The 43599-nt window shown below is 67.3% G+C and carries 50 protein-coding genes and 1 riboswitch; of the genes, 13 read left to right on the forward strand and 37 right to left on the reverse strand.

The window, feature by feature from the left end; genetic code table 11:
* Together G579_RS0110675 and G579_RS0110680 are read left to right on the forward strand one after the other, a co-directional pair.
* Positions 1 to 278: ISL3 family transposase (locus G579_RS0110675; protein ID WP_028990182.1), on the forward strand; the 278-nt coding region annotated here is incomplete at its 5' end.
* A gap of 83 nt (positions 279 to 361) precedes the next feature.
* Positions 362 to 667: a hypothetical protein gene (locus G579_RS0110680; protein ID WP_028990183.1), complete on the forward strand. Its 306-nt coding sequence runs from the start codon at positions 362 to 364 to the stop codon at positions 665 to 667.
* A gap of 43 nt (positions 668 to 710) precedes the next feature.
* Here the strand turns inward: G579_RS0110680 and G579_RS0110685 are convergent, their stop codons facing one another.
* From G579_RS0110685 to argB, 5 genes are all read right to left on the reverse strand, one after another.
* A complete protein-coding gene (locus G579_RS0110685; RefSeq protein WP_028990184.1) occupies positions 711 to 1277 on the reverse strand; it encodes a porin family protein in 567 nt (188 codons plus the stop codon).
* 337 nt (positions 1278 to 1614) lie between these two features.
* Positions 1615 to 2451 (reverse strand): hypothetical protein, encoded by an 837-nt coding sequence (locus G579_RS0110690; protein WP_028990185.1) that lies wholly within the window; start codon positions 2449 to 2451, stop codon positions 1615 to 1617.
* A gap of 69 nt (positions 2452 to 2520) precedes the next feature.
* Complete coding sequence (locus tag G579_RS0110695) at positions 2521 to 3168, reverse strand: pyrimidine 5'-nucleotidase (RefSeq protein ID WP_028990186.1); 648 nt, start codon at positions 3166 to 3168, stop codon at positions 2521 to 2523.
* Positions 3169 to 3209: 41 nt separating this feature from the next.
* Entirely contained in the window at positions 3210 to 3488 is a 279-nt protein-coding gene (locus G579_RS0110700; protein ID WP_028990187.1) for a hypothetical protein, read from the reverse strand.
* A 50-nt stretch (positions 3489 to 3538) separates the two neighbouring features.
* On the reverse strand, positions 3539 to 4426 hold the full coding sequence (argB, locus tag G579_RS0110705) for an acetylglutamate kinase (RefSeq protein ID WP_038019486.1): 888 nt from the start codon (positions 4424 to 4426) through the stop codon (positions 3539 to 3541).
* A 153-nt stretch (positions 4427 to 4579) separates the two neighbouring features.
* Here argB and sorA point away from each other — a divergent pair, with 153 nt between their 5' ends.
* Positions 4580 to 5821 carry a SorA family sulfite dehydrogenase catalytic subunit gene (sorA, locus tag G579_RS0110710; RefSeq protein WP_051181410.1) on the forward strand — a complete coding sequence of 414 codons (1242 nt, stop codon included), beginning with the start codon at positions 4580 to 4582 and terminating at the stop codon, positions 5819 to 5821.
* A 12-nt stretch (positions 5822 to 5833) separates the two neighbouring features.
* The gene (locus G579_RS0110715; protein ID WP_028990190.1) at positions 5834 to 6178 is read left to right on the forward strand and encodes a c-type cytochrome; all 345 of its coding nucleotides are present in this window, start codon (positions 5834 to 5836) and stop codon (positions 6176 to 6178) included.
* Between the two features lie 422 nt (positions 6179 to 6600).
* Here the strand turns inward: G579_RS0110715 and hslU are convergent, their stop codons facing one another.
* The 16 genes from hslU to G579_RS0110795 form a co-directional block, all read right to left on the reverse strand.
* Entirely contained in the window at positions 6601 to 7926 is a 1326-nt protein-coding gene (gene hslU, locus G579_RS0110720; protein WP_028990191.1) for an ATP-dependent protease ATPase subunit HslU, read from the reverse strand.
* A gap of 60 nt (positions 7927 to 7986) precedes the next feature.
* A complete protein-coding gene (gene hslV / locus G579_RS0110725) occupies positions 7987 to 8511 on the reverse strand; it encodes an ATP-dependent protease subunit HslV (protein WP_038019491.1) in 525 nt (174 codons plus the stop codon).
* Between the two features lie 184 nt (positions 8512 to 8695).
* Complete coding sequence (locus G579_RS0110730) at positions 8696 to 9655, reverse strand: alpha/beta fold hydrolase (RefSeq protein ID WP_051181413.1); 960 nt, start codon at positions 9653 to 9655, stop codon at positions 8696 to 8698.
* A 48-nt stretch (positions 9656 to 9703) separates the two neighbouring features.
* A complete protein-coding gene (locus G579_RS0110735; RefSeq protein WP_028990194.1) occupies positions 9704 to 10627 on the reverse strand; it encodes a tyrosine recombinase XerC in 924 nt (307 codons plus the stop codon).
* On the reverse strand, positions 10606 to 11292 hold the full coding sequence (locus G579_RS0110740) for a DUF484 family protein (protein WP_028990195.1): 687 nt from the start codon (positions 11290 to 11292) through the stop codon (positions 10606 to 10608). The genes G579_RS0110735 and G579_RS0110740 overlap by 22 nt, the downstream gene beginning before the upstream one ends.
* Positions 11293 to 11469: a hypothetical protein gene (locus tag G579_RS19275; protein ID WP_169376794.1), complete on the reverse strand. Its 177-nt coding sequence runs from the start codon at positions 11467 to 11469 to the stop codon at positions 11293 to 11295. It lies immediately after the preceding gene.
* A gap of 24 nt (positions 11470 to 11493) precedes the next feature.
* The gene (gene dapF, locus G579_RS0110750) at positions 11494 to 12342 is read right to left on the reverse strand and encodes a diaminopimelate epimerase (protein WP_028990196.1); all 849 of its coding nucleotides are present in this window, start codon (positions 12340 to 12342) and stop codon (positions 11494 to 11496) included.
* A 13-nt stretch (positions 12343 to 12355) separates the two neighbouring features.
* The gene (locus G579_RS17065; protein WP_051181416.1) at positions 12356 to 12757 is read right to left on the reverse strand and encodes a hypothetical protein; all 402 of its coding nucleotides are present in this window, start codon (positions 12755 to 12757) and stop codon (positions 12356 to 12358) included.
* Positions 12758 to 12988: 231 nt separating this feature from the next.
* Complete coding sequence (locus G579_RS0110760; RefSeq protein ID WP_230973837.1) at positions 12989 to 13444, reverse strand: YbhB/YbcL family Raf kinase inhibitor-like protein; 456 nt, start codon at positions 13442 to 13444, stop codon at positions 12989 to 12991.
* An 18-nt stretch (positions 13445 to 13462) separates the two neighbouring features.
* Positions 13463 to 14056 (reverse strand): YbhB/YbcL family Raf kinase inhibitor-like protein, encoded by a 594-nt coding sequence (locus G579_RS0110765; protein WP_051181419.1) that lies wholly within the window; start codon positions 14054 to 14056, stop codon positions 13463 to 13465.
* Between the two features lie 33 nt (positions 14057 to 14089).
* The gene (lysA, locus tag G579_RS0110770) at positions 14090 to 15331 is read right to left on the reverse strand and encodes a diaminopimelate decarboxylase (RefSeq protein WP_028990199.1); all 1242 of its coding nucleotides are present in this window, start codon (positions 15329 to 15331) and stop codon (positions 14090 to 14092) included.
* A 78-nt stretch (positions 15332 to 15409) separates the two neighbouring features.
* Positions 15410 to 15580 (reverse strand): LPS translocon maturation chaperone LptM, encoded by a 171-nt coding sequence (gene lptM, locus G579_RS19050; RefSeq protein WP_155989808.1) that lies wholly within the window; start codon positions 15578 to 15580, stop codon positions 15410 to 15412.
* Complete coding sequence (argH, locus tag G579_RS0110780) at positions 15580 to 16971, reverse strand: argininosuccinate lyase (RefSeq protein ID WP_028990200.1); 1392 nt, start codon at positions 16969 to 16971, stop codon at positions 15580 to 15582. The genes lptM and argH overlap by 1 nt, the downstream gene beginning before the upstream one ends.
* A gap of 78 nt (positions 16972 to 17049) precedes the next feature.
* Positions 17050 to 17343 carry a glycine zipper domain-containing protein gene (locus tag G579_RS19055; RefSeq protein ID WP_162142996.1) on the reverse strand — a complete coding sequence of 98 codons (294 nt, stop codon included), beginning with the start codon at positions 17341 to 17343 and terminating at the stop codon, positions 17050 to 17052.
* A 168-nt stretch (positions 17344 to 17511) separates the two neighbouring features.
* Positions 17512 to 17859, reverse strand: a complete 348-nt coding sequence (locus G579_RS17075) for a glycine zipper domain-containing protein (protein ID WP_051181421.1) — start codon at positions 17857 to 17859, stop codon at positions 17512 to 17514.
* 93 nt (positions 17860 to 17952) lie between these two features.
* Positions 17953 to 18450 (reverse strand): thioredoxin family protein, encoded by a 498-nt coding sequence (locus G579_RS0110795; protein WP_051181423.1) that lies wholly within the window; start codon positions 18448 to 18450, stop codon positions 17953 to 17955.
* 254 nt (positions 18451 to 18704) lie between these two features.
* On the opposite strand from G579_RS0110795, the gene hemC reads away from it, so the two are divergent.
* From hemC to hemB, 3 genes are read left to right on the forward strand one after another with little or no spacing between them, the layout of a single operon-like run.
* Positions 18705 to 19637: a hydroxymethylbilane synthase gene (gene hemC, locus G579_RS0110800; RefSeq protein WP_028990202.1), complete on the forward strand. Its 933-nt coding sequence runs from the start codon at positions 18705 to 18707 to the stop codon at positions 19635 to 19637.
* On the forward strand, positions 19627 to 20427 hold the full coding sequence (locus tag G579_RS0110805; RefSeq protein WP_028990203.1) for a uroporphyrinogen-III synthase: 801 nt from the start codon (positions 19627 to 19629) through the stop codon (positions 20425 to 20427). The genes hemC and G579_RS0110805 overlap by 11 nt, the downstream gene beginning before the upstream one ends.
* A complete protein-coding gene (gene hemB, locus G579_RS0110810) occupies positions 20424 to 21416 on the forward strand; it encodes a porphobilinogen synthase (RefSeq protein WP_028990204.1) in 993 nt (330 codons plus the stop codon). Before G579_RS0110805 ends, hemB begins: the two co-directional genes overlap by 4 nt.
* Positions 21417 to 21499: 83 nt before the next feature.
* Here hemB and G579_RS0110815 read toward each other — a convergent pair whose 3' ends face one another.
* The 4 genes from G579_RS0110815 to G579_RS0110830 all read right to left on the reverse strand — a co-directional run bounded on the left by G579_RS0110815 (position 21500) and on the right by G579_RS0110830 (position 24451).
* On the reverse strand, positions 21500 to 21997 hold the full coding sequence (locus tag G579_RS0110815) for a hypothetical protein (RefSeq protein WP_162142997.1): 498 nt from the start codon (positions 21995 to 21997) through the stop codon (positions 21500 to 21502).
* Entirely contained in the window at positions 21997 to 22803 is an 807-nt protein-coding gene (locus G579_RS0110820) for a hypothetical protein (protein ID WP_028990206.1), read from the reverse strand. Before G579_RS0110820 ends, G579_RS0110815 begins: the two co-directional genes overlap by 1 nt.
* Before the next feature lie 76 nt (positions 22804 to 22879).
* Positions 22880 to 23233: a hypothetical protein gene (locus G579_RS19060; RefSeq protein WP_155989810.1), complete on the reverse strand. Its 354-nt coding sequence runs from the start codon at positions 23231 to 23233 to the stop codon at positions 22880 to 22882.
* A gap of 186 nt (positions 23234 to 23419) precedes the next feature.
* Positions 23420 to 24451, reverse strand: a complete 1032-nt coding sequence (locus tag G579_RS0110830) for a CDP-6-deoxy-delta-3,4-glucoseen reductase (protein WP_028990208.1) — start codon at positions 24449 to 24451, stop codon at positions 23420 to 23422.
* Positions 24452 to 24558: 107 nt separating this feature from the next.
* Here G579_RS0110830 and G579_RS0110835 point away from each other — a divergent pair, with 107 nt between their 5' ends.
* Positions 24559 to 25437, forward strand: a complete 879-nt coding sequence (locus G579_RS0110835; RefSeq protein WP_038019499.1) for an NAD-dependent epimerase/dehydratase family protein — start codon at positions 24559 to 24561, stop codon at positions 25435 to 25437.
* A 122-nt stretch (positions 25438 to 25559) separates the two neighbouring features.
* Here the strand turns inward: G579_RS0110835 and G579_RS19065 are convergent, their stop codons facing one another.
* The 3 genes from G579_RS19065 to G579_RS0110845 form a co-directional block, all read right to left on the reverse strand.
* Entirely contained in the window at positions 25560 to 26255 is a 696-nt protein-coding gene (locus G579_RS19065) for a hypothetical protein (protein ID WP_155989811.1), read from the reverse strand.
* A gap of 150 nt (positions 26256 to 26405) precedes the next feature.
* Positions 26406 to 27050, reverse strand: a complete 645-nt coding sequence (gene rnt, locus G579_RS0110840; RefSeq protein WP_051181432.1) for a ribonuclease T — start codon at positions 27048 to 27050, stop codon at positions 26406 to 26408.
* Positions 27051 to 27083: 33 nt separating this feature from the next.
* Positions 27084 to 27857 carry an ABC transporter permease gene (locus G579_RS0110845; protein WP_028990211.1) on the reverse strand — a complete coding sequence of 258 codons (774 nt, stop codon included), beginning with the start codon at positions 27855 to 27857 and terminating at the stop codon, positions 27084 to 27086.
* Between the two features lie 357 nt (positions 27858 to 28214).
* On the opposite strand from G579_RS0110845, the gene G579_RS0110850 reads away from it, so the two are divergent.
* Entirely contained in the window at positions 28215 to 28628 is a 414-nt protein-coding gene (locus G579_RS0110850) for a hypothetical protein (RefSeq protein ID WP_038019506.1), read from the forward strand.
* Between the two features lie 84 nt (positions 28629 to 28712).
* Positions 28713 to 28889: riboswitch (cobalamin riboswitch) on the forward strand.
* Positions 28890 to 28972: 83 nt separating this feature from the next.
* Positions 28973 to 30856 (forward strand): TonB-dependent receptor plug domain-containing protein, encoded by a 1884-nt coding sequence (locus G579_RS17085; protein ID WP_038019509.1) that lies wholly within the window; start codon positions 28973 to 28975, stop codon positions 30854 to 30856.
* A 495-nt stretch (positions 30857 to 31351) separates the two neighbouring features.
* On the opposite strand, the gene G579_RS0110860 is transcribed toward G579_RS17085, so the two are convergent.
* The 3 genes from G579_RS0110860 to htpX form a co-directional block, all read right to left on the reverse strand.
* The gene (locus G579_RS0110860; protein ID WP_028990213.1) at positions 31352 to 32065 is read right to left on the reverse strand and encodes an arginyltransferase; all 714 of its coding nucleotides are present in this window, start codon (positions 32063 to 32065) and stop codon (positions 31352 to 31354) included.
* On the reverse strand, positions 32055 to 32780 hold the full coding sequence (gene aat / locus G579_RS0110865) for a leucyl/phenylalanyl-tRNA--protein transferase (protein WP_051181425.1): 726 nt from the start codon (positions 32778 to 32780) through the stop codon (positions 32055 to 32057). Before aat ends, G579_RS0110860 begins: the two co-directional genes overlap by 11 nt.
* A 148-nt stretch (positions 32781 to 32928) precedes the next feature.
* On the reverse strand, positions 32929 to 33891 hold the full coding sequence (gene htpX / locus G579_RS17090; RefSeq protein ID WP_051181427.1) for a protease HtpX: 963 nt from the start codon (positions 33889 to 33891) through the stop codon (positions 32929 to 32931).
* A 150-nt stretch (positions 33892 to 34041) separates the two neighbouring features.
* Here htpX and G579_RS0110875 point away from each other — a divergent pair, with 150 nt between their 5' ends.
* The 3 genes from G579_RS0110875 (at position 34042) to G579_RS0110885 (ending at position 36256) form a co-directional block, all read left to right on the forward strand.
* On the forward strand, positions 34042 to 35127 hold the full coding sequence (locus G579_RS0110875; protein WP_028990215.1) for a calcium/sodium antiporter: 1086 nt from the start codon (positions 34042 to 34044) through the stop codon (positions 35125 to 35127).
* A gap of 69 nt (positions 35128 to 35196) precedes the next feature.
* On the forward strand, positions 35197 to 35598 hold the full coding sequence (locus tag G579_RS0110880; protein WP_028990216.1) for a phosphate-starvation-inducible PsiE family protein: 402 nt from the start codon (positions 35197 to 35199) through the stop codon (positions 35596 to 35598).
* Positions 35599 to 35620: 22 nt separating this feature from the next.
* Complete coding sequence (locus G579_RS0110885; RefSeq protein ID WP_028990217.1) at positions 35621 to 36256, forward strand: MarC family protein; 636 nt, start codon at positions 35621 to 35623, stop codon at positions 36254 to 36256.
* Here the strand turns inward: G579_RS0110885 and G579_RS0110890 are convergent.
* The 6 genes from G579_RS0110890 to G579_RS0110915 form a co-directional block, all read right to left on the reverse strand.
* Positions 36253 to 36618, reverse strand: coding sequence for a hypothetical protein (locus G579_RS0110890; RefSeq protein ID WP_028990218.1), 366 nt, complete (start codon positions 36616 to 36618; stop codon positions 36253 to 36255). The genes G579_RS0110885 and G579_RS0110890 overlap by 4 nt on opposite strands.
* A 40-nt stretch (positions 36619 to 36658) precedes the next feature.
* A complete protein-coding gene (gene cbbX, locus G579_RS0110895; RefSeq protein ID WP_038019514.1) occupies positions 36659 to 37621 on the reverse strand; it encodes a CbbX protein in 963 nt (320 codons plus the stop codon).
* 85 nt (positions 37622 to 37706) lie between these two features.
* Positions 37707 to 38126 (reverse strand): ribulose bisphosphate carboxylase small subunit, encoded by a 420-nt coding sequence (locus G579_RS0110900; protein ID WP_028990220.1) that lies wholly within the window; start codon positions 38124 to 38126, stop codon positions 37707 to 37709.
* Between the two features lie 15 nt (positions 38127 to 38141).
* On the reverse strand, positions 38142 to 39593 hold the full coding sequence (locus G579_RS0110905; RefSeq protein WP_028990221.1) for a form I ribulose bisphosphate carboxylase large subunit: 1452 nt from the start codon (positions 39591 to 39593) through the stop codon (positions 38142 to 38144).
* A gap of 384 nt (positions 39594 to 39977) precedes the next feature.
* Positions 39978 to 40562 carry a Yip1 family protein gene (locus G579_RS0110910; protein WP_028990222.1) on the reverse strand — a complete coding sequence of 195 codons (585 nt, stop codon included), beginning with the start codon at positions 40560 to 40562 and terminating at the stop codon, positions 39978 to 39980.
* Between the two features lie 164 nt (positions 40563 to 40726).
* Positions 40727 to 43372 (reverse strand): EAL domain-containing protein, encoded by a 2646-nt coding sequence (locus G579_RS0110915; RefSeq protein WP_155989812.1) that lies wholly within the window; start codon positions 43370 to 43372, stop codon positions 40727 to 40729.
* Positions 43373 to 43599: the final 227 nt, after the last annotated feature.

Here is a 43599-nt window from a genome sequence, read left to right on the forward strand (position 1 = left end):
ACATGCTCAAGCACTGGTGCACCTGCGTCATGCGTTCCAAGGTCGAACCCATGAAGGAGGTCGCCGCCATGGTCCGTCGCCACCTCGAGGGCATCGTCGCCTGGGCCCAGACCCGCCAGACCAACGGCTTCCTCGAAGCGCTCAACGGCCTGTTTCAGTCCGCCAAGCGCCGCGCTCGCGGCTTCACCCGCTTCACCACTATCAGAACCGTCATCTTCCTGATCGCCGGCAAGCTCGACTTCGCAGTGATCAACCCTCATGCCCGGCAACCCACTTGAAATTCAACAGAGCCCCCATTTTTGTTGATCTGTCCGCCCATGCCTGCTGGCGCATGGACGCACTTCCATGGCAAGGAGGTCCCATGAGCAGCGACAAGGTTTGCGGCCACATCCTCGCCGCGTCGGTGGCGATGGTGGGCGTGTGCATCACAGTGATCACGCTGGTCAAGGTCTTCGGCGCCGCCGCCCGCATCAACACCCTGATCGACGAGCTCATGGCCGTCGACAGCGTGCTCTTTCTGGTGAGCGGCTCCCTGTCCTACCTGGCGCTGCGGACGGAACGCGGCCCGTTGCCGCTGACCCGCTACGCGGACGTGATTTTCCTGCTGGGATTGCTGCTGATGATCGCGGCCAGCTTCATGCTGGCCTGGGAGATCGGGGCGGGGTAAAAAGCAGCGGCCCGGCGCCGATGCAGGCGCCGGGCCGTCCGTTTCAGAACGCGTAGTTAACGCCCAGGGTGAAGGCGTTTTCCGTGGTCTTGTGCAGATCCTCCTCGACCTGGACACGTGCCCACTCGCCGCTCAGAGCGATGGTCTCGGTTATTTCGTACTCTAGGCCCGCCCCGCCGTGGAAAGCGGCCTTGGTGCCGTGCAGATCCCCGGTGTGCTTGACCCAGGCGACGCCCAACTTGGCGAACGGCATCACGTGCCCCAGGGCGTAGCCGAGCTTGCCGTCCACGCCGTAGGCGTTGCTGCCGAAACGGATGTCATGCCGAGTGCCGTCGGGCTCGGTCAGCGTGTAGGTCTTCTTGCCGCTGAAATCGGCAAAGAGGTTGGCGCCCAGCACCGGGCCGCCGAAATTCCGGTTGTAGCCGAGCTCCAGGCCGAACGTGGGCGCCGTCCGCGTATCGTCGCCCAGCCCCGCCTCCTCGAACTTGATCACGTTCGCGCCAAGCTTGGCGCCGATGTACGGCCCGTCGAAACCCGCCGCGCTGGCCTCCGCAGCCCACAGCACGCCACCCACGATGGCAAGCACACCCAACCACTTGTTGTTTTTCATATCGCTTTTCCTCTGTTTGACAAAAATAGGATCAACACGGTACTGAACCCGGTGGCAGCGCACGAACGCAATGTGCCTGCCACCAGCAACCCCGCCATGATGGCTGCGGCTTGCAGGCCGGAGCAAGTGTGCCGTCATGCCGCGCGGCACGATGGCCGCGCACCGCCGGCTGCAGGCGCGGGACTGCCCGTGCCCTCATTGCGATCGGCACCCCCTGCGCAGCCCAGCCCGCGCCTGCGACGTCCGGCACGAGTCGTAGGAGCGGGCTTGCCCGCGATAACCGTACCGGCCGCCCGTGGACCACGGCAAGCCCTCTCCTGCGAACCGGACAGGGTTTTTAGAACCCGAAGGCCACTCCGCCCAGATAGGTGATCTGGTTGGTGCTGCTGTCCGGCTCGAAAAAGCCGGACGCGTGGACGGACGAGCGGCCGTACTTGAAGCGCTCCAGCGCAGTTTCGGCGAAGAGACTGACGCCGCCGGGCAGGCGGTAATCGACGCGGCCGCTCAGGAAATAGTTGCCGCGGTTGCCCAGCTTGAAGGGATCCTCCTCGATGCTGGCCTCCATGCGCGACTCGAAGTTGCGGCGCACCGCGCCGTCCACGCTCAGGGTCAGGCGCGGCACGGGCGAGTAGTCCGCCTTCAGGCCGGCGCCGTAGAACCAGTGGCTGTAGAGTTCCTCGTAGCCGGGCGGGTCGCCGCCGTTCAGGTTGCGCCGCCAGTAGCGCCCGCCGAGGTCCAGGTGCGGGGTCAGCATCAGGCCCTCGGCCAGCACGAAGCCCTTGCCGAGGGCCACCCGCCCGGCCAGGATCTCGGCATCGGACTGGTTGGTGACGGGAAAGCTGGCGCCGGTGAGCAGGTTGGTCACGGCGCCATTGTAGGTGGTCTGCCCGTTGGCGTAGGACAGCTCGATGTGCTCATAAAGGTTGGAGACGCCGAGGGCATCCCGCATGCTGCCGAGCTCGAACTTCACGGTGGGCAGATTGCCGTTTTCCGTGTCCAGATAGCCGGGCTGGCCCGCCAGGGTCTCGCCGTAGCCCAGGTGGGTGACGCCGGCGCCGATGCCGAAATAGTTGTTGGCGCGGATCACCGTGCCGGTGTCCGCACGGGCGGTGCCGGCCAGCAGCACGGCCGCCGCCAGGATCGCCGCTCCGCCCCTCGGCCTGAAGTCCCGCATGCTCGTCCTCCCGTATTGTCATGAAGCCCACAACTTAGCACGAGCGGCACATCAGTCAAAACACAGGAGTCAGATACGCTGTCCGAGCTGATAGATGCTGCGGCAATGCCGGTCCACGCAGCGGGAGCGGCGCAGGCGGCGCGGCTGGATGTAGATGGTGGCCATGCCCAGGCGCTTGGCGGTGGCCAGATTGGCCAGGGTGTCCTCGACCATGACGCAGGCGCGCGCGGGCACGCCGATGCGGCGCAGGATGCGGCGGTAGGCGAGCGGGTCGGGCTTGGGCCGCAGGCCCGTGGCCACCACGTCGAAAACGTCCTCGAAAAGATCTTCCACCCCCAGGCGGGCCAGCACCCGCTCGGCGTGGGCGCGCAGGCTGTTGGTGAAGACGAACTTGCGCCCCGGCAGGGCCAGCAGCAGACGGCGCAGGTGCACGTCCGGCCGCACTTCCAGCACCAGATCTTCGGGATGGATGCTGTGCAGGTAATGCAGCGGATCCACTTCGTGCAGGGCCATCAGGCCGTGCAGGGTGGTGCCGTAGCGGCGCCAGTAGTGGCGTCGCAGGCGATCCGCCTCGGCCTCCTCCAGCGCCAGGTGGCGCATGAGATAGGCGTTGATGTGCCGGTTCATGCGCGGAAAGACGTGCAGGTTGGCGTTGAAGAGGGTGTTGTCCAGATCGAATAGGTAAACGGGCCCGCGCCGCTGGCCGCGGGAGCGCAAGCCGCGGCCAGCCGGCCGGGGCCGCATCGGTCGGGCCCGGGTCAGCGCAGCCAGGCGTCCTCCACCCGGCCGTCGCGGGCGTCCAGGCGCAGGTGGAAGCGGCCCTCGCGCGGGATGCGCTTGCCCACGCCGCCACAGCCGAGCATCAGGATCTCCTCGAAGCGCACTTGGCAGTCCACGTCCAGATGTCCTTCCCGCTCCTCCACCCGCTCCAGGTCCAGCACCAGCTCGCGCGTGTCAGGCCAGCCGCCGCGCTCGCACAGCTCGGCGATCAGGCGCGTATTGTCGAAGTACTGCCGCAGGCTTTGCTCCAGTTGCATGAGACCTCCTCGAAGGTGCTTGGAAAAGCGGAAGGAGTCCACCGGCGGCGTCATTCGCCGCTGATCAGCGTCCCCACGCCCTCATCGGTGAAGATTTCCAGCAGCAATGCGTGTTCCACCCGGCCGTCGATGATGTGGGCGGTCTTGACGCCGTTGCTCACCGCCGACAGGCAGCAGGCCAGCTTGGGCAGCATGCCGCCGTAGATGGTGCCGTCGGCAATCAGGTCCTGCACGCGGCCCGGCGTCAGGCCGGTGAGCAGCTCGCCGGATTTGTCCAGCACGCCGGCGACGTTGGTCATCAGGATGAACTTCTCGGCGTGCAGGGTCTCGGCCAGCTTGCCCGCCACCAGATCGGCGTTGATGTTGTAGGTCTGGCCGTCGGGCCCCACGCCGATGGGGGCGATCACCGGGATGATGTCCTGCCGCTCCAGGATCTGCAGCAGGGCGGGATTGACGCGCTCCACCTCGCCGACCAGGCCCACGTCCAGCAGATCGTCGGGGCTCTCGCTCGCGGCGTTGCGCACCAGCAGCTTGCGCGCCTGGATCAGCCCGCCGTCCTTGCCGGTCAGGCCCACGGCGCAGCCGCCGGCCTGATTGATCAGGTTGACGATCTCCTTGTTCACCAACCCGCCCAGGACCATCTCCACCACCTGCATCGTTTCCTGATCGGTCACCCGCATGCCCTGCACGAACTCCGTGCTCACCCCCATGCGCGCCAGCGTCGCGCCGATCTGCGGCCCGCCGCCGTGCACCACCACCGGGTTCATGCCCACCAGCTTCATCAGCACCACGTCGCGGGCGAAGCGGGTCTTCAGATGCTCCTCGGTCATGGCGTTGCCGCCGTACTTGATGACGATGGTCTTGCCGTGGAAGCGCTGGATGTAGGGCAGGGCTTCCGTGAGGATGGCGGCTTTCTGGTGCGCGGTCTTGGGGGTCATGATGTATTTGGTTTGCGTCGATGGATCGAGTGCCTGCTAAAGATAGCACGCGAGCCATGCCGATGCATCACGCCGGACGGCGCGGCATTTGCGTTTCGACACATCGGGGTTAGACTCTGCATACACCCGGCCAGCACACCAGAGGAGGCTTTGATGACACCGGAAGATCCCAGCGGCCCTGTCCGGCATTCCCGGCGGGATTTCCTTCGCCTCGGCGCCGCGCTCGGCGGTTTGAGCCTCCTGGGGCGGTTGCCGGCGGGCTTGGCGCAAGAAGCGGTCGACCTGCCCTTCGCCAACGGCCATCGGCCCCTGGTGAGCTACCCGCAAAAGCGCCCACTCATGCTGCTGACCTCGCGGCCGGTACAGCTGGAAACCCCCTTCCACGTCTTCAACGATGGCATTCTCACCCCCAACGACGCCTTCTTCGTGCGCTGGCATCTGGCCAGGGTGCCTACCCAAGTGGATGCGCGCAGCTTCCGCGTGCGGGTCCACGGCAGGGTCAAGCGACGGCTCAGCCTGAGCTTGCATGACCTGCAGCGGGACTTCGAGCCCGTCGAACTGATCGCAGTCAACCAGTGCTCCGGCAATTCGCGCGGCTTTTTCATGCCCCGCGTCCCCGGCGGCCAGTGGGGCAACGGCGCCATGGGCAATGCCCGCTGGAAGGGCGTGCGCCTGCGCGACGTGCTGCAACGGGCGGGTCTCGAGCCCAACGCCGTGCAGGTGCGCTTGAACGGGCTGGATCGTGGAGTGATGGAAGTGACGCCGGACTTCATCAAGGCCCTTGATCTGGACGTCGCCCTCGGGCCGGACGTGCTGCTGGCCTACGAAATGAACGGCGAGCCGCTGCCGCTGCTGAACGGCTTCCCCCTGCGCCTGGTGGTCCCCGGCTGGTATGCCACCTACTGGGTCAAGATGCTGGACGACATCGAGGTCATCAACCACGAAGACCAGAATTTCTGGATGAAGACGGCCTACCGCATCCCCGCCACCCCCTCCGGCGGCGTGGAGCCGGGTCAGAAGGACTTCCCCACCGTGCCCATCAACCGCATGACGGTGCGCTCTTTCATCACCAGCCTCGCCGACGGTGCTGTCGTGCGCGCCGGCCAGCCCGTGGTGGTGCGCGGCATCGCCTTCGACGGCGGCTTCGGCATCCGCCGGGTGCGCTTCTCCAGCGACGGCGGCCGCCGCTGGGAGGACGCCACCCTGGGCCGCGACTACGGCAATTACAGCTTCCGCCCCTGGGAGGTGCGCTTCACGCCGCAAGCGGGCCGGGACTACACGCTCCAGTGCCAAGCCGAAAACCAGCGCGGCGAGACCCAGCCCGCCAGTGGGCCCTGGAATCCCGGCGGCTACCTGCGCAACGCCATCGAAACCGTGCGCGTACGCGCCGTCTGAGGGGAGGAGATCATGTCCCGCCATACGCTGACCCTGCTTGCCGCCGTCCTGGGGGCGCTGCTGCTCGGCGGCGCCGCCCTGGCCGTCGAACACCGCACCGTCGTAAGCATCGACCTGCCCAAGGACTACAGCCACTACCGATCCGGTCCCCATGAGGACCTGGCCCGGACCTATTGCCTCATGTGCCATGCCGCCGACTACGTCTACACGCAACCACCCCTCACGCGCACCCAGTGGGAGGCGGAAGTGACCAAAATGAAAAAAGCCTATGGCTGCCCCATCCCCGATGGGCAGATCCAGGCGCTGGCGGACTACTTGGTCAGCCAGAATGGCAAGGTGGAATCGGGTGGGCAGTAGGTCGCTAGTGTGGGGGGTTCGGGGCAAGGCACAGCTTGGGCTGGATTGGGTTCAGCCCAACGGGTTTGAGGTGGAGCGCACCGCAGCCGCCGGCTGTAGGAGCGGGCTGGCCGCGATCGGCTGCATCAGCCTCCACCGAATCGCGGGCAAGCCCGCTCCTACAGCCTAAGCTGCCGGCCCGCCAGGATTGGGCACGGCATCGCAGCCGCCCGGAATACCCCCTCCCACCGGGCAGGCGGAGGCCCCCCGGCATGATCCCCGGCAGCGAGCTTGGGCCGTGCGGTCGCCCAAGGCTGTAGGAGCGGGCTGGCTCGCGATCCACTACGCCGGCCGCCCTGGGATCGCGGGCCAGCCCGCGCCTGCAAAACCTGGCACGCCGCTGGCCGGCATGCCGGGCTTGCGAGGCCGGCCAGCCTCAGCCCTCAAAGAATATACCGCGACAAATCCAGATCCTGCACCAGATCGCCCAGGTGTGCCTGCACGTACGGGGCGTCGATCGCCACCCGGCCGCCGCTCTTGTCCGGCGCGTCGAAGGAGATCTCCTCCAGCAGCCGTTCCATGACCGTGTGCAGCCGCCGGGCGCCGATGTTCTCCACCCGCTCGTTCACCTGCTGGGCGATCTCGGCGATGCGGCGCACGCCGTCCTCGGTGAATTCGATGTCCACGCCCTCGGTGGCCAGCAGGGCCTGGTACTGGCGGGTCAGCGCCGTTTCCGGCTCGGTCAGGATGCGCACCAGATCCTCCACGTCCAGGGACTTGAGCTCCACGCGGATGGGCAGGCGGCCCTGCAGCTCGGGAATGAGGTCCGATGGCTTGGACAGATGGAAGGCGCCGCTGGCGATGAACAGGATGTGATCGGTCTTCACCGCGCCGTACTTGGTGCTGACCGTGCTGCCCTCCACCAGCGGCAGGAGATCGCGCTGCACGCCCTCGCGCGACACGTCCGGCCCCCGGCCTTCGCCGCTGCGGCTCGCCACCTTGTCGATCTCGTCGATGAAGACGATGCCGCTCGACTGCACCCGCTCCACGGCGCGCGCCTTGATCTCCTCATCGTTGACGAGCTTGCCCGCCTCCTCCTCGGTGAGCAGGCGCAGGGCCTCACGGACGGTGACGGTGCGGCTCTTGGTGCGGCGCGGGCCGCCCAGGTTGGAGAACATCTCCTGGAGCTGGCTGGTCATCTCCTCCATGCCGGGCGGGGCCATGATCTCCACCCCCACCTTGGGCGCCTGCAGCTCGACTTCGATCTCCTTGTCGTTCAGCTGGCCTTCGCGCAGCATCTTGCGGAATTTCTGGCGGGTGCCGTCGTCGGCGCGCGGCGTGAAGGCATCGCGCGGACCGGGCAGCAGGATGTCCAGCACCCGCTCCTCGGCCAGCTCCTCGGCACGCTGCCGCACCCGGCCGGTCTCCTCGGCGCGGGTCATGTTGATGGCCAGCTCCACCAGATCGCGGATGATGGATTCCACGTCCCGGCCCACGTAGCCCACCTCCGTGAACTTGGTCGCCTCCACCTTGATGAAGGGCGCGCGGGCCAGGCTGGCCAGACGGCGGGCGATCTCGGTCTTGCCCACGCCGGTGGGACCGATCATGAGGATATTCTTGGGCGTGATCTCCTCACGCAGGCCGGCCGCCACCTGGCTGCGGCGCCAGCGGTTGCGCAGGGCGATGGCCACGGCGCGCTTGGCCTCCGCCTGGCCGACGATGTACTTGTCCAGCTCCTGGACGATTTCACGGGGGGTCATTTCGGACATGTTCGAGTTCTCAAATCAGGCGTGATGAGGCTGGATGCCTTGCCACTCGGTGCCCGGCACTCACAGCTCTTCGATGGTGTGGTTCTGATTGGAATAGATGCAGATGTCGGCGGCGATTTTCAAGCCCTGCTCGACGATGGTGCGCGCCGGCAGGTCGGTGTTCTCCACCAGGGCGCGGGCGGCGGCCTGGGCATAGGGACCGCCGGAACCGATGGCGATGATGCCCATTTCCGGCTCCAGCACGTCGCCGTTGCCGGTGATGATCAGCGAGGCCTCGCGGTCCGCCACCGCCAGCAGGGCTTCCAGGCGGCGCAGCATGCGGTCGGTGCGCCAGTCCTTGGCCAGTTCCACGGCGGCGCGGGTTAGATGGCCGCGGTACTGCTCGAGCTTGCCCTCGAAGCGCTCGAAGAGGGTGAAGGCGTCCGCGGTGGCGCCGGCAAAGCCGGCCAACACGCGATCGTGATACAGGCGGCGCACCTTGCGGGCGTTGGACTTCATGACGGTATTGCCCAAGGTCACCTGGCCGTCGCCGCCGATCACCACCTGGTCGCCGCGGCGCACCGACAGGATCGTTGTACCGTGCATGGGAGCAGTCCATTCCGTCGCCATCGTCATCTCCTCGATTGGGGCAGCAAGGGGGAAGCCTCATAGTGGCACAGGATCCGCGCCGCTGCCAAGGCGGCCGAACCCGCGATTTTGCCGCAAGCGACACGGCGATCGAAGGCTTGCCGGCGATGGCCGCTCCGGCCAGGACACCCACGCGGCTGCGTCAGTGGCTCGTCCCCGGCAGCGACTGGAGGAAATCCAGCAACGGCGGCAGATACACTTCCGGATGGGAGGCGAAGAACAGGTGCTCGCCACCGGCGATGGGCAGCAGCCGAGCGCCGGGCACCCGGGCGGCCACGTGCTCGGCATGGTCGAAGGGCACCACCGTGTCGGCGGTGCCGTGCAGCACCAGGGTGGGTACGGCGACGGACTCCAGCGGCAGCTCGGGCAGCCTGGCGATCTGCGCCACGTCGTTGCGGATGCCGGCCTTGCGCGACTCCATCATGCGCCCGCAGCGGATGAAGCTCAGGATGCTTTCGAATTTGTCCGGATCGCGGATCAATTCGGTCCGCAGCTTGGGATCGTTGGCGCTCAGCATGGGCGGCAGCAGCGCCGGCCAGCGCGCCACCAGATAGGGCACGGCGTTCATGAGCGGTTCGCAAAAGGCCAGCTGGCAGGCCGGCGTCTCCAGGCGCGGCAGGAAGTCGGCGCGCCGGCTGACCGCCGCCATCATCACCAGGCCGCGGCAGCGCGCCGGGTGGCGCAGGGCGAACTGCAGCGCCGTCGGGCCGCCGGCGGAGATGCCGGCCACCGCCGCCGTCCGGATCTGCAGCGCGTCGAGCAGGGCCGCCAGGGCGTCGGCCTGCCGGGCCGGGGTGTCGCCCACGCTCAGCGGCGTGCGCAGGTAGCCGGGCCGCGAAGGGGCGATGAGGCGCAGGCCGTGGCCGTCCATCAGCCTGGCCGCCACCATGCCCTGATCGTAGCCGCCGCTGGCGCCATGGATCACCAATACCGCCGGCCCCTCCCCCACCGTCGCGTATTCCACCGGGCCGAGCGCGGTCTGCGCCATCTGGCTGGCGGCCTGCAGACGGGCCGCCTCGCGGCGTTTCCAGGCTTGGTACTTGGCACTGGAGCCGATGACGTCCGCGGCGGCCGTCACCGCCCCGAGCAGCAGGAAACGCATGCGCGGACTCCTTTCGATTCGAAGCACATTATCTGCTTAGAACCGGATTCAGCCTTCCGGTTCGCTCTTGCGGCGCCGTGCCCGCGGATGGGCCTGGTCATAGACCTTGGCCAGATGCTGGAAGTCCAGATGGGTGTAGATCTGCGTGGTGCCGATGTTGGCGTGGCCGAGGAAATCCTGCACCGCGCGCAGGTCGGAGGCGGATTCCAGCAGATGGCTGGCGGCGCTGTGGCGCAGCATGTGCGGGTGCACCGGCACGCCCAGGCCCTGCTCGCGGGCGCGCCGGCCCACCCGCAGCTCCACCGCCCGGCTGCCCAGGCGCCGGCCGCGCCCGCTGACGAAGAGCGCCGGCTCGGCGGCGGGCGCGCGCTGGGCGCGCAGGGGCAGATAGGCGCGGACGGCGGCGATGGCTTGGCTGCCCAGGGGCACCACCCGCGTCTTGCTGCCCTTGCCGGTGACGCGCACCAACCCTTCGGCCAGATCCAGATCGTTGAGATCGAGGCCGACCAGTTCCGCCAGGCGCAGCCCGGAGCCGTAGAAGACTTCCAGCATGGCGCGGTCGCGGCGATCCAGGAAACCGTCGCCGTCGACGCCCATCAGCGTGGCGGACTGATCCACGCTGAGGGCCTTGGGTAGCGGGCGGTCGCCCTTGGGCGCGGGGATGTCGAGGGCGGGATTGCTGGCGGCACGACCCTCGCGCAGGAGAAAACGGTAGAAGCTGCGCACCGCGGCCAGGCGGCGGCGGATGGCGCTGGGAGCGGCGCCGTTGCGGTGCTGGGCGCCGACGAAGTGGCGCAGGTGGCTGGGCAGCACCGCACCGGCCTCGCCCACCCCCAACCCGGCCATGTGCCGCTGCCACAGGTTGAGATCGGCGGCATAGGCCCGCAGCGTGGCGGGCGCGTGCCGCCGCGCCGCCGCCAGATGGGCCAGGTAGGCCCGGATCTCGGCCGCTAGCGGCGCCGCTGCATCCATTTGCCGAGCGCGGCGGTGGCCAGCTCACCGAGGCGGCCGAGGATCAGGGTGCCGGCCCGCGCCTCGTAGCGCTCGGGATCGCGGCTGCCGAGGGCGATGAGGCCGAAGGTATCGCCGGCATGCAGCGGCAGCAGGGCCACGGAGCGGACCATGCCGGCGGCACGGCCGAAGAGCACCTCCTTGTGCGCCGCGTCCAGCTCCACCCCCACCTTGGGCCGCGCCATGGGCAGCAGATCGAGGAAGGGCTGCAGCGTCGCCCGGGCCACCCACTCCGGCCGCTCGGCATCGCTCATCCAGTCCGGCTGGCGCAGGCGCAGGGCGATGTGTTCGACCCGGAAATCCTCGGACAGACGGGCGAGAATGGCATCCAGCACGGCGTCCAGGTCCTCGGCTTCCAGCAGCCCCTGGGCGAAATGGTGCATGCGCTCGCTCAGGCGCTCGTTCTCCCGCGCCACTTCCAGGAGATCCTGCAACTGGTTTTCCAGCTGCGCGCAACGGCCGCGCAGCACTTCCACCTGGCGCTCGATCAGGGACACGCTTTCGCCCCGCCCCACGTGGGGTATGTTGAGATCCAGGAGCAGTTCCGGGTGGTCCAGGAAAAAATCCCGATGGACCTGGAGGAACTCCAGCACCGCCTGGCTCTCGACGCTCACACTCTTCGCCACTCAGTAATCCTCCCAATGGGTATCCGTATAGGTCTCGGCGCCGCAGTGGATGACGAGCTCCGCAAGCCGCCTGCCCAGGATGTCCCCCTCCTCGTCGCTCAGCTTGTTCAAAAACTCCAGCTCGCCGGCGGGCGCCTGCAACAGTTCATGGATCCTTGCCAAGACTTCGGGGCGCATCGCTCTCTCCCTCTCAGCAGATAGTCACAATTCGCCGGCCAGCCACTCCCCCTGGAACACCGTCACCGCCGGCCCGGTCATGAACACGGGCTCGCCGGGACCGCGCCAGCTGATGCGCAGGTCGCCGCCCGGCAGGGACACGCGCACCGTCTCGTCGAGCAGATTCCACAGCCGGCCCGCCACCACGGCGGCGCAGGCATTGGTGCCGCAGGCCAGGGTCTCCCCCGCCCCGCGTTCCCAGACCCGCAGGCGGATGTGGTCGGGGCCGACCCGCTCCATGAAGCCCACATTCACCCGCTCCGGAAAATCGGGATGCCGCTCGATGGCCGGCCCCAGAGTGTCCACCGGCGCCTGCGCCACGCTCGCCACGGGCAGGATGGCATGGGGGTTGCCCATGGAGACGGCGCCGATCTCATAGGTCTGCCCGGCCACCGGCAAGGGATAGCGCAACGCCTGGGCGGGCGCGCGGAACGGGATGCGCGCGGGCTCCAGGATGGGCACGCCCATGTCGACCTGCACCTCGCCCGACGGCTGGATGGCCAGGGTGATGCGGCCGGCCAGGGTCTCCACCGGAATGACGTCCTTGTCGGTCAGGCCCTGCTCGCGTACGAAGCGGGCGAAGCAGCGGGCGCCGTTGCCGCACTGCTGCACCTCGCCGCCGTCGGCGTTGAAAATGCGGTAGCGGAAATCGGCGCGCGGGTCGGTGCTGGCCTCCACCAGCAGCACCTGATCGCAACCCACGCCGAAGCGGCGGTCGGCCAGGCGCCGGACCTCCGCGGCGGACAGGCGCACCGTCTGGCGCACGCCGTCGATCACCACGAAGTCGTTGCCCAAGCCGTGCATCTTGCTGAAACGCAATCCGGACAGCGGCATCACGGCACCCGCGTCACAGCGCCTGGTCCACGGGCAGGTACCCGTCCGCCGTGGCCAGCCGCTGCAGGCTGTCGCGGAATTGGCCCAGGAAAAGCTCGATGGATTCGGCAAAATCCGGATCCACGTCCGCCATGTTGATGCTGCCGTGCAGGGTCATCTCGCCGTTGCGGCTGGTAACGGTCCACTGCAGGGCATTGGGACAACTGACCAGTTCATAGCGCACGCCGTTGCGGATCGGCAGGCAGCGGCCGTCGAACACGCCCCAGACGCAGTCCACCCGGCCCTCGCGGCCCGCCTCGCGCAGCCCTGACACCTCATAGACGTCCTCGCACAAGGCCGGCAACGCCGCCAAGGTGCAGACCTCCTCGATGCGCGACACCGCCAAGGGCGGCTTGATCAAGTACAACCATTCCATGCACGTTACCTGCTGCCTGTAAAAAGCCGCGCCATGCGGCGCGTCCCGATGACGCCCCATCCAAACAAAATAGACCAAATCCGCCGCTTCGCCGCCTGCCGCGGATCTGCTGGACCGAGCCAATCGCGGGCAAGCCCGCTCCCACAGTTCGTGCCGGACGCCGGAGCGGCCTTACCCGCGATGCCGTTGCGGCCGGCTCTCCCTATCGCGAGCAAGCCCGCTCCTGCCGCTCTAGCGGGAATACAAGCCCGTCAGCCGCGCCTGCGCCAGCACGTGTCCCTGCATGGCGTGGCGCAGGGCCGGCAGCGGCGCGCCCGGGGGCAGGCCCAGTCTGGGCACGTCCAGGGCGTAGAAGCTGAAGTGGTAATGATGCACGCCATGCCCGCGCGGCGGACAGGGGCCGCCGTAGCCATCCCGGCCGAAGTCGTTGCGGCCATGCTTGGCCCCCTGCGGCAGGGCCCCGCCCTGACTCAACTGGGTCGCGCCGGCCGGCAGGTCGTAAACCAGCCAGTGCACGAAGGTACGGCCGGGCGCATCCGGATCCTCGACGATGAGGGCGAAGCTGCGCGTGCCCGCCGGCGCGCCCTTCCACCGCAGGGCGGGCGCCCGGTCCGCGCCGTCGCAGGTATGCTCCACCGGAATCTGGCCGTTGTGGGAGAAGGCCGGGCTGCTGAGATCCATCACCATCGCTGCCTCCGCTCTCCGTCAGATGCGGTCCACCCCGGGCACGTGGGTCTCCACGTCCTTGGCGAAGTGGCCGACCAGCTCCGCATAGGCGATCACGTGCCCGAGCTCGTGCCATTCGCGCGCCATGTGGTCGTCCGCCGGCGGCGCAGCCACGTCGCCATGCACGTGCCCCTCCACCCCCGGCCCGGGCCGGTGCTTGCGCAACCGCTCCCGCACCTCGGCCCAGGTGGCGCCTTCGGGCAGCCCGAGGGTGGGCAGATCCGTCGCGTAGAGCACGAAATCGTAGTGCACCAGGTGATGGTCCGGCAGGTGGCAGGGCGGAATGTACACCATGTCGCCGGCGTCGTTGCGGCCCACCTTGGCGCCGGCCGGCAGCTCGCCGCCCTCATGGATCAGGTTGGGCAGCACGGGCAGGTCGTAGACCAGCCAGCGCACCTGCTGGTCCGGCGGCGCCTCCCGCTGCCGCATGACCAGGACCAGGCTTTGGGTACCGTCCGGCACGTGCAACCAGCGGAAGGAGGGGATCACCCCCTCGCCCTCGCAGGTATGGCGGGAGGGAATCCAATCGTTGTTGAGAAACGCCATGCTTTCCAAAGTCAGGGAGGACTGCATCCACCACCTCCTTTCAGTTTGCAACGGCAAGAATTACCCGGTGTTCTCCAAGCTTAGCAGATCGTCCAGGGTCTCGCGGCGGCGCACGACGGTATAAGCGCTGCCGTCGACCAGCACCTCCGGCACCCGCGGGCGCGTGTTGTAGTTGCCGCTCATGACGAAGCCGTAGGCGCCGGCGCTCATCACCGCCAGCAGATCACCCGCCGCCACCCCCGCGAGTTCGCGTCCGCGCGCGAAGAAATCACCGGTCTCGCAGACGGGGCCAACCACATCGTAGACGGCGCTGTCGCCGCCCCGGCGCCGCACCGGCAGGATCTCGTGGTAGGCGTTGTACAGGGCGGGACGCATGAGGTCGTTCATGGCCGCATCCACCACGCAGAAGTGCTTGCCCTCGCCGATCTTGAGGTACTCCACCTGGGTGAGCAGGACGCCGGCATTGCCCACCACGGCGCGCCCCAGCTCGAAGACCAGCGGGATGTCCAGGCCGTCCAGGGCCTCCCGCACGGCGCGGGCGTAGTCCTCCGGCGACGGCGCTTCCTCGTCACGGTAGCGGATGCCCACCCCGCCGCCCAGGTCCAAATGGTGGATGCTGATGCCTTCCGCCTGCAGGGTGCGCAGCAGCGCCACCAGGCGGCGGGCGGCGTCGCCGATGGGCGAGAGGTCCAGCAACTGGGAGCCGATGTGGCAGGCGATGCCGCGGATCCGCACGTGGGGCAGCGCCGCCGCCTGCCGATACACCGCCGGGGCGCGCTCGATGGGGATGCCGAACTTGTTCTCGGACAGGCCGGTGGAGATGTAGGGGTGGGTCTTGGGATCCACGTCCGGATTGACGCGCAGGGCGACGGGCGCCACCCTGCCCAGCTCCCCGGCCAAGGCGTTGATGCGCCGCAGCTCCGGCTCGGACTCCACGTTGAAGCAGAAGATGCCCGCCTCCAGGGCCAGGCGGATGTCGGCCGCCGACTTGCCCACCCCGGAGAAGACCACCTTGTCCGCCGCGCCGCCGGCGCGCAGTACCCGCACCAGCTCGCCGCCGGACACGATGTCGAAGCCGGCGCCCGCCTCTGCCAGCACGCGCAGCACCGCCAGGTTGGAGTTGGCCTTGACGGCGAAGCAGACCAGGGCGTCGGGCCCCAGGGCCTCGGCGAAGTGCCGATAGCGCCCGCGGATCGCCGCCTTGGAATAGACGTAAACGGGCGTGCCGACATCCGCCGCAATGGCGGACAGAGGCACGCCCTCGGCGTGCAGGACTTCGTCCCGGTAATCAAAGCACATCATGCAACCTCGAAATTGCGCCGGCGGGACGGCCAGCGCCGCCCTCCGCCTGCCGCTCCCTAGGAGCCGGAACCCACATGCTCACCGCTGCCCGTTCTGCTGGCCCGTTGCCGGCTTGGCCGGCTGCTGGTCCGGCAGGTAGAGCGCCCCCTTCTTGCCGCAGCCGGCCAGCGCGGCGGCCAGCAGGAGCGCCACGGTGGCCGCGGCGAATCGAGCGGGGCGAGACGACCGGATCGCTTGTGCGGATCTCATCATACCCCCCAGTCGGCCAGGCGGGTGCGTGCCCGGGCGATGGCCTGGCGGACCTGCGCCGGGGCGGTGCCGCCGATGTGGCCGCGGGCCTCGACCGAGCCCTCCAGGGTCAGCACCTGGTAGACGTCCGCGTCGATCAGCGGCGAGAAACCGCGCAGGGCCTCCAGGCTCAGGTCCTCCAGGTTGCAGCCCTGCTCCACCGCCAGCCGCACCGCCTTGCCCACCACTTCATGGGCGGCGCGGAAGGGCAGGCCCTTGCGCACCAGATAATCGGCCAGATCGGTGGCCGTGGCGAAGCCCCGCAGAGCGGCGGCGCGCATGGCCTCGCGCCGCACCGTCATGCCCGGCAGCATCTCGGCGAAGACCTTGAGGCTGCCGCGCGCCGTGTCCAGGGCATCGAAGAGCGGCTCCTTGTCCTCCTGGTTGTCCTTGTTGTAGGCCAGCGGCTGCGCCTTCATGAGCACCAGCAGGGTCTGCAGGGCGCCGATCACGCGCGCCGATTTGCCGCGCACCAGCTCCGGCACGTCCGGATTCTTCTTCTGCGGCATGATGCTGGAGCCGGTGCAGAAGCTGTCGGACAGCTCGATGAAGCCGAAAGAGGGCGAGGACCAGAGGATCAGTTCCTCGGCGAAGCGGGACAGGTGCACCATCATGAGCGCGATGGCCGCCACCGTCTCGATGGCGAAGTCGCGGTCGCTCACCGCGTCCAGGCTGTTCTCCGCCACGAAGTCGAAGCCGAGCTCGTGGGCCACGTACCAACGGTCGATGGGGAAGGTGGTGCCGGCCAGCGCCGCCGCCCCCAGGGGCAGGACGTTGACGCGCTTGCGAGCGTCCAGCAGGCGCATGCCGTCGCGGTGCAGCATCTCCACGTAGGCCATGAGATGATGGCCGAAGGTGACGGGTTGGGCCACCTGCAGGTGGGTGAAGCCGGGCATGATGGTATCGGCCTCGCGTTCGGCCGCGTCCATGAGCGCCGTTTCCAGGCGGGCGATGCCGGCCAGGATCTCGTCGATGGCCTCGCGGGTGTAGAGGCGCACGTCAGTGGCCACCTGATCGTTGCGCGAGCGGCCCGTGTGCAGCTTCTTGCCGACCTCGCCGATGAGCTGGGTCAGGCGCGTCTCCACGTGCATGTGGATGTCTTCCAGGGCGGCGCTGAAGGCCATCTCGCCGGCCTCGATCTCCGCGCGCACCTGCTGCAGGCCGGCGACGATCTGCTCCGCCTCCGTCGGGGTCAGCACCCCCGCCTGCGCCAGCATGCGCGCATGGGCGATGGAGCCCCGGATATCCTGGGCGTACAGGCGCTTGTCAAAAGCAATGGAGGCGGTGAACGCCTCCACAAAAGCATCGGTCGGCGCCGTGAAGCGGCCCGACCAGGGTTTCTCTTCCGTCATAGTCATTCGCCCCAATCACCGAGGCTGCAACTATACCGAAAAAGGGGCCGGATTGGCTACGCGGCGCGTCCCCGGCGCTCAATCATCGTCGTGATGATGGTGCTTGTGCTTATGCTTGTACTTGTAATAGCGGCCGTTGTCCCGATAGACGGGATAATAGCGCGGGCGGTCGTAACTGCTGCCGATGGCCGCACCGGCGGCGCCGCCGACGGCGCCGCCGATGATGGCGCCCTGCTGGCCGCCCATGTTCGAACCCACCGCGGCACCCGCCGCGCCGCCGATGCCACCGCCCAATATGGCGCCCACGTCACCGGCCTGGGCCACACCCGCCCCGGCCAACAGCAACACACCCGCGAACAACTGCTTGATCATGCTTTCCTCCAAATCGATGTTGTCAGCAAGCCGCGCACGGCGGCCCATTCATGGTCCGGCGCCCGGCCGGGCGCCGCGCGCCAGCGGCATGGCCGCGCCCGGCCAGCCGGGACAGCCACGCTGGCGCATACTGGATACCGCGAGGGAGATCCGGATCAGGACGGCCGCTTACCAGCGGCCATGACGGTGGCGGTTCTTGTACCAGCCCAGATGCCGGCCGTTGTCGGCCCGGTAGGCATAGGGATAGGCAGGATAAGCGGGATAAGCGGCCGGCACCACCACCGGCCGGGGCTCGTAGCGCCGGCGGTCGTAGCTGCTGCCCACCGCCGCGCCGGCGGCGCCCCCAATGGCGCCGCCGATGATGGCGCCCTGCTGGCCGCCCATGTTCGCTCCCACGGCGGCGCCGACCGCGCCGCCCAGCCCCCCACCCAAAATGCTGCCCATGTCGGCGGCCTGCGCCACGCCCGCCGAAGCCATCAAGCCCAGGATGCCCGCCAATTGCCAGATCTGTCTCATGCTTTCCTCCGTAGATGCTTTTGGACGAGAGATCTGTGCTTTACAACGGACGGAACATGGCTCGGTTGACAGCGGCATGACAGAGATCGGCGGCTACTTGCCGCCGCGCACCTTGGCCACCCCCGCATCGATCGCCTGATCCAGGTAGAAGCCATAATAGTCGGGGCTGTTGAAGCCGACAATGGGATCGCTCACCGGGCGGCCGTTGGGCGCGAAGACGATCACGGTCGGCGTCAGCTGGGCTCGGAAGCTGCGGGCGAAATCGGCCTGAGTGGTACTCTGACCATGGAAGTCCTTGAGGGCGGCCTTGCTGCCCACATCCACGCGCAGGAAACGGACCTTGTCCTGGTACTCCTTGCTCTTGGACATGGGGTTCAGGTACTCCTGCATCACACGCTTGCAGTAAGGGCAATCCTCCGCCTCGAAGAGCACGACCAGAGGCTTCTTCTCCTTGGCGGCCTGGGCGGCGAAGGCCTGCAGATCGGCGGGCGTCGGAATGACGGCCTGGGAGGCTGCGGCGAACTGCGGCGCACCGAGGACGAAGGCCACTGCGAACACGAACATCTTGAGCGAATGCCAGCTGCGGGACATGGTTGCACCTCCGTGATCGATTTGTTGCAGGCAATGAAGCAATTTCCATGCAAACCCGACCTCCTTTCCAAGGCATTGATAGAAAAACATAATTTTCGTTATGGCCGGACTCATCGGAAGGTACATTGCCCCCTTCCACCCAAGCGCTGTCCCAAACTGGCCCACATGGGCCAAGACCGGCCGACAAATTGATTTCAGACGGCCAAGGGCCTAAATTAGCTTTTTTGATACACCCGAGACCTCTAGGAACCATCGTGGCTGAACCCCTTCTTCGCATCGGCACGCGCGCCAGCCAGCTGGCCCTGTGGCAGGCCGAGCACGTGCAAGCGCTGTTGCAGCAGTACAATCCCGGCCTGCGGGTGGAACTCGTGAAGATCACCACCTCCGGCGACAAGATCCTGGACGTGCCGCTGGCCAAGGTGGGCGGCAAGGGGCTCTTCGTCAAGGAGATCGAGGAAGCCATGCTGCGGGGCGAGGTGGACATCGCCGTCCACTCCATGAAGGACGTGCCCGTGGTGCTGCCGGAACCGCTCTTCCTGCCGGTGATCCTGAAGCGCGAGGACCCGCGCGACGCCTTCGTGTCCAACACCTACGCCAGCCTGGACGCGCTGCCCGCCGGCGCGCGGGTGGGCACCTCCAGCCTGCGCCGCCAGGCGCAGCTCCGGCTGCACTATCCCGATCTGCAACTGCTGGACCTGCGCGGCAACGTCAACACCCGCCTGGCGCGCCTGGACCGCGGCGACTACGACGCCATCATCCTGGCCGCCGCCGGGCTCAAGCGCCTGGGCTTCGAGCAGCGCATCACCCAACTGCTGCCCATTGCCCGCAGCCTGCCGGCCATCGGCCAGGGCGCCATTGGCATCGAGCTGCGCCGGGACGACGCCGAGACCCTGGCACGCATCGAGCCGCTGATGGATCTCACCACGCACATCTGCGTCACCGCGGAACGCGCCATGAATGAGCGCCTGGAGGGCGGCTGCCAGGTACCCATCGGCGGACACGCGGTGCTGACCGAGAACGGCGCCGTCCACCTGCGCGGCCTGGTAGCCAGCACCGACGGCCAAACCGTGGTGCAGGCGGAGGATTTCGCCCCGGCCGGCGATGCCGAGGCGCTGGGCGTGCGGGTGGCGGAAGCGCTGCTCAGCCAGGGCGCCGACCGCATTCTGCGAGACTTGTATGGAAAGTAAGATCTCCTCTCCCCTGCAGGGCAAGGGCATCGTGGTCACCCGGCCCAAGGAGCAGGCCGGCGAGCTGATCGCTGCGCTGGAGGCGCGCGGCGCCAGGCCCATCGTTTTTCCCGCCGTGCGCATCGAACGGCCCGCCAGTTGGGATGCCTTCGACGCGGCGGTCAAGCAGGTGCCCACCGCCCAGTGGGCCATCTTCGTCAGCCGCAATGCCGTCACCGAGGGTATCGCCCGCCTGAAGACCCTGGGTATGGAGTGGCCGGCCGCCATCCGGGTCGCCGCCACCGGCCGCGAAACAGCCAAGGAATTGGAGGGCATGGGCATCCGCGTCGACCTGGTGCCGCAGACCTTCAACGCCGAATCCCTGCTGGCGGAGGCGGCCCTGCAGGACGTGGCCGGCCAGGACATCGTGCTCTTCGCCGGCGATGCCGGCCGCGACCTGCTGCCCACGGAGCTGACGGCGCGCGGCGCCCGGGTGCACGCGGCCTTGTGCTACAAGCGCGTGCGGCCGAGCCTGAACCCCACGCCTTTGCTGCACAAGTGGGCGCGGGCGGAGCTGCACGCCGTGACCGTCACCAGCCCCGAGATCTTCAACAACTTTTACGAGATGGTCGGCGGCCTCGGCCAGCGCTGGCTGAAGAAGACCCCCATCGTCGCCATCAGCCCGCTGACCGCCGCCGCCGTGGAGGCCGCCGGCCTGCCCGCGCCCATCATCGCCCCCGAGGCCAGCGGCGCCGGCCTGATCGCCGCCCTGGAAGCCTGGGCCGCCGCATCCGGAGAGGAAAAGCCATGAACCCGATCGTCAACCCCGCCCTGCACAGCCCCCGCCGCCTGCGCCGCCAGGCCGCCATGCGCGCCCTGGTGCGCGAGCATCAGCTGAGCCCCAGCGACTTCATCCTGCCGCTTTTCGTGGTGGCCGGCGAGAGCGTGCGCAACGAGGTGCCGTCCATGCCCGGCGTCTATCAGACCTCAGTGGACCAGACCGTGGCCACCGCCCGCGAGGCCGCCGGCCTGGGCATCCCCGCCGTCATTCTCTTCGGCGTGCCGGAAAGCTGCGAAAAGGACGTCATCGGCAGCGAGGCCTGGAACCCCGAGGGCCTGGTGCAGCAAGTCATCCGCGCCATCAAGGCCGAGCTGCCCCAGATGCTGGTCATGACCGATGCCTGCTTCTGCGAGTACACCGAGCACGGCCACTGCGGCGTGCTGGACCACCGGCACGACCGCGACGAGGCCGCCACCCTCGGCAATCTGCAGCGCCTGGCCATCTCCTACGCCGAGGCCGGCGCCGACGTGGTGGCGCCGTCGGGCATGGTGGACGGCATGGTGGCCGCCATGCGCGAGGCCCTGGACGCCAGCGCCCATCCCGGCGTGGCGGTGATGTCCTACGCCATCAAGTACGCCAGCGCCTACTACGGCCCCTTCCGCGACGCCGCCGACAGCGCGCCGCAGTTCGGCGACCGCAAGGCCTACCAGATGGACCCCGCCAACCGCCGCGAAGCCCTGCGCGAGCTGGCCCTGGACCTGGCCGAGGGCGCCGACATCGTCATGGTCAAGCCGGCCCTGGCCTACATGGATCTCATCCGCGACGTGCGCAACAGCTGCGACACGCCGGTGGCGGCCTACAACGTCTCCGGCGAGTACAGCATGGTCAAGGCCGCCGCGATGAACGGCTGGATCGACGAGCGCGCGGTGGTGCTGGAGACCCTGCTCGGCTTCAAGCGCGCCGGGGCGGACATGATCCTCACCTATCACGCGCTGGACGCGGCGCGCTGGCTGGGCTGAGGCTGCAAAGAAAAGCCCGTGGCCGGCTGCGGCCACGGGCTGTCTGGGTGGACCGCAACGGCGCGGTCCGGTACTGATGCGCCTTAGCTGTTGGTCCAGATGCTGGACACGAACTCCCGACCGTAGCGGTCCTCGGCCTCCAGGAAGATGATGGCGCCTGCGGGGGTGAAGGCGAAGGTACCCAGCTCGATGGTCGCGCCGGTCGCCGCGGGATCCAGATCCTTGTCCACCTCGATATGCGTGGGGGACGTGCCGGCGGACCACCACTGCACGCTGGCGCCGTCGACCCGCATTCCCGCGGGCAGCGTCCAGGCAATGGGCAGACGACCGCCCGAAATGAGCGTGCTCAGCAGGAAGGACGAAGGCGCGGTGAAGGTCGCGAACACGGCCGCGGGGTTGACCTGTAGATAGTTTGGGCTGTAGGGCGCTGCCGTCAGCACGTCGTCGTAGCTGCCCATTGCTCGATCATCGCTCGGATCACTGGGCGTGTTGTTGTCGTCATACAAGGTGAAGGCGTAGGTCAGCTTACCGTCCCTCGCCAGAGCGCTATCCATGGCGGCGTAGTCCAAGGTCGTACCCATCAGGCCGTCATAGAACAGGGTCCCCCGGTTGAAGCCCTGCGCATCGGCGATGACGAACTCGGGATCGTTGGACAGCTTGGCCAAACGAATGCCGCCGGCGGGCAGCCCCGGGCCGCTAGCGATGGCGTAGTCGATGCCCTGCCCTGCCCCGCCACGTCGGCCAAGTGGAAGCGCAAGCCGGTTTCAATGCCGTTATCCTGCGTCTGCTCGGCGCGCGCGAATACGCCCAACTCGGCGATCTCCTGGTTACCGGCAAAGCGCCAGACGCCATTGACCTTACTCATCAACCACTCGTCGCTTTCCTTCTCGCCGTTGCCCAGCGTGATCACGAAGCGCACCTTCACGGTGCCGGCGTCGATGTAGTCCTCGATGGCGATCTCACTGAACTGCATGCCCCGCAGGTTCGGGGCGTTCGAGGCGAGCGCCTGCAACAGCGAGGCTTTGTTCAGGCCCCAGAACATGAAATCGTCGGCCAAGCCATCCAGCAGGGTGGGATCATTGGGCGCCGGGGTGCCGTTCTTGAAGAGTGCGGCGATGGCGTCGAAGCGCGCCTGAATCGCCTGCAGGTCCGCCGTCACCTGTGCCAAGCTCGTGCCCGTGCTGGGCATCTCATCGGTTTCCTGCTGGTTCGGATCATCCTTGATCGTGCTGTCATCCACGATGTTCCTGATCACCCGCCCGTTCACGTTCGCCGGATCCCGCTCCACGCGCAGGAGGTCGAGCGCCGCATCCATGCCGGTGTGGTCGGCCTTGAAAGCATCGCGCAAGAGGTCGACGTTCGTGCCGATCCCCAGGGCGCTCAGCACCGGCTGCAGGCGGCGCTGGTGGCGTCGAAACGGTTGTAGAAATTTTCCGCCAGCTCGCCGGCCAGATTGGCCAGAATCAGGTCGGTGAAAGGCGTGATGTTGATGGTGCCGCCGACATCGGCCTGAATGGCGGAGGAGTACAGGTCGACGGTGCGGCCGCCGATGGTGCCGCTGGCCCGCAGCGCGAAAGAGCGGTCATGCCGCTGACGTCGATGCGGTAGCTGCCGTCCGCCTGGATCTGGGCGCTTCTTTGGCTGCCAAGGCTGTCTTTGATGGTCACCGTGCCCACGATGGGGGCGCCGCCGGCGGCGGTGCCGGCGATGACAGTGGACGTGGTGGCCGTGGTGGTGGACGAGTCCCCGCCGCAACCGGCCACGGCGAGCGAGGTCAGCAAGGGCAGGAGCCTCAAGCCCAGCTTGCTTTTTTGCATGTTTCCTCCCTATCTGCGCGTTTAATTATGGAGTTTGCCGCACACCAAGACTGCAGTGAGCAGTTAGCAGCACCTGGCCGTCTTGTAAATGTGGGGGCAGCGCGGATTTCAGGCGGGAAACAGCGAAAACGGAAAAAGCGCGGGGGGGCGGGCGGCGCGTTGCCGCCCGCCGCGTGGAAGCGGGGCTTACTCCGCCCCGCCCACCATCTTGGGCTGGCTGGCGAAGGTGAAGGCGTCGGAAAAGATGCGCTCGCCGGGCAGGCCCTTCTCCTGCAGGCGGCGGGCGCCTTCGGCCACCATTTCGGGATGGCCGCAGAGATAGGCATCGAAGCCGCTGAGGTCGGCGAAGTCCTGCATGGCCGCCTCGGTGACGTAGCCGGTGCGGCCGGTCCAGGTTTCGGACGGGCGCGACACGACCGGCACGAAGGTGAACTGGGGATGGGCGGCCTGCCATTCCTTGATGAGCTCCAAGCGGTAGAAGTCGTGCTCGTAGCGCACGCCCCAGTAGAGGTGGACGGGCCGGTTCAGGCCCTCGGCGAAGCCGTATTCGAGCATGCCCTTGATGGGGGCGAAGCCGGTGCCGGTGGCCATCATGACGATGGGGCGATCCGTGTCCAGGCGCAGGTAGAAGCTGCCGAGCGGCCCCTCGAAGCGCCAGATGTCCTTTTCCTTGAGCGTGGTGAAGACGTGCTCGGTGAACTCGCCGCCCTTGACGCGCTTGATGTGCAGCTCCAGGAACTCGTCGTTCAGCGGCGAGCCCGCCAGGGAAAAGCCGCGGCGCTTGCCGTTCTTGAGCAGGATATCGATGTACTGGCCGGCGAGGAACTGCAGGCGCTCGGTGGCGGGCGGCTTGAGGTAGACGGCGCGCACGTCGGGCGCCAGGTCCTCGATCCTGGCCACGCGCGCGGGCAGGGTCTTGACCTGGATATCCTTGGCCGCGCCGATCTCGCGCACCTCGACGACAAGGTCCGAGCACGGGGTGGCGGCGCAGAAGAGCGCCATGCCCAGGGCCTTCTCCTCCTCGGTCAGGGTGTAGGCCTGATACTGGCCGTAGTCCACCTCGCCGCTGACGATCTTGCCCTTGCACGAACCGCAGGCGCCGTTGCGGCAGCCGTAGGGAAAGTTGAAGCCCTGGCGCAGCGCCGCTTCGAGCAGGGTCTCGCCCGGCTCGACATGCATTTCGTGGCCACTGGGTTCGATGCGCACCTTGTAGGTCATACCCGATCCTTCCGCAATCTCAACGCGGCTTAAAAAAACCGCAACCGACAGTTATTATCATTATCATACAGGGATTGGCCCGGGAGAGGAACCAAGGAGGGAGTGCGATGCGGCACCGCTACCTGATCGTCGGCTGCGGCTACGTGGGCACGCGCCTGGCCCGGCACCTGCCGGCCGGCACGGTGCTGGCCTTGGCGCGCGACGCGGCGCGGGCCCGGCAACTGGCCGCCCTTGGCCTCGTGCCGGTGCGGGGGGATCTGGACGCGCCGGCCAGCCTGCGCCGACTGCCGCCGGTGGAGACGGTCTTCCATCTCGCGCCGCCGCCGGACGGCGGCGACAGCGACCCGCGCACCCGCCATCTGCTGGCCGGCCTGGCCCGGCCCGGCCGGCGGCCGCGGCGCCTCGTCTATGTCAGCACCACGGGCGTCTACGGCAACCGCGCCGGCGACTGGCTGGACGAGCACACGCCGATCCAGCCGCAAACGCCCCGCGCCCGCCGCCGCGTCGACGCCGAGGCCCAACTGCGCGCCTTCGGCCGGGCCTACGATGTGGCCGTGGTCATCCTGCGGGTGCCGGGCATCTACGGCCCCGGGCGCCTGCCCCTGGAGAAACTGCGCCAGGGCCAGCCGGTGGTGGACTACGACCCGCCCCACTACGGCAACCGCATCCAGGTGGACGACCTGGTGCGCGCCCTGCTGGCCGCCGCCCGGCGCGGCCGCCCGAACCGGCTCTACATCGCCAGCGACGGCCGGCCCGCCACCCAGGCCGAGTTCCTGGACGCCCTGGCCGCCGCCGCGGGCCTGCCCCCGCCGCCGCACATCACTCCCGCCGAAGCGGCGGCCCGGCTCTCCCCGCTCACCCTGTCCTTTCTGGCGGAGTCGCGACGCCTGCAGAACCGCCGCTTGCGGGAGGAGTTGGGGGTGCAACTGCGCTATGGGGATTTCCGGCGAGGGATCGAGGCAAGCCTATCGGGCGAGATGCGTTGAAACCCCGCCGAAGGGTCATAGCTTACCGCTGACACGTTCCCTGCAATAACGCATATCGCCAGAATCAATCGCGTCCTCGCCAGAGCACCAGCGCAGATGGGGACGTCGGCTGGAACCTATAGTTAGGTGATTGTCAACCTAAACCTCTTGCAAAGACTCTCGATAGCATTGAGTGCACCCTTTGCATAATCAAACTTAGCACTGGACAGTGAGCTGAGTACCTCATCACGCTTCTCCGAAAGCATCCTCTTTGCGAAGTCCGGAATGAAATCGTTGTTCATTGCATCATCGACCATTTTGGCAAAATCTGCGAGATTGGGCGAAGGAGTGTCCGCCCCTTTTCTTTCCAGCACTTTCTTGGCGGTTTGAAGAACTTCGCTCGCAATATTTTGGCTCAATGTAGCCACATCTTCGGGAGGAGGACTGACCTCCTTAAGCACACCTTTGCTATCAATGCGCCGTAGTGGGCCAACGATATAGCTGTGCAGACCTTTACCAGCATTGATCATTAACGAACCATCGTGAGTTGTAGCATTTCGGCAATAGTAAACAAACTTTCCATACGTTGGAGATAGCTCTTCCCAAGAAATGCTTTTTCCCATTATTATCTGGCAAGTATCTTTAACAGCTTGGATCGAATTTAGATACGCGCTAAAGAAATAATTGAGTTCAGCGAGTTCCGAGTTGAGCGGGTAATCTTTAGTTAGATGCTTAATTCTGATAATTTCCGAAACACGAAGGATGTGACCGAGGAAGAAACCACATTCTTCGAGCTTATCTTTGAGGTTGCTTCCCACATCTATTCGGTGCGTGCGCATTAGTGTCTCTCTTCAGTGCATAACAGTTTTGTCTGAGCTTTGGAGGACTTGGGCGAGCCGCTGCCCCCAGGGTGCAACAGGACTTCAAAGGGTAGACTTTAGGATGTCAGAGCTGAGGGTCGCTAGGCGCCGGCACTGCGGCCCACCTTCTTAAACACGGCCCAGCACCGTTTCATCCCACCGATTCACAATGGCGCAGAAGAGCCTCGCTGTCATCTCGGCGTCGTAGATGGCCGCGTGGGCCTCGCTGTTGTCCCAGGGCAGGCCGGCGGCCTTCGCGGCCTTGGCCAGCACGGTTTCACCGAAGGCGAGGCCGGCCAGGCTCACGGTGTCGAAGGTGCTGAAGGGATGGAAAGGATTGCGCTTGACGGCGCTGCGGGCGACGGCGGCGTTGAGCACGGCCAGATCGAAGGCGGCGTTGTGCCCCACCAGGATGGCGCGCTTGCAGCCGGCAGCCCGCACTTCGGCGCGGATGGCCCGAAACAGGGCGTTCAGGGCCTCGGCTTCGCTGATCGCGCCCCGCAGGGGGTGGTGGGGGTCGATGCCGGTGAAGGCCAGGGAGGCGGGGTCGAGCTCGGCGCCAGCGAAGGGCTCCACGTGGAAGGCATGGGTGCCGAGCGGCTGCAGGTGCCCCGCCGCGTCCATGCCGATGATGACGGCGGCGATCTCCAGCAAAGCGTGGCGCTGCGGGTCGAAGCCGCCGGTCTCCACGTCCACCGCCACCGGCAGGAAGCCGCGAAAGCGGTCCTTGATGGCCAGGCGCGGACGCTCGAGGGTATGCAAGTCTTCGCTCATGATCTCAAGCATACGGTTTTGCGCTCCGGCGGGCTACTGCTGCGCCTCGGTGCGATTGAAATAGAGGGCGTAGGGGCCGGCCAGGAACACGGCGCCGAGGGTGGCCAGGGCGACGGCGGCGGTCAGCATGAACATGACCAGAAGCTGCATGCCCACCGCCTGCAGGGGCGGGCTGCCGGCCAGGATCATGCCGGCGGTGATGCCGGGGATGTGGATCAGGCCCACGCTCTTGAGGCTGTCGATGGTGGGAATGAGCGCGCCGCGCACCACCACCGGATAGACGTGGGCCAGCACCTGGCGCGAGTTGGCCCCGAGCGCGGTCATGGCCACCAGCAGCGCTTCCTGATTGTTGATCTCGCCGCGCAGGCGGTCCAGGGTCAGGGACACGGCGTTCATGGCGTTGCCGATGAGCATGCCGCCCAGCGGGATGAGCATGCGGCCTTCCGGCGGCACCAGGCCGGCGAGCAGCATCCAGGCCAGCACGACGCTGGTACTGAGGCCGATGCTGAGCACCCCGATCCAGTAGGCGTGGCGCACCTCCCGGCCGCGGCTGGCGTTGAAGCCGCCGGCCATCAGCACCATGAGCACCAGAAAGAGCGCCAGCAGCAGCGGCTCCTGCACGGCAAACAACCAGGTCAGCACGAAGCCCATGAGGCCCAATTGCACGGTGGCGCGCAGAGCCGACCAGGCCAGGTCACGGCCGATGCCGAGGTGCTGCCAGGCGGAGACGATCCAGGCGATGCTCAGCAGGCCAAAAACGCCGAGCAGAGCCCAAGGGTTGAATTGGGTGAACAGGGAAGCGGCCATCAGCCAGGCTCGCTACCGCTGTTCGGCAAACGCTGCGCCATAGCTTGCCTCTCCTGGCTCACCGCAGCCGTCCGCGGCCATGCGCATGCAGCGGGCGCAAGCGGCCCTGCGACGGGGATGCGGCTTAAGTCATATCGACGCATGTGAAAGCTCTGCTACTGTTAGGAACTTGGATGCTGGCACGGGCGGCCGAGCTTCCGAGCCGACCGGGGGCACTTATACCAGGGTTGCCTCGCAAACGAAATGCTTGCAGGACATCCCGCCCGGCGGCGCGCATGGCCGCTCATTCCCGCCAACGGCCGGGCGGGTGCCGGCCACGCCATCCGGCGCCTGCAAGCACGTGGAAAGGAGCATGACGTGAAAAGATTGCTGCACAGGCGACGCTTTCTGGGCATGCTGGCCGGCTTGGGCGTCTTTGCCTTCCTCGGCCCGCGCCTCGGATTCGAGCAGGGATCGACGGCCGCGCACGCGGAGCGCCTGTCACTGAAGCTGGCCGATTTCTTCACGCACCGGGAGAGCGCCCGGGCCGTGGGCCGGGCCTACCTGCGCGCGATGCCCGCCGAGGCCGATGCCGACCGGCTGGCCGAACTCATCTGCATGGCCGCGCCGGCGGACGGGGCAACCCTGGCCCGGGCCACGCGACGCGAACTGCGGTCGCTCTTGCAGGCGCGGCAACGGCAGGATTTCGCCGAGGGCCGCACCGTCGAGGTGCAGGGCTGGCTGCTGTCGCAAACCGAAGCCCGGCTGTGCGCCATCGCGACTCTGGTGTGACCGCACGCATCTCGATCCCAGCCTCATGAAACGGGCTCATGCAGAGCGCCAGAGATAATCATTCGCCTTCACTTTCCCGCCGTGCTACATTCCCATCCCGCAGGTGTACGGGAAGCAGGTCGAAAGCCTGCGCTGCCCCCGCAACGGTAGACGAGTCCAGCATTCCCACGAGGCCACTGTCCACGCGACGGGAAGGCGGGAATGCCGGCGCGCTGCGCGCCACTCGTGAGCCCGGAGACCGGCCTGCGCAAGCATGAACCCGGTACCGCGGTGGGCGATATCCGGGAGGTAGCCGTTTGCCTCCTGTTCCACTGGCGGCCATCACTGTCATCTCCGGAGACGCGATGCGCCATACCCAACACCTCAAAGCCGCCACGCTGGCCCTGGCCGGCACCCTGGCACACCCCGCCCTGCTGCTGGCGGACAGCACCCTGCCCGAAGTGGTGGTCAGCGCCACCCGCAGCCCCACCCCCGTCGACCAGGTCACCCAGTCGGTGACGGTCATCACGCGCGCGGAACTGGAGCAGCGCGGCATCACCCAGCTGGATCAGGCCCTGCGCCAGGTGAACGGACTCAGTCTGACCGCGAGCGGCCCCTTCGGCGGCGCCACCAGCGCCAGACTGCGCGGCCTGGACGGGCGCAACGTGCTGGTATTGCTGGACGGCGTGCCCCTGAACGATCCGTCCGGCGTGGACAAGTCCTTTGACTTTGCCGCCTTTGACCTGGCCGGCATCGACCGCATCGAGGTCCTGGAGGGCCCCGCCAGCACCCTCTATGGTTCCGAGGCCATGGGCGGCGTCATCAATCTCATCAGCCAGCCCGCCCGGCCCGGCCTGCGCGGCAACGTGGCGGCCGACTACGGCAGCTTCGACACCCGCGGCGCCCGCGCCCAGGTCGGCGGCGGCACCGACCGCATCACTTTCAGCCTGGAAGGCGCGCACCGGGACAGCGACGGCGTCAACAAGCTCAACCGCTTCCCCGCCAGCCTGGACCCGCGCGAGCCCGACCACGGCTACCGCAACAACACCCTGGCGGGGCGCGCCGACATCCACCTGCCCGGCGACCTTCGTTTTGGCCTGCGCGGGCGCACCGAGGCCAGTTGGTTCGAATACGACCTGAACGGTACCAGCAATCCCGGCATTACTGGGCGCACCATTCAGGATCGCCACAGCCTGGGCGCCAATCTGTCCCGGCCCTTGGGAGCGGACTGGCTGGGCAGTCTGGAGGCCGGCTGGGTGCAACTGCGGCGCGAAACTCCCGACGACGCCTTCGGCCGCTTCTTCTCCGGCAACCAATACCGCTACAGCGCCAAGGCGGAGGGCAGCACCGGCCCGGCCCGGCTCACCCTGGGACTCGACCACGACCGCGAGCAGGCGCGCAATCTCAGCGCGAGTGGCAGCACCAGCCTGTCCGGCACCAGCACCCTGACGGCCCCTTACGTCTTCGCCCTGTGGGATTTCCGCCCGCTGCGGCTCAGCACCGGTCTGCGCTACAACGAGCACAGCAGCTTCGGCAGCAAGCTGACCTATCAGCTCGGCGCCCGCTATGACCTGCCCACCGGCACCACCTTCAAGGCCAACCTGGGCACCGGCTTCAAGGCGCCGACCCTGTTCCAGCTCTTCGCGCCCACCTACGGCAACCCCAACCTGCAAGCGGAGAAGTCCACCGGCTACGACCTCGGCGTGGAGCAGGCGCTCTGGGCGCGCCGGCTCACCGTGGCGCTGACCTATTTCCGCCAGCGCCTGCGCAATGCTGTCACTTTCACCTTTCCCGCCGGGTACCAGAACATCAACCAGCGCCGCACCCGCGGGCTGGAGGCGAGCCTGAACTGGCGCCTCGGGGAGACAGCGGTCCTTGCTGCCGGCTATACCCACACCAACGGCTTCGACGTGGACGCCGCCGGGCGCGAAAGCGATTTCCTGCTGCGCGTGCCCGAGGACCAGTACTTCCTGCGGGCCAACTACAGCCCGCTGCGCGCCCTGCGCCTGGACGCGGAGCTCAACTACATCGGCAGCCGCCACGATCTCTTCTTCGGCCCCGGCTTCACCACCACCAGCGTGGACACCGGCAACTACGCCCTCGTCAACCTCGCCGCCCGCTACACCCTGTCCCGCGGCCTGGAAACCTATGTCCGCGTCGACAACCTGCTGGACCGGGGTTATCAGGAAGTGGCGGGCTTCACGGGGCTGCCGCGCTTCGTGCAGGCAGGGGTGAAGGCGGGGTTTTGAGGAAGCGCCCGTGAGGCGGGCAGGCTGGGGCGGGACCACGCCGACGGTCCCGTTCCATGGCCGGCACGGTGATCGCGGGCCAGCCCGCTCCTGCCAGCCACGATGCCAGCCCGCCAGGAGTTGGCACGGTACCGCGTTGGCGCGCCCCAGCTATCCTCTCCCGTCGGGAGCGGGCAGGGTGGGGACCCTGCCCCCGATGGCGGTTGATCGCGCTGCTCGAGCGGCTGCAGGAGCGGGCTGGCCCGCGATTTTTACGGGCGGTCGGATGGCGGATCGCGGGCAAGTCCGCTCCCACTGTCGGCAGCGGCAACGGGGTTTTTCCATTCCTGCCCTTTGTCGCGCCGGGGCGGCGGGAGACAAGCGCGAGCGGTCTACGCCCGCCGGGCGAATGCCACGCGCGCCCACCGGTCCGCTCCAACCCTGTTGGGCTTCGCCAGCTCAGCCCCACCTACGATCCTGCCTCCGGCCACCCAACCCGGCCCGCTCCTTATCTCCCTATTCCGGCTTCACCATCTCCACCCACTCCCCCGCCACCCACCCCTCCAGCGGCTGGTAATCGATCTTGTAGGCCATCTTCGGACTCTCCGCGATCCAATAGCCCAGATACACATACGGCAGCCCCAGCATCCGCGCCTGCTCGATCTGCCAGAGCACCACGTGCACGCCGAGGGCGCGGGCCTTTTCCTGCGGATCGTAGAAGGTATAGACGGCGGAAAGGCCCTGAGGCAGGAAGTCCACGGCGGCCACGGCCAGCAGGCGCTCGCCGAGGCGGAAGGAAACCAGGCGGGTGTCCACCGGCGAGCTCAGGATGAAGCGGCGGTAATCGGCCACATCGCCGCTGTCCATGTCCTCGCCGGGGTGGCGGGTGTGCTGGTAATGGCGATAGAGCGCCCAGTGCTCGTCCTGGAAGCGCAGGGGTTCGACCGCGGCGGTCAGGTCCTGATTGCGCGACCACACGCGCCGCTGGCCGCGCCGGGGCCGGAAGCGCTGCACCGGGATGCGCACGGACACGCAGGAACGGCAACTGCGGCAATGCGGCCGGTAGAAGTAACCGCCGCTGCGCCGGAAGCCGTGATCGATGAGCAGGCCGTACTGCTCGGTGGAAAGGGGCAGCGCGGGATCGGTGACGACGGCGATGTTCTCGCGGGTCGGCAGATAGGCGCAGGCCTGCGGGAGGGTCTCGTAGAAGCGCAGGTACTCAAAAGACATGCTCGGCCTCCAACTCCAGCTGCCAGGCGCCCGGGCGGCCGGGCAGTTCCAGGGCCATGGGCAGGAGATCCAGGAACAATTCGCGCGGAATCTCGCGCGCGCCCATGCTGGCCAGGTGCGGGGTCAGGAACTGGGTGTCGATCAGGGCAAAATCCCAGGCGGCCAGTTGCCGGGCCAGCATTACCAGCACCAGCTTGGAAGCGTCCGTGATGCGGCTGAACATGGATTCGCCGTAGAACACGCCGCCCAGGGCCACGCCGTAGAGCCCGCCCACCAGCGCCGACCCCGCCCACAGCTCCAGGGAATGGGCGTGGCCCAGGCGGTGGAGAGCCAGATAGGCGGCCGCCATCTCCGGCGTGATCCAGGTGCCCGCCTCCCGGGCCCGCGGCGCGGCGCAGGCCTGCAGCACCTCCCCGAAGGCGCTATCGAAGGCGAAGCGCAGCCCGCCGCGATGCCGGCGAAAGGTCTTGCGCAGGCTGCGGGCGACGTGCGCCTCATTGGGCAGGAGCACGCCGCGCGGATCGGGCGACCACCACAAAATGGGATCACCCGGGCTGTACCAGGGAAAGATGCCTTGCCGATAGCCTTGCAGCAGGCGCTCCGGGCGCAGATCGCCGCCCACGGCCACCAGATTGTGCGGCGCGTGCCGGGGGTCCGGGAAAGCCAGATTGGCGGCGCCCGGTGTAAGGAAGTACAGGCCTGACATGTTGTGCATTGGAAAACAAGGACCTCGCCGGGCGCGCCGCCCGCCAGCACACTGTTTCAAAAAGCCGGCGGGAATGCCAGTGCCTCCCGTCCGATGAGCCTGCCGAAACGAAAACGAGCGGCCCGAGCCGCTCGTTCCCGTCACCCGCTCGCGGCCCTCAGCCCCAGGGGTTGTCCTTGGAGCGCCAGGCATCGCCGGACATGGGCGTGGGCCGGGCATGGCCGGAACGCTGTTCCCAGTCCACCAACGCCTGCACCCGCTGCTCCAGGCTCGGATGGGTGGCGAAGAGGCCCTTCCAGTCGCCGCCGATCTTGAAGGTCGATAGCGGGTCGGTGGCCACCGTGTCCTGAGCGAGGCGCTCGGCGGCGCGCCGGTGGATCTTCTCCAACGCCCCGATCATGGGCCGGGCGCCGTAGGTCTCGGCGGCGAAGCGGTCGGCCCCGAACTCGCGCCGGCGCGAGAACCAGGTGATCGGGATCAGCGCCAGGAAGGACAGCACGATCTGCAGGAAGAAAGATACCGCGAAGGACACGAAGGTCGGGTTGCCCTCCGAATCGCGGAAGAACTGCGCCGCCAGCATGCTGAGCCAGTAGACGAAGGTGTTCATCAGGCCCTGCAGCAGGGTGGTGGCCAGCATGTCGCCGTTCCACACGTGGCCCATCTCATGGGCGAGCACGGCCTTGACCTCGTCGTCGCTGAGCAGGGTCACCAGACCGGAGCTGACCGCCACCATGCTGTTGTTCTTGCTGGGGCCGGTGGCGAAGGCATTGGGCTCGTCATCCCAATAAACCCACACCTCGGGCATCTTGATGCCCAGCTTGCGGGAGATCTCGGCCACCGTGTTGTAGACCAGGTGCTCCTTGGGCGTCTGCGGCGTTTCGATGCGCTGCATCTGCATGCCCATGCGCGCCATCTGCTTGGACATGAGCAGGGTGATGAAGGCTCCGCCGAAGCCCAATACCAGGGCCCATAGCAGCATGGAAGCGTTGACCGAGGCGCGGATGTCGATGCCCAGCGCCGGCAGGATGAAGTTCACCAGCACCTGGAAAGTGATGAACAGGGTAGTGAAAATCAGCAGGTTGGCAACGATCAGCAGCGCGATGCCTTTCAGGGATTTCATCAGCTTCTCCTTATGAACGTCTTTTGGAGTTAGACGTTTTCTAAGACCATTCTAGCCGGAAAAAGATTCACTTTGAAACCGCCGGGTCGGCTGGCGTCGGCGGCTTGGCGCTGGCAAGATGAACGGCGGTCGCCTCAAAAAGGACAAGCCATGAGCCTGATCCACTTCGCCTACTTTATCTTCGGCCTGGCCCTGCTGATCGCCGGCGCGGAATTGCTCGTGCGCGGCGCCTCCAGGCTGGCCGCCGCCTTCGGCATCTCGCCGCTGGTGATCGGCCTGACCGTGGTCGCTTTCGGCACCAGCTCGCCGGAGCTCGCCATCAGCGTGCAGTCGGGCCTGGCCGGCCAAAGCGACATCGCCTTGGGCAACGTGGTCGGCAGCAACATCTTCAACGTGCTCTTCATCCTTGGCCTGTCGGCCGTGATCACGCCGCTGCTGGTGGCCCAGCAACTGGTGCGTCTGGACGTGCCGGTGATGATCGGCGTATCGCTCCTCGTGCTGGGGCTCGGGTTGGACGGCGCGTTCAGCCGCCCGGAAGGCGGGCTGCTGGTGGCCGGGCTGGCGGCCTATACGGCCTTCCTCATCCGCCAGAGCCGCCGGGAAAGCCAGGCGGTGCAGACCGAGTACGCCCAGGAGTTCGGTGCCGCGACCTCCGCCGGGCGCGGCCGCCTGCTCAACTTGGCGCTGGTAGCCGGCGGCCTGGGCCTGCTCGTGCTCGGCTCGCGCTGGCTGGTGACCGGCGCCGTCGCCTTTGCCCAGGCCCTCGGGGTGAGCGAGCTGGTGATCGGCCTGACCCTGGTGGCGGCGGGCACTTCCATGCCGGAGGTGGCGACCTCCCTCATCGCCGCCGTGCGCGGCCAGCGCGACATCGCCGTCGGCAACGTGGTCGGCAGCAACATCTTCAACCTGCTCGGCGTGCTCGGTCTCACCGCCGTGGTGGCGCCGAACGGCGTGCCCGTGTCGGATGCCGTGCTGGGCTTCGACCTGCCGGTGATGATTGCCGTGGCGGTGGCCTGCCTGCCCATCTTCCTGAGCAGCCATCTCATCGCCCGCTGGGAAGGCTTCGTCTTCCTGGGCTACTACGCGGCCTATACCACCTACCTCATCCTGGAATCGGCGCAGCATGATGCCCTGCCGCTGTTCAGCACGGTGATGGGCGCCTTCGTCCTGCCGCTGACCGCCATCACCCTGCTGCTCGTGCTGCTGCGCGCCTGGCGGGCGCAGCGGCGGGGCTGACTCCGCTCGCGCCCCCGCCCCGTTCTTCGGCTATGCTTAGCAGGAACGGAACACCGGCGGAGGGCCGCGATGCTCGCTTATCTGAAGAAATTCGAACGGGTGGTGGTGCTGACGCTCATTGCCATGCTGAGCATCGTGGTGCTCCTGGCCGTGGGGGAGCTGGGCTGGGTCCTGGTGCAGGATGCCATCACGCCGCCCGTGCTCATCCTGGAGATCGACGAGCTGCTGGACATCTTCGGGCTTTTCCTGCTGGTGCTGATCGGCATCGAGCTGCTGGAAATGATGAAAGCCTACCTGGCGGAAGGCGTGGTGCACTCGGAAGTGGTGCTCACCGTGGCGCTGATCGCCATCGCGCGCAAGATCGTCGTGCTGGACGCCCGCGACTACAGCGGCGCCACGCTGGTCGGCATCGGCGTGATCATCGTGGCCCTGGCGGCGGCCTACTGGGTCATCCGGCGGGCGCGCGGCTAGATGCGGCGGGTATACTGAGCGCATGGACTGGACCTACGCCGCCCGCACCCTCGCCGGCCTCCTCGCCATCCTCAATCCCCTCGGCGCCATTCCGGTATTCATCAGCCTGACCATGGGCTGGGACGCGGCCACGCGCATGCGCACCGCCCGCATCGCCGCGGTGGCCACCGGGCTCGTGCTCAGCACGGCGGCCCTGGCTGGCGACCGCATTCTGGCCTTCTTCGGCATCTCCATCGCCGCCTTCCGGGTGGGCGGCGGCATCCTGGTGCTGCTCATGGCCATCCACATGATGCAGGCCAAGCGCAGCGGCGCCCGCCAGACGCCGGAGGAGACCGAGGCGGCGGCGGAGAAGGATTCGGTGGCGGTGGTGCCGCTGGCCATCCCGCTGCTGGCCGGCCCGGGCGCCATCAGCACGGTCATCCTCAATGCCCACCAGACCCGGGGCTTCCTGGGCTTCGTGATGCTGGGCGGCATCATCTGGCTCATGGCCGGCGCCGTGTACCTGGCCCTGACCGCGGCCGTGCCCCTGGCCCGGCGCCTGGGCGTGCTGGGCATCAACATCACCACCCGCATCCTCGGCCTGCTGCTGGCGGCCATCGCCGTGGAGTTCATCGCCGACGGCCTGAAGGAGCTTTTTCCGCTGCTGGCCGGGGGCTAGGCCCGGCCAGATACCGCAAGCCGCTCCCGCAGCGCTTCGTCCAGCGCCTCCAAGGCCGGGCGCATCAAGAGGCCGGCGTGAACATGGTAGAAGCGCAGTTCGCAGGCGACGGGCTGGTCCAGGCCGCGCCGGCCCCGGGTGTCGAAACGGGTCCACTCGATCATGGGCAGCAATTCCTGCCACAGCGACAGCCCCAGCCAGGAGCGCCGATCCAGGACCAGCGCCAGCCCGAGCTTGGGCAGTTCCAGCTCCAGCGGGCTGCCAAGGCGCAGCAGGGCCAGCTTGACAGGGTTGTAATGCGCCGCCGGCATCATGTACGGCAAGGTCCGGAGCGGCGGAATGTCGCGAAAACGGTCAGTCATGCGCCCTCCGGCCAGCCGATGGCGGATTGGAGAAAACCGGTCAGCCGGCGGCCTGCCGCGCCGCCGGACCCGAGGTGTCATCGGGCTGTCCTTCCCGGAACACCCGGCTGGCGAGGATGTCCTCGGCCTCGATGGTCATGAGGTCCTGCCGGGTCAGCAGTCCGCCGCTGGCCAGCAGGCGGTTGGCCTGGCGCAGGCGGGCACGGTCGAGCGCATTGCGCACGCTGCGGGCGTTGGCGAAGTGCGGCATCCGCATGCGGCGCAGCAGATACTCGTGAAAGGCCAGCTCCGCATCCGGGCTGAAGCGGTATTGCTGCTTTTCCAGCATGAGATGGGCGATGCCCATCAGCTCGTCCACCGTATAGTCGGGGAAATCGATATGGTGGGCGATGCGCGAGGACATGCCCGGATTGCTCTCGAAGAAGCGCTCCATCTTGTCCTTGTAGCCGGCCAGGATCACCACCAGATCCTCGCGCTGGTTCTCCATCACCTGCAAGAGGATCTCGATGGCCTCCTGCCCGTAGTCGCGCTCGTTTTCCGGCTTGTACAAGTAATAGGCCTCGTCGATGAAGAGCACCCCGCCCATGGCGCGCTTCAGCACCTCCTTGGTCTTGGGCGCCGTGTGGCCGATGTACTGGCCGACCAGGTCGTCGCGGGTGACGGCCACCAGGTGGCCCTGGCGCACGTAGCCCAGGCGGTGCAGGATCTCGGCCATGCGCATGGCCACGGTGGTCTTGCCGGTGCCGGGATTGCCGGTGAAGCTCATGTGCAGGCTGGGCGGCCCGGCGTTGAGCTGCAGCTCCTTGCGCACGCGGTCGACCAGGAGCAGCGCGGCGGTCTCGCGGATGCGGGTCTTGACCGGCTTGAGGCCCACCAGCTCGCGGTCGAGCTGATCCAGCACCTCCTGCAGGTGAGCGTCGCGATAGGCGGCCCGCAGATCGACCGGCGTGTCTCCAGACACCGCTTGGGTTTCGCTGTTGTGCTCAGCGACTTGCTCGTCCATGGTTCACGCTCCATTGCGTCAGAACATGCGTTTCGAGATATGCACGGCCCCGCGGCACCGGGAAGGCCCGGTGCCGCTCGCCAGGTTACTGGTAGCGCTCCCCTTCCGGCTCGTCCGTGGCATAGGCATGCACGGTGTAGCCGATGTGCCGCCCTTCGAGCTCCTGCCGCCACAGGCCGAAGCCCGGCTCCTCCTTGGGCCGGTTGACGATGAAGGACATGCGCGGGGTCTCCCAGCCGCGGGTGGAATCGAAGGCCGTCACCCGGATGTAGTGGTTGGGATAGGCCTTGCGGCACTCGTTGACCTCGTACATGATGCCGGCCGGGTCCTTGAGGTCGAACATGGGGATGCCCCACATCTCCCAGTAGGTATTGCGCGGGTGCGGGTCGTCGGTGAACTCCACGTTCACCGCCCAGCCGTTCTGCAGGGCGTATTTGATCTGGGCGAGGATCTGCTCGTCGGTGAGATCGGGCAGGAAGGAAAACTGGCCTTGGGTGATTCGCATGGCACGCTCCTCTCGTCAGACCGACGCGGTCGCCGTGGGCACGAAGTCCGGCGTGTCGGTGGATTCGTAGTTGAAGGTGACGTCCTTCCAGGTGTCGAGGGCGGCGCGCAGGGGCGTGCACCATTTGGCCGCCTGCTCCAGGATCTGCGGCCCCTCGTTCCAGATGTCACGGCCCTCGTTGCGGGCCTGGATCATGGCTTCCAGCGCGACGCGGTTGGCGGTGGCGCCGGCCGCGATGCCCATCGGATGGCCGATGGTGCCGCCGCCGAACTGCAGGACCACATCCTCGCCCAGGTAGGTGAGCAACTGGTGCATCTGGCCGGCGTGGATGCCGCCCGAGGCCACCGGCATGACCTTGCACAGGCTGGCCCAATCCTGGTCGAAGAAGATGCCGTGCTCCAGGTTGACGGTGTTGACGGGCTCGCGCAGCACGTCGTAGATGCCGGCGATGGTGCGCGGATCGCCCTCCAGCTTGCCTACCACGGTGCCGGCGTGGATGTGGTCGACGCCCGCCAGGCGCATCCACTTGGCGATCACGCGGAAAGAGACGCCGTGGTTCTTCTGCCGGGTGTAGGTGCCATGACCGGCGCGGTGCAGGTGCAGAATCATGTCGTTCCTGCGCGCCCACTTGGACATGGACTGGATGGCGGTATAGCCGATGACGAGGTCGATCATGACGATCACCGAGCCCAGCTCCTTGGCGAATTCGGCGCGCTCGTACATGTCCTCCATGGTGGCGGCGGTGACGTTCAGATAATGGCCCTTGACCTCGCCGGTGGCAGCGGACGCCTTGTTCACCGCTTCCATCACGTAGAGGAAGCGGTCGCGCCAGTGCATGAAGGGCTGCGAGTTGATGTTCTCGTCGTCCTTGACGAAGTCGAGGCCGCCCTTCAGCGCCTCGTAGACCACGCGCCCGTAGTTGCGGCCCGACAGTCCCAGCTTGGGCTTGGTGGTGGCGCCGAGCAACGGGCGGCCGAACTTGTCCAGGCGCTCGCGCTCCACCACGATGCCGGTGGGCGGACCATCGAAGGTCTTCACGTAGGCGACCGGGAAGCGCATGTCCTCCAGGCGCAGGGCCTTGACCGCCTTGAAGCCGAAGACATTGCCGATGATCGAGGCGGTCAGGTTGGCGATGGAGCCCGGCTCGAAGAGATCCAGATCATAGGCGATGTAGGCGAAATGCTGGTCCGGCTGATTGGGCACCGGATCCACCCGGTAGGCTTTGGCGCGATACAGCTCGGAGGCGGTCAGGCGGTCGGTCCACACCACGGTCCAGGTGGCGGTGGAGGATTCGCCGGCCACGGCGGCCGCCGCCTCCTCGGGCTCCACGCCTTCCTGGGGCGTGATGCGAAAGAGCGCGATCACGTCCGTATCCTTCGGCACGTAGTCCGGCTCCCAATAGCCCATCTTCTTGTAGGGAATCACTCCAGCCTTGTAGCGTTCCGCTCCGGAAATGGCTTCAGACATTTTGACCTCCAAACATGGAATCAATGGGGTGATGCCGGTGTTCCAGGAAGCCGGCCCATCCAGCGCAGCAGCTTCCCATGCCGGCCGGGAATCTCTCTCTTGATGACGTCAAGACACGAACAGCGCTCGGGAAATCGAATCGGAACCACGGAGGATCAGCTATGTCGCCAGATTCGCGCGAATGCCGCCTTGCGGGCAGGCGGGCTCCCGCTGCCCGGACACGGGGCTTGCCGCTGCGGGCCGGAAGAATCCCATGAAGCACGCTTCTTGCGTCAGCTCAGGCTTTGTGAGGGCACGGCCCGGCACTTCGATCGCGCCCGCGCGGCGGCAGGTGCCGTCCCGACAGACACCTGCCGGGTCTGCGGCGCCATCTCGCCAGCCGCATCACATGGCCAGGTTCCAAAGCACGTTGGTCACGACCATGAGAAAGGCCAGGCCGACCAAGCCGGTGACGAAGATGGCGCCGCTCAGGAGCGAAGTCTGGCCGGTGTCTTCGGGCTTCAGCACCTCCGGCACCAGGCGGAAGATGAGAACGCCGCTGGCGGCCACCGCCAGGCTGAAGACGGCCAGATAAAAGGCCACGCTCGGCACGATCAGCAAAAGCGACGACAGCCACAGCGGCGTCGGCGCGATGGCGGCGATGGCGAAGCCCTCGCGGAAGCTGATGCGCGCGTCGATGATCTCGCCCAGCTGCTGGATGACGAAGGCCATCGCCGGCACTCCGACCAACTGGACGGCCCAAAAGGCCGCCACGATGCCCAGCAGCTCGCCTTGGGGCAGCGGCGGCAGATACAGCACGCTGTCGACGTTGCTGGACTTCAGGAAGTACAGCATGAGCGTCGGAATCAGGGAGAACGGCAGTACGTGAAAAAGAAAAAGCTGCGTGACGGACGGCTGGGGGCGGCTCGGATCGCGCCAGCGAGCCGGGGAAAAATACAGTGAATGGCTCAGCTCGGTCAGGGAGTGCATGGCAGTCCTCCTTGGGAGGTTCACGAAGCAGGCAAACGGATTTACCAAACCCAAGGCTTAGACAAGCCGGCGCGGCCTTTGTTATGCCGCAGCCAGGCCGTGGTGGAAGCGATGCGCGGCCGGGCGGCCAAGGCGGCAAGCCGGGCGCCGCGGGTGCCGATGCCCTAAAACAACTGTAGGCTGTGCGGCTGGCTGGCCGGCGCCGCGAAAATTTCCTCGAGCGGCTGCGGGCGCTGCAGGCCGTAGCCCTGCCCGTAATCGACCCCCAGCTGCTTGAGCTTGGCCAGGATGCGGTCGTTCTCCACGCACTCGGCGATGGTCTGGATGCCCATCACGTGGCCGAGCTGGTTGATGGACTCCACCATGGCGTAATCGATGGGATCGTCGGCCAGGTCGCGCACGAAGCCGCCGTCGATCTTGAGATAGTCCACCGGCAGGTTCTTGAGGTAGGCGAAGGAGCTCAGGCCGCTGCCGAAGTCGTCCAAGGCGAAGCGGCAGCCCCGGGCCTTCAGCGTGGTGATGAAACGCTGCGCCTGGGCGAAGTTGGCGATGGCCGCCGTTTCGGTGATCTCGAAGCAGACGCGCCCGGCCAGCGCGCCCATGGCGTCCAGCTGATCGAGCACGAAATCCAGGAACTGATCGTCGCACAGGGAGCGGCCCGACACGTTGATGGCGAAGGCCACGCCGGCGGCATGGCTTTCGGACAGTGCCCGCAGCGCGGCGAGCGCATGGCGGATGACCCAGCGGTCCACGGCGGGCATGACGTTGTAACGCTCGGCGGCGGGAATGAAGGCCATGGGCGGCACCACCTTGCCCTGCTCATCCAGCATGCGCACCAGGATCTCGTAGCGGGCCGGCGCCGCGGGTCCGTCCCGCAGCGGGACGACCGCCTGGCAGTACAGGCGCAGGCGCCCATCCTCCACGGCCCGCGACACCCGCTGCATCCACTGCATCTCCCCCTGATGCTTGGCCAGCGCCGCGTCGTCGGGCTGGTACACGTGCGCCCGGTTGCGGCCCAGATCCTTGGCCACGTAGCAGGCCGAATCCGCCGCGCTCAGAATCTCGGTGCTGCTGGCGCTCCGCGCCGTGATGGGGGCGATACCGATGCTCGCCCCCACGCTGAAGGTCTTGTCCTGCCAGACGAAGCGGAAATCGCTGAGCACCTGACGCAATCCATCGGCGATCTCGCGCGCCTTGGCCGGCATGCAGCCTTCCAGCAGCACGCCGAACTCGTCGCCGCCAAGGCGGGCCAGGGTATCGCTGCCGCGCAACCTGGGCCGCAGCAGCAGCGCCAACTGCTTCAGCAGTTCATCCCCGGCCACGTGGCCGCAGGTATCGTTCACCACCTTGAACTGGTCCAGGTCGACATAGAGCAGCGCGTGCTGCACGTCGCCGGCCTGGGCGCTCGCCAGGGCGTGCTCCAGCCGCAGCTCGAACTCGCGGCGGTTGAGCAGGCCGGTGAGCGGATCGTGGCTGGCTTGGTAACTCAGCTGCCGTGCCATGCCGCGCATTTCGGTCACGTCCCGGAACACCAGCACCACGCCGCTGACCCCACCGTCGCGGTCGCGGATGGGGGCGGCCGTGTGCTCGATGGCGAATTCGCGGCCGTCGCGCCGGCGCAGGATACTGTCGCCGGCGGCGTTGACGATGCCGTTGACCGCCAGGCAGGCGCGCACCGGATCCGGCGCGCTGGCGCCGGTCGCCTCGTCGATCACGTGAAATACCTCGGCCAAAGCGGCTCCGCGTGCCTCTTCATCAGGCCAACCGGTCAGCAGCTTCGCTACCGGATTCAGATACTGCACCCGCCCGTCCACGTCGGTGGTGATCACCGCCTCGCCGATGGATTCCAGGGTGACCATGAGCCGCTCTTTTTCCTGGAAGAGCGCCTCGCGGGCACGCTTGAGCTCGGTGATGTCGCGCACCGCCACCACCCGCCGCATCCGGCCGTGATAGGAGAAGTCCTTAGCATGGATTTCCACCGGCAGCGTCGTGCCGTCCTTGCGCCGGGCCTCCACCTCCGCGGGCGCATCGGGTTTGCTGCGCAGCCGCTCGATGAGGAGTTCCCGGGATGCGGGGGCGATCAGGTCCAGGGCATGCATGCCGATGAGTTCGGCCGGCTCATAGCCCAACATGCTGGCCAGGGTCTGGTTGACCGCCAGGAAATGGCCATCCTCATGGATGGCGATGCCCTCGAAGGCGGCCTGGGACAGGCTGCGGAAGCGCGCCTCGCTCTCGCGGATGGCCTCCTCCGCCCGCCGCTGGCGGGTCAGGTCGCGCATGACCTGCAGCACGCCGGTCGCTTCGCCGCGCTGATCACGAATGATCTTGACGGCGATTTCGATGGGGCGTCGCAGGCGGTTCACCGGGTCGTCCGCCTCCTTGACGAACACCGCGTCGCGCCGCTCCAGGCGCGCCTGGCACACCGGACACGGCTTGTCCTCATAACGACCATGCACCAGCAGCATCAGGTTGCGGCCGACCGCCTCTTCCGGGGTGCGGCCGAGAAACCCATAGTACTTGTGATTGGCGCGAACCAGGTTGTCGTCCAGGTCCAGCAGGCAGATGGCGTCTTCGGCGGAGTCCAGGGCCTGAATCCACTCGGCCTCGGTCCGGGCGAGTCGGGCCCGGCTTTCTTCCAGGCTGCGGCTCAGCCGGCGCAGGTAGAGGGTGGCCAGCGCCAGCGTCAGCAGAACGAAGCCGGCCAAGGCCAGCCAGAACCAGCCGGAGTAGGCGAAATCCCCGGCGGCCGGCGGTGCACCCGGAAGCGCGGCGGGGCCGCTCAGGACGATGTTGGAGATAAAGGAAAGCATGCTGATAATCGTTTTTGTTCAGAGCCAGTTCCAGCGCTGGCCCGGCATCCTCCCGACAGCCGCCCGGCGCGCGGCCCTGTGTCCTTTATCGGCGCAAAAGGAAAATGCTTTAGAGGCGGGCGCCGCCCCGGTCCTAGGGTCTGTTCTCAATCAAGCGAAAAGCGTTATGCCATATGCAACCGAGGGGCTCTGTTGAATTTCAAGTGGGTTGCCGGGCATGAGGGTTG

The organism is Thermithiobacillus tepidarius DSM 3134, assembly GCF_000423825.1.
Classification (GTDB): Bacteria; Pseudomonadota; Gammaproteobacteria; order Acidithiobacillales; family Thermithiobacillaceae; genus Thermithiobacillus; species Thermithiobacillus tepidarius.

Bases quoted from the DNA above. Each gene is read 5' to 3' on its own strand.
- G579_RS0110680 (WP_028990183.1), top strand. From the start codon at position 362: ATGAGCAGCGACAAGGTTTGCGGCCACATCCTCGCCGCGTCGGTGGCG.
- G579_RS0110685 (WP_028990184.1), bottom strand. From the start codon at position 1,277: ATGAAAAACAACAAGTGGTTGGGTGTGCTTGCCATCGTGGGTGGCGTG.
- G579_RS0110690 (WP_028990185.1), bottom strand. From the start codon at position 2,451: ATGCGGGACTTCAGGCCGAGGGGCGGAGCGGCGATCCTGGCGGCGGCC.
- G579_RS0110700 (WP_028990187.1), bottom strand. From the start codon at position 3,488: ATGCAACTGGAGCAAAGCCTGCGGCAGTACTTCGACAATACGCGCCTG.
- argB (WP_038019486.1), bottom strand. From the start codon at position 4,426: ATGACCCCCAAGACCGCGCACCAGAAAGCCGCCATCCTCACGGAAGCC.
- sorA (WP_051181410.1), top strand. From the start codon at position 4,580: ATGACACCGGAAGATCCCAGCGGCCCTGTCCGGCATTCCCGGCGGGAT.
- G579_RS0110715 (WP_028990190.1), top strand. From the start codon at position 5,834: ATGTCCCGCCATACGCTGACCCTGCTTGCCGCCGTCCTGGGGGCGCTG.
- hslU (WP_028990191.1), bottom strand. From the start codon at position 7,926: ATGTCCGAAATGACCCCCCGTGAAATCGTCCAGGAGCTGGACAAGTAC.
- hslV (WP_038019491.1), bottom strand. From the start codon at position 8,511: ATGCACGGTACAACGATCCTGTCGGTGCGCCGCGGCGACCAGGTGGTG.
- G579_RS0110730 (WP_051181413.1), bottom strand. From the start codon at position 9,655: ATGCGTTTCCTGCTGCTCGGGGCGGTGACGGCCGCCGCGGACGTCATC.
- G579_RS0110735 (WP_028990194.1), bottom strand. From the start codon at position 10,627: ATGGATGCAGCGGCGCCGCTAGCGGCCGAGATCCGGGCCTACCTGGCC.
- G579_RS19275 (WP_169376794.1), bottom strand. From the start codon at position 11,469: ATGCGCCCCGAAGTCTTGGCAAGGATCCATGAACTGTTGCAGGCGCCC.
- dapF (WP_028990196.1), bottom strand. From the start codon at position 12,342: ATGCCGCTGTCCGGATTGCGTTTCAGCAAGATGCACGGCTTGGGCAAC.
- G579_RS17065 (WP_051181416.1), bottom strand. From the start codon at position 12,757: ATGGAATGGTTGTACTTGATCAAGCCGCCCTTGGCGGTGTCGCGCATC.
- G579_RS0110760 (WP_230973837.1), bottom strand. From the start codon at position 13,444: ATGGTGATGGATCTCAGCAGCCCGGCCTTCTCCCACAACGGCCAGATT.
- G579_RS0110765 (WP_051181419.1), bottom strand. From the start codon at position 14,056: ATGCAGTCCTCCCTGACTTTGGAAAGCATGGCGTTTCTCAACAACGAT.
- lysA (WP_028990199.1), bottom strand. From the start codon at position 15,331: ATGATGTGCTTTGATTACCGGGACGAAGTCCTGCACGCCGAGGGCGTG.
- lptM (WP_155989808.1), bottom strand. From the start codon at position 15,580: ATGAGATCCGCACAAGCGATCCGGTCGTCTCGCCCCGCTCGATTCGCC.
- argH (WP_028990200.1), bottom strand. From the start codon at position 16,971: ATGACGGAAGAGAAACCCTGGTCGGGCCGCTTCACGGCGCCGACCGAT.
- G579_RS19055 (WP_162142996.1), bottom strand. From the start codon at position 17,343: ATGATCAAGCAGTTGTTCGCGGGTGTGTTGCTGTTGGCCGGGGCGGGT.
- G579_RS17075 (WP_051181421.1), bottom strand. From the start codon at position 17,859: ATGAGACAGATCTGGCAATTGGCGGGCATCCTGGGCTTGATGGCTTCG.
- G579_RS0110795 (WP_051181423.1), bottom strand. From the start codon at position 18,450: ATGTCCCGCAGCTGGCATTCGCTCAAGATGTTCGTGTTCGCAGTGGCC.
- G579_RS0110805 (WP_028990203.1), top strand. From the start codon at position 19,627: ATGGAAAGTAAGATCTCCTCTCCCCTGCAGGGCAAGGGCATCGTGGTC.
- hemB (WP_028990204.1), top strand. From the start codon at position 20,424: ATGAACCCGATCGTCAACCCCGCCCTGCACAGCCCCCGCCGCCTGCGC.
- G579_RS0110815 (WP_162142997.1), bottom strand. From the start codon at position 21,997: ATGGGTACGACCTTGGACTACGCCGCCATGGATAGCGCTCTGGCGAGG.
- G579_RS19060 (WP_155989810.1), bottom strand. From the start codon at position 23,233: ATGCAAAAAAGCAAGCTGGGCTTGAGGCTCCTGCCCTTGCTGACCTCG.
- G579_RS0110830 (WP_028990208.1), bottom strand. From the start codon at position 24,451: ATGACCTACAAGGTGCGCATCGAACCCAGTGGCCACGAAATGCATGTC.
- G579_RS0110835 (WP_038019499.1), top strand. From the start codon at position 24,559: ATGCGGCACCGCTACCTGATCGTCGGCTGCGGCTACGTGGGCACGCGC.
- G579_RS19065 (WP_155989811.1), bottom strand. From the start codon at position 26,255: ATGCGCACGCACCGAATAGATGTGGGAAGCAACCTCAAAGATAAGCTC.
- rnt (WP_051181432.1), bottom strand. From the start codon at position 27,050: ATGAGCGAAGACTTGCATACCCTCGAGCGTCCGCGCCTGGCCATCAAG.
- G579_RS0110845 (WP_028990211.1), bottom strand. From the start codon at position 27,857: ATGGCCGCTTCCCTGTTCACCCAATTCAACCCTTGGGCTCTGCTCGGC.
- G579_RS17085 (WP_038019509.1), top strand. From the start codon at position 28,973: ATGCGCCATACCCAACACCTCAAAGCCGCCACGCTGGCCCTGGCCGGC.
- G579_RS0110860 (WP_028990213.1), bottom strand. From the start codon at position 32,065: ATGTCTTTTGAGTACCTGCGCTTCTACGAGACCCTCCCGCAGGCCTGC.
- aat (WP_051181425.1), bottom strand. From the start codon at position 32,780: ATGCACAACATGTCAGGCCTGTACTTCCTTACACCGGGCGCCGCCAAT.
- htpX (WP_051181427.1), bottom strand. From the start codon at position 33,891: ATGAAATCCCTGAAAGGCATCGCGCTGCTGATCGTTGCCAACCTGCTG.
- G579_RS0110875 (WP_028990215.1), top strand. From the start codon at position 34,042: ATGAGCCTGATCCACTTCGCCTACTTTATCTTCGGCCTGGCCCTGCTG.
- G579_RS0110880 (WP_028990216.1), top strand. From the start codon at position 35,197: ATGCTCGCTTATCTGAAGAAATTCGAACGGGTGGTGGTGCTGACGCTC.
- G579_RS0110885 (WP_028990217.1), top strand. From the start codon at position 35,621: ATGGACTGGACCTACGCCGCCCGCACCCTCGCCGGCCTCCTCGCCATC.
- G579_RS0110890 (WP_028990218.1), bottom strand. From the start codon at position 36,618: ATGACTGACCGTTTTCGCGACATTCCGCCGCTCCGGACCTTGCCGTAC.
- cbbX (WP_038019514.1), bottom strand. From the start codon at position 37,621: ATGGACGAGCAAGTCGCTGAGCACAACAGCGAAACCCAAGCGGTGTCT.
- G579_RS0110900 (WP_028990220.1), bottom strand. From the start codon at position 38,126: ATGCGAATCACCCAAGGCCAGTTTTCCTTCCTGCCCGATCTCACCGAC.
- G579_RS0110905 (WP_028990221.1), bottom strand. From the start codon at position 39,593: ATGTCTGAAGCCATTTCCGGAGCGGAACGCTACAAGGCTGGAGTGATT.
- G579_RS0110910 (WP_028990222.1), bottom strand. From the start codon at position 40,562: ATGCACTCCCTGACCGAGCTGAGCCATTCACTGTATTTTTCCCCGGCT.
- G579_RS0110915 (WP_155989812.1), bottom strand. From the start codon at position 43,372: ATGCTTTCCTTTATCTCCAACATCGTCCTGAGCGGCCCCGCCGCGCTT.